The organism is Algoriella sp. (genome assembly GCF_036647415.1).
In the GTDB taxonomy this organism is placed as follows: domain Bacteria; phylum Bacteroidota; class Bacteroidia; order Flavobacteriales; family Weeksellaceae; genus Empedobacter.
Genome location: NZ_JAVXKG010000007.1, coordinates 57,467 through 110,474, shown reverse-complemented (window position 1 = coordinate 110,474; position 53,008 = coordinate 57,467). Strand labels below are relative to the sequence as shown.

The following is a 53,008-nucleotide window of genomic DNA, read 5'->3' as shown; positions in this document are numbered from 1 at the left end:
TGAACAAGTGTTTAACGACCATTAAATAGAAGTCTAACAAACTAATTCTTCCTAATAAAAATCTTATCTTCTGAAATTAAACTTAAGTTCGGCTTAAGTTCGGCTTAAGTTTAGCTAAACAAAAATCTTACTTGTTGTTTTTATTATAATTTTCAATTATTGAACGTAAGACATCTGTATTCTTTTTTTCTTTCTTCTTCTCTTCTTCTTTAATAATTACACTATAAAACTTTTCTTGAGAGAGTTGAGTAAAATAATTAATCCTTCTTATCGTTTTAATAGTCAAATTCCCATCTTTATCATAAGCAGGAATTTCTTTTGGAATAAACCAGTACCATCTTTCTGAAAGCTCTTCTTTTATTCTATCCCAATATCTTTTAGTGAAGTACTTTTGTAATTTTGGATGCAGTTGTTCTTTTATTCTCGGATCTGGAAAAATTAATTTTTCATCAACATATTCACGAGCTAAACTTTTAGACAATCCGTTCATTCTAGAATAAATAAAATTCTTATCAACCTTAGAGTAGGATTTTTCTTTATTCGTACTTAGAAGTGCTAAATGAGCCAACAAGACAACTTTCTCAAATTCTGTTTTTGGATTTTTAAAAAAATCAACTAAAACAGCTGTTTTAATTCTTGAATAAGGTTGATTTGATTGTACACTATTAAAAATTTCTTCTCCTTTGTTGTAAGTGGAAATTTTATTCATTGAATTCACTTCAAAAAATGATTCAGCAATCTCAATAGCCTTTTCTTCATCCGCACTATTCACCCATTCAAAACCATCTTTAAAATTATACTCCATAATATGCTTATAAATTGAAAAGCTGTAAATATTATACAGGCAACTATTGGAATCATCTAAAAATCCATCAATTAAATTGATTGGGAAATTAAAAAATTTCTCATTCTTCATTATTTCTTTATTATACCATTTCAAAGATAGCAAATATTAAAATGCTACATTAAAACATGGAATAAAATAAAATAGAAGACATTTACTCCTAATTACAAATCAAATTTAAACTCACTAAAACAAGAGATAAATCTTTTGAAATCAGATTTGAGGAAATAGAAATGTAATAACACACGGATACTTAACGTGTAAAATAATACACAATAGTGTAGTAGTTGTAGAAATAATTTATATCTTTGTTCTATAATAAGAACACTTTAATATAAAGTGTGTCAGCTGATATTATAAAAAAAAACAAATACTGATTTTGGGAAATTTACCAACAAATAACCATAGAGTTACAAGATGTTCGGGAAGCGTTAATCCAGCTCATGCAGCGTGTAAGCCTTCTAAAGGAGAACGTTTAAAGTGGGAGAAGTCAACTTCTTCAAATACTTTATTTGTTATACTTAATGAAGATGGTCGTATGTTGAATAATAACGAATTCCCTCAAAATAATAGAAATCTTTTAGTGCCTTGACATTCGACTACACAGGCTATGAATTAAAACCCCTTCTGGCGAAGCTAAAGCCCTTTTTCCTTGTGTAGCTCGTGTATTATTCTTAACTTTGCTTCTGTAATAAAATTTATCTTTCATTAATAAAGTTGTTTAAATAGCAATCATTCATGTCAAAGAATTAATAATACCGTTGCGCCAACAACGGTTTTATTTTGATAATATATCAATTATATAATTATCAAAAAAAATTGTAATAATTTAAACAATAAATTGTTTTTCATCCAAAAACAGCATCAATAACTTTCAAATGTTCAGCGTCTTGAATTTCGTAAGGAGTTGCACCTTGATAGCCCATTGAAATTGAATTATTAGAATGTCCCATTATTTTCTCCAGCATCATTTGATTAATCATCAAGTTCCCTCCAATAGTTCTAAATGTGTAACGTATATATTTAGTACGAATATCAAAGCTTAAATTGTTTTGTTTTCGAACCGTAATCATTCTTTGATTAATCATTTTGATATAACTGTTATATCCTTTTATATTATCTTCAGGTCCTGGTAAAAATGAAAATACTCGATCACTATCTTTAGTTCCATAGTTATTAATAATTTCCAAAGCAATTGGATGAAGTATATTATCAATCTTTACTCCACCTCCTTTACTTTTGTTTTTGAATCTATAAAACGAAATTCGATTATTGTTTATATCTTTCCATTTAAGATTTGCAACTTCAATAAAGTCATGTCCTCCAATCAAAAACTGAAACTTTATTAATTCTCTAGTCATTACATGAACATACTCTTTATGCTTGTAAGGTCCTAAAATCTCAAGATTAAAATAATGTATTAAATTATCTGCGCCAATATCTCTATTAACCTCCCTTCTTAACTTTAAATTAATAACTATATCCTTAAATGGATTGTCAGTTTTAATATTTAATGATTTTCTTTTTTGAGCCTCATTATAAACTTCTTTTAAACCTTGTAGATAGCTTTTAAACGAAAAATCAGAGACGCCATTATTATAACAATACACTTTATAATTATAAAGTATCTCATAATCTATACTATTGATAAGAAAAGAATCTTTGTCAATGTTCAAATATTCTAAAAACTTATAAAACTTATTAATCCTTACTTTATGTTGAAAAATTGATTTACCTTCTGATTCACGATCTTTTAAAAATTGCAGGAAAAAATCTTTAAACGTACTTTGACTTTGTTGAATCTTTAATCTATTCAACTCCATTTCAAGTAGCATTATTTTACTGTCAATATCGTTTAATTCTGGAATACCATTTTTTATAATTTCAATTGACTGTTCCAAGTTAAGAAAATTCTTATTGCAATATTCAAGTTCCTTTAATAACTCAAATTCTCTTTGTATAACAAAAGAGTTTCGAATAACCGCTTTTGATTTTTCTATTTGATAGATATTTAAAGGTAAGTATCTATGAGAATTGATTTGATCAAAAATTCTAATTTTTAAAGGAAAGCCTTTTTTAGTTTGCCTTCTATTGTCTACAATAATAGATGCGCTTATCATTTTTTAGGGTTTTTAACAAGATATTGCAAATTTATAATAATTTGCAATTTGCAATATATAAAAATCCCATTTTTTACCTCGTTTTACCTTTTGATTAATATATAATCTTTTTATCTAGTAGTGTTCTGTAAAGGCTTTATATGAATTTTAGAGGGATGCAAAAATTAAAGAAGTAATACATGTCAAAAATTACAGTTTTAATCATTTTATTTTATTCAATTAATTACGTTGTGTTTATATAATTTGAAATATTTAATAAACATAAAACGTCCAGATTTTTGATCTGAACGCTGAACAAATATAAGGATATTTCTAAAATTTTTAAAGGTTTTAGATTTTAATTCAGGATTAATATCTTTCAAAATTATTTTGGTTTTAAAACGTGTGTCTGTCATAAACTATCAAAAGATAAATGCATCTTAGAAGTGTTATAAGTAGAAATTATTCGATATAAAAAAACCTCATTTAAGATTATTAAATGAGGTTTTTTATTCATTCTATTTAAAGTAAGTCCTAAATTTTAAAACTATCCAAGTACTTAAAACAAATGGTGCAGTAAGTGCAATTGCTCCAATATCAGAAAAGCCTATAGTTAGAATAACCGATAAAAAAGTTGATATCGAAATCCAAATAAACGATTCACGCTTTTTATCTGCCAAAGCAATAGCACAAAGTATTGCATTATATCCCATAAATCCTGCATTAATAATAGATATTGGCTCCTTAAAAATTAAACCTATTAGAGAACCTAAAATAGCCGCATAAACTCCATAAATAGCAGAAATTCTAGAATTTATTAAAATGCCGAAAAGAAATAAAACACCAGTTATCTTATTTTCTTGAAACATTATTTGACCAAAACTATTTGTTGAAAATGATAATAATTGAAGAGTATTTTCTTTTGGGAATGAAGATGATACAAGTGAAAAATCTAAAACAAATAAAAAGAAAATCATCATCAACCAAGTTATTATAATAAATGGAAAAGTAAACGGAGGAATTATTTTTTTTAAATAATAATTTAAGACTGTTGTTAATGCTGCACTAATAATTAAAGCAACAAAAGTTGGAATTGAAAATCCAAAAAAATACCAGAGTGCTATACCTGTTAATGCTCCATTAAATCCGTAAAGTCCATCTTGAATTTCATCTTTTGAATAATTTAAAATCTGTGCTGTACTTATACTTACTATCGTTCCAAGTAAGGCTGCAAAACCTAAAATTAATGAATTATAAAAAATTCCGATTAAAAATATAAGCCCTGTGTATACATTATTCTGAAACATTACCTGTCCCAAACTTCTTAAAATAGATTGAAAATAGTTCATTTAATTTGATAAATAATTATATTATTAACCTGTTGTGCATTTTGATAATTTTAGCAATTAAACCGTCAATTCGAGTGGAATTCTGTAAGAATTTTGTATCAAGAATAAGGTTTTAGATAATAAAATTCTATTCTTGATACAATTTTTATTTATTATCATTTCTAAAAATCACTCGTACTGACGAATTTTAATTCAAAATATACAACGGGTAATTTGAAATATTAATATACATATTTGAAAAACGAGCAACACTATAATTAATCATAATGTTGCTCGTTTTATTATTTTTTTTATGTTTAAATTATTCGAGAGTTTGTTCTCCACCACCATTCACAAAAATAGTTTGACCACTTACCCATTCGGAAATAGGAGACGCAAAATACAACATTGCGCCAGCGATATCTTCTGCTTTTCCTAAACGTTTGATTGGTGTATGCGCTAACATTACTTTTTCTATTTCGGGTGTCAAAACACTTTCTAAAGCAGCAGTTCTTGTAGCGCCAGGACCAACAGCATTAATTCTAACTTCCGGACCAAAATCGTAGGCTAAGTTAGCAACCATATGATTCACTGCAGCCTTAGATCCTCCATAACCACTCATATTTGGACTTTTATTGATACTCGACATAGATGTTGTAAAAACGATAGAACCATATCCTACTTTTTTCATATATGGAACAACTAATTGGCATAATCTCCAACCGCTAAAAACATTCAATTCAAAATCTCGTTTAATATCATCCACAGATGCTTTGAACGGATTTTCTCGACCTCCACCTCCACCACCAGCGTTATTTATTAGGATATGTATACTTCCAAGCTCTTTTATAGTTGACTCTACCAAATGTACTAAATCTTCATCTTTCAAAACATTACATTCTACCGCAATAGCCTTTACTCCCAATGCTTCAATCTCTTTTGCTGTTTTTTTAGCCTCTTCTAAATTAAAATCACCAATAGAAATATTAGCTCCATGTTCTGCTAATATTACAGCTGTTGCTTTACCAATTCCATTTGCTCCTCCTGTTACAATAGCTGTTTTACCTTTTAAATTAAATAATTCTGAAGTGTTCATATAATTGAATTTAAATTAATTATTTTTTAAAAATAGTTTTACCCTCTTTTATAGTTTCAACTACTTTAATGTCTTTTAATTCAGTTGATTTTATTGTTAATGGGTTTTTATCTAAAATAACAAAATCAGCCATTTTTCCTTTTTTTAATGACCCTTTAAGATTTTCATCGAAATATTCATAGGCTGCATTTATTGTAATCGCTTTTAGCGCTTGATATGGCGTTGCTTTTTCAGCCTCACCAATTACTTGTCCTGTTCTTGATGTACGATTAACCGCTGTCCAAATAGTAAACAAAGGGTCTATTGGTGTTACTGTAGCATCAGAATGATTGGTATATTTCAAACCCATTTTGTCTGCAGTTGCAATCGGACTTAAAAAAAATGCACGTTCTTTTCCTAGATTTTCTACGTGAACATCACCCCAAAAATAAGCGTGATTTGTAAAAAATGAAGGCACAATTTTATATTTTTTATACGTTTCTAACTGATCAGGTCGAACAAATTGAGAATGTATTGCAATTGTTCTTCTGTCTTTATCTAATGGCTGTGAAAGTACTTTACAAGCGTATTCGTGAGCTTTTATAAGCATATCAATCGTTGCATCTCCATTACAATGCACAAAAAGTTGATTATTACTAGCGTAAGCTATTTTGAAGAGATTATTTAATTGTTCTTGCGTTAAACTTGCAAGTCCTCTACAATCGTGCGAACAACTAGGTACAGGTGTTAAAAATGGCTTTGTAAAATAAGCCGTTTTACCTTGAGGTGATCCATCTGCAACAATCTTTGTTCCTTCTACTTTAAATCCATTTCGATACTGTTTGAAATGAATTGTAGAATCTGCTAAATTTTTCTCTAAATCGCTGTAGCCTGCTAATGCAATCAAATCTATTTTTAATTTACCTTCATCCGCTTGTTTCTGGAAAAACTGAATAGCATTTCGATCTGTCATCCCATCTTGTGCGGTTGTAATTCCATTTTCTGCATAATAATTTTGAGTTTTATCAAAAAACTCAACCTGTTTTGTTTGAAGTATCTGAAGCATATTACTTACAAATGCATACATTGCTGTTTCTTGTACCAATCCATTTGGCTCTTTCGTATTTGGATATCTATCTATATTTCCTCCTGGAGGATTTGGACTAGCACTTGTAATATTCATTTTTTTAAGCGCTAAAGAATTTGCCACTCCCATATGCCCACTCGTATGTTGCAAATAAACTGGATTATTAGGTAAAATAGCATCTAATTCTTTATTATTTGGATGTCTTTTTTCTTCTAATTGGCTCTCATCATATCCCCAACCAAAAATCCATTCACCATCTTTAATATTATTTTCTGTTTTATATTTTTTTAAATCTTCTAGGATATTTTTAATACTCGAAACATTACCAACAGGTGGTGGATTCAAATTTATTTGTCCCATCGTATTAGATACCATTCCAAAATGACTGTGTGGATCTATAAAACCTGGCAATAAGGTTTTTCCTTTTAAATCTACTTTCTTATTCTTAGAAAATAATTTCTCCGCTTCTTTAAGATTCCCTACGAATACTATTTTTCCATTTTGTTCTACAACAGCTTCAGCATAATTAATCTCATCTGTTTCCATCGTTATAATGTGTCCATTATAATACAATTGAGCATCAGAATCCTCTTCTGTACCCATTTTCTTATCTGTTTGTCCACAACCAAATAACAATGTTAAGGACAACATAAATAGTGCTGCTTTTTTCATTTATTAATATTTTTGTTTAATATTTAAGGTAATTTTGTTTCATTACTAAAAAAATAATCATAAATAATAGAGCGTTTCTTGATAAATAAAAAGTTCAAATTAGGTGAATTTGATTCTATACTTTTCTTATAAGTAATTTACTGATAATTTGTGAAATAGAAAAATTAGACAAATTATTTTTCTATTATTTAAAATGAAATAAAATTTTAATATTTTATTTAAAAGCAATATTGAGATGATTAATATTAATTCTAAAATAATTCTATATTTAGAAACAAAAAATGATTTCTAGAAAATAAACAAAGGATCAAAATAGTTTCAATATATATACAAATACTACTTTATATCATGATAAAATTTGCATACACAATTCTTTACGTTCAGGATGTCACAAAAACCATTAAATTTTATGAAAATGCATTTGGTTTCTCCAGTAAATTCATGTCACCAGAAAATGATTACGCTGAACTTTTAGTAGGCGAAACAACACTTTCATTTGTATCAATATCATTAGCTGAATCTAATTTAAAAGATGGATTTATAGAAAGTAAATTAATGAATAAACCTTTTGGAATTGAAATTGGTTTTACGACAGATAATGTAGAACAAACAATTGTAACTGCTGTAGACGCTGGTGCTATAGTTGTAGAAAAACCAAAAATAAAACCTTGGGGACAAACAGTAGCTTACATTAGAGATCTTGATGGTTTTCTGATTGAATTATGTACGCCAATGGTGTAAATTAAAACTTTAGAAACATTTTAAATAAAACATTCAAAAACTGATTATTAATCAGTTAATATCATAAAAGTTAGTAAAAATCAAAACATAAGGTTCAAAAAATTAATATTATGATAACATTTGCACACTTTTTGTAAAGTCTAAGGAAGAAAATTATTTACAATGAAAAAAGTATTATTTACAGTTGCGTTAATTTTAGGATTATCTCAAGTTAATGCTCAAAATTACAACAATGCATTGGGTGTTGTTGTAGATTTAGGAGATGGAGCAACATTAGTTGGTCCTCAGTATAAACATTCTTTTGATGGAAAAAATGCTGGTAATTTACAAGTAATGTTTGGTGATAATATTACAGTTTTAGGTGCAGATTATACATATAATCAAGCATTTTCTGGTACAAATGGATTAGGATGGTATGTTGGTGTTGGTCCTCAGTTATCTTTTGTTGATTATGGAAATGATTATCATGGAGATTCTGATAAAACATATTTTGCAATTCGTCCACAAGTTGGTTTAGAATATAAAATTCCTTCGGCTCCATTAGCATTACATTTTGATTGGAAACCTTGGTGGAATTTAACAAACGATTCAAATTTTGAAGCAGGAAGATTCTCTTTAGGATTTAAATATGTTTTCAATTAGTAATTAATTCTAGAACATATAAAACCACTCTATATTGAGTGGTTTTTTCGTTTAATAATAAAATATTATTTTTACAATAAATCTTTAAGTTATATTTTTAAAATAAGACTTAACTTAGTTCCTTTCAAACATAAAAAGATATATCATGAAAGAAATTAAATGTTTATTTCTAATCACAGCATGTTTTACATTATTTAATTGCGTTTCTACACAAAATCAAACTTTAAATGATGGAAGCTCTATGGAAAAAGCAATAAAAGTAGGTAGTGTAGCAGAGGAATATAAAATTGCTCGTAACAAATGTCCTGATTGTCAACTAAAATCCCAAACTTTATCTACGGATGACAAAGGAAAACCATTTGATATATTAACTTATACAAAGCCTAATGGAGAAACAGTTAATTATTACTTTGATATATCTAAATTTTTCGGGAAATTTTAAAATGCCTATTTTTTTATTTTAAAAAACTATTATTTCTCATAATCATAGAAGTAAAACCGTTGTGCATTGTACTAATTCTAGCAATTAAACCGTCAATTCAAATGAAATTCTGTAAGAATTTTGTATCGAGAATAAGGTTTTAGAAAGATAAAATTCTATTCTCGATACAATTTTTATTCATTTCATTTCTAAAGTTCACTCGAACTGACGAATTTTAATTCAAAATGCACAACAGGTTAGAAGTAAGTAAAATCATAAAAACAACCAAGATTTTAGTTTTTAAAACTATCATTTTATGTTTACTTTTGGAAAAGTAATTATTCTTGAACGAATAAATTTTAAGTAATAACAGCTATTTAGCCGATTTATCTCTTTATTTAATTCAAGTCAAATTCTATATAAGCTCAATAATTTGATAATTCGAGTTATAATTACGAAATTTAACGTATTATTTATATTTAATAACATTTTAGAAGATGAAACAATTAGTTGGAACAGGAGTCGCTTTTGTTACACCTTTTCACCAAGATGGGAGTATTGATTTTACTGGTTTAGAAAAATTAGTAGATTATACAATCAATGGAGGTGTTGAATATTTAGTTATTTTAGGAACTACTGCAGAAGCAGCAACACTTACAAAAGATGAAAAGAAGCAAGTAATCGAAACGATAAAAAAAACCAATGCAAACCGTGTTCCAATGGTTTTAGGTATTGGAGGTAACAATACTGCTGAAGTTATTGCAGAATATAAAGAAACAGATTTAAGTGATTATATTGCGATTCTTACAGTTTCACCTTACTATAACAAGCCTACGCAAGAAGGTATTTATCAGCATTACAAAGCAATTGCAGAAAGTACAGATCAAAACATTATTTTATACAATGTACCAGGACGCACAGGCTCTAATATTACACCAGAAACTACAATTCGTTTAGCAAATGAATTTAAAAATGTTGTAGCAATCAAAGAAGCTTCTCCTGACTTTTTACAATCAACAGATATTATTAGATTAAATACTCGCGAAGATTTCCTTATTATATCTGGAGATGATGAATACGCTTTACCAATGACTTTAGCTGGTGGATCGGGTGTGATTTCTGTTATAGGACAAGGAATTCCTGAGATTTTCACAAATATGATTCGTAAAGCATTAAACAAAGATGTTGACGCAGCTTATACATCACATTATAAAACGGTAAAAATTACACGCGCTATTTTCGAAGAAGGAAATCCATGTGGAATAAAAGCAGTTTTAGACAACAAAGGAGTTTGTTCTCCTTATACACGTTTGCCTTTGGTACCAGCTTCAGCGAAATTAACTGAAAAGATTAACCAATTATTAGCAGAAATTTAAACAATAAAACTATGATAAAAGATACTGTATTAGACGCATTAAATAAGCAAATAAAACTAGAAGGAGATTCTTCTCAATTATATTTAGCAATGGCTTCTTGGGCTGAAATAAAGGGATTAGAAGGAACAGCAAACTTTTTGTACGCACACGCAGACGAAGAAAGAATGCATATGTTAAAATTAATCAAGTTTATTAACGAAAGAGGTGGAAAAGCATTTGTTCCACAAATAGAAGAACCAAAACAAGATTTTTCTACTTTGAAAGATGTTTTCAAAGCTATTCTTACTCACGAAATGTTTGTTTCTGAATCAATTAACGAAATTGTAGGTTTAACATTAGAACAAAAAGATTATGCAACACATAATTTCTTACAATGGTATGTTTCTGAACAAATTGAAGAAGAAAAATTAGCTCGTAATGTTTTAGACAAATTAGAAATGATCGGATCTGACAAAGGAGGCTTGTATCTGTTTGATCGTGACATTGTTACAATAAGCGCAGAGTCGTCTCAAGAATAAATAAAAAAAATTGAGTTTTTATTAAGAGGATTAGATAATAATTTTTTATACTTTAGTCCTCAATTTTTATTAAATTTGCAGAATGTTTAAAAAACTAAGTTTAGTAGTTTTAATTGGCGCTTCGGTAATGTCTTGTAATAAGACTTACAATAAAGCGATGAAAAGTACGGATAAAGATGAGATATTTACCCTAGCAACGCAGTTGTACGAAGATGGTAAATATGATTTAGCAAACGAATTGTACGAAAAAATTTCGACATCTTTCGTAGGAACAGAAAAAGCAGCTGATATTGCTTATAATATGGCACAAGCTAATTTTAACGAAAAAAACTTTCGTTTAGCTGGTCATCAATTCAAAAGTTTCGCAGGAGCATATCCAATGGATGCTCGTGCAGAAGAAGCTTTGTTCAAATCAGCGTTTTCTTATTACAAGGATTCACCGAAGTACGATTTGGATCAAACAAGTACATACACAGCAATTAGTGAGTTACAAGGATTTATCAATGCATATCCAGAGTCAACTCAAGTTAGTGAAGCGAATAATTACATTACAGAACTTAGACAGAAGTTAGAATTAAAATCATTCGAAATCTCAAAAGTTTATTACAAAACGATGAAATATAAGGCTGCGGCTGTTTCGTTTGATAATATGATTGACGAATATCCAGATTCTAAATTCCGTGAAGAAGCAATGATGTACTCTTTACGTTCTAAAGCAGAATTAGCTTTAAATTTTAGCCGTTTAGAAAGCAAAGAATTACGTTTACAAGAAGCAAGAACTCAATATCTATTGTTAAAAAGATATTATCCAGAAACTAAATTTAAAAGCGAAGCTGATAAGTTAATGGAAAAGATTGACAAAGATATAATCGATACTAAAAAAGCATTAGCTGATTTAGATGTTGCAAGAAAAGCTGCAGAAGCAAGTCAAGCAGAAGCAATCAAAGAGCAAAATAATAATAAATAATAAAATACTAATTCTTTCATTATGAATTTCAAAGATATCGGTGCAGCACCAACAACACAAACTTACGATCGTAATAAAATTGATGAGAAAACAGGAAACTTGTACGAATCAATTGTAATTATGGGAAAAAGAGCAGAACAAATCAACCAAGAAATGAAAACTGAATTAATTCAGAAATTGGATGAATTTGCTGCACACACTGATTCGTTAGAAGAAGTTTTTGAAAACAGAGAGCAAATCGAAGTTTCTAAATTCTACGAAAGATTACCAAAACCAACTGCTATTGCAGTTAGAGAATGGTTAGATAACGACGTATATTACAGAAATCCAAATGAGGATAAATAATGTCTGTTTTACATAGCAAAAAAATTCTTTTGGCAGTTACTGCCGGAATAGCGGCCTACAAAGCCGCTTTTCTTGTTAGAGGGCTAATCAAAAGAGGTGCAGAAGTTAAAGTTATCATGACTCCAGAGGCTCAAAACTTTGTCACTCCACTTACACTTTCTACACTTTCTAAACATCCAGTTGAATGGGAATTTTTTGGAGATAAAGGTGATTGGAATAATCATGTAGAATATGCACTTTGGGCAGATTATATGATAATTGCACCTTGTACAGCCAACACACTTTCGCACATGGCAGATGGAACTTGTGATAATTTAGTTCTAGCCACCTATCTTTCTGCAAAATGTCCTGTATATTTTGCACCAGCAATGGATTTGGACATGTACAAACATCCAACAACATTAGAAAATATTCAAAAACTAGAATCATTTGGTAATATTTGTATTCCTGCAGAGGCTGGCGAATTAGCAAGTGGATTAATAGGCGAAGGCAGAATGGCTGAACCTGAAAGCATTGTTGCATTTTTAGAACAATCCATTATTGCTACTCTCCCACTTCATGGTAAAAATGTTGTAGTTTCTGCTGGTCCTACATACGAAAACCTAGATCCTGTTCGTTTTATAGGTAATTATTCTTCCGGAAAAATGGGATTCGAAATTGCAAAAGCAGCAGCAAATTTAGGTGCAAATGTTACATTAGTTGCTGGGCCAAGTCACGAGTCTGTTTCTGGTTATCCAATAACACGTATAAATGTCGTTTCGGCAAAGGATATGTACGATGCAATGCATGCTAATTTTGACAAAGCAGATGTTGTTGTAATGTCAGCAGCGGTTGCAGATTATCGTCCTAAAGAAATGGCGAATCAAAAAATTAAGAAAGAAAATGATGATAATTTAGTCATCGAATTGGTAAAAAATCCTGATATTCTAAAATCATTAGGCGAAATCAAAACACATCAATTATTGGTTGGTTTTGCACTAGAAACGAACAATGAAGAAGAATATGCAAAGAAAAAATTAACCAAAAAGAACCTAGATTTTATCGTTCTTAATTCTATGCAAGACAAAGAAGCTGGATTTCAGAAGAATACAAACAAAATTACAATAATTGACAACGATTTATCAATGCAACAATTTGATGCAAAATCAAAAGCTGATGTTGCAAAAGATATTTTAAATGTCATTTTAAATAAATTATAATAATTAATATGAAGAAATTAGCCTCAATTTTCTTTTCGGCATGTTTAGCTGCAACTGCATTTTCACAAAATTTAATTGCAGATGTAAAAGTAGATTATTCCCAAGTACAAAGTTCTAATAATCAAGTGTATCAAACATTACAAAAATCTTTGACTACCTTTATTAATTCAACAAAATGGACAAATGATCGCTTAAAAACCTACGAAAGAATTGAAGCTAGTTTCAACATTAATATTCAGAAAAAAGAAGGAAATCGTTTTACAGGAACTATTTTAGTTCAATCTCGTCGTCCGGTTTTCAATTCTACATATTATACGCCTGTTCTTAATTTGAACGACACAAATTTTAATTTCGAATATCAAGAATATGAAGAATTAGTTTTTAATGATCGTAAATTCAGTAATAAAAACTTAACAGATGTTATTACCTTTTACGTATATTTAGTTTTAGGTTACGATGCAGATACATTTGCAAAAGAAGGTGGAACAGAATATTTCAAAATGGCTAAAAAAATTGCAGACTTTGGTCAAGCAAGTAATAATTTTAGCGGTTGGAGCGAATTAGACGGTTTACAATCTCGTTCATCTTTAATCAATAATGTTTTAAAAACAGATAACTCTTCTTTACGAAATATATCATATCAATACCACAGAAATGGATTGGATATTATGTCAGAAAATGAATTGAGAGGTAAAAATGCAATTGGAAATACACTTTTACAATTAGAGTTTTATCAACGCGGAAGTTACTCTCAATTTTATCCATTAGACATTTTTGTAACTGCCAAAAAAGACGAGATAAAACAAATATTTTCGGGTGGACAAACGTCTACTGTTAATATTGAGAAATTAAAAGAAATTTTAAATTCTATCTCACCAAAAAATAGTACAAATTGGAATTCCTTAAAAAAGTAAAATGTTAAGTACGCTTCGAGTAAATAATTTTGCCATAATTGATGAGTTAGAAATAGATTTTAAATCTGGTATGACGACACTTACGGGTGAAACTGGAGCTGGAAAATCTATCATTTTAGGTGCTTTAAAATTAGTTTTAGGCGAACGCGCTGATTTAAAAACACTCAAAAATGAGAAAGAAAAATGCATCATCGAAGCTATTTTTAACATCAAAGAATTAGAATTACAAGCTTTTTTCGAAGAACATGATTTGGATTATGAAGACGAATCTATTCTGAGAAGAGAATTATTACCTTCTGGGAAATCGCGTGCATTTATAAATGATACACCTGTAAAAGTTTCTATTTTACATGAATTATCAGAATTATTGATTGATATTCATTCTCAATTTAATACACCAAAAATTTTTGAAGCTGATTTTCAGTTATCAATGTTAGATATTTATGGAGATAATAAAGAATTATTAAAAGAGTATAAAGCTGTTTTTCTAAACTATATTGCCATAAAAAAGAAAATAAAAGAGGCACAAAATTCGTTAGAAAATCAATCGCAAGATTTAGAATATAAACTTCATTTGTGGGAGGAATTAAATAATGCTTCACTACGAATTGGAGAATTAGAAACTTTAGAGAGTGAAATAAAATCACTTTCTAATGTAGAAGAAATCATTTCAACTTTAAATGAAACTTATCAATTTTTGGAACATCCAGAAGTTGGAATTGTTTCGCAATTGAATGAAGCGAGCAATAAATTAAATCGAATTACAGATTTTTCGAATGAATACAAATCTATTTATGATCGTTTAAATTCATCAAAAATAGAGCTTCAAGACATTTCTGGAGAGATGAGTCATCTGATAGAATCAACAGAAATGAATCCTGAACGTTTGCTTGAATTGACAGAACGTTTTGATTTGATTCATAAACTATTACGAAAACATGATGTCTTAACAATAGAAGATTTAATTGAAAAAAGAGAACAACTAGAAACACAAACTTCTGGTTTTGATAATCTTAGCGATTTAATAATTCATTTGAATAAAGAATTAAATTTGATAAGTGATAAACTTGAAAAACTATCACTTAAGATTCGTAAAAACCGCTTTGCTTCTATTGATACGATTAGAGAAAATATTTTGTCAACTTTGTCTCAATTGGGAATGGAAAATTCTCAACTAATGATTCAGTTAAACGAAACTTCTGATTTTACACTGACAGGTAAAGACGAAGTTCTTTTCTTATTTAGCGCTAATAAAGGAATGGAACCACGTGTTTTTGAAAAATCTGTTTCGGGTGGAGAGCGTTCACGATTGATGTTGGCTATCAAAAAATTATTGGCTACACACCAACATTTACCAACTTTGATTTTAGATGAAATTGATACAGGTATTTCGGGAAAAGTAGCAAATGAAACGGGAAAAGTAATGCAAGAAATGTCGCAAAATATGCAACTTTTAGTCATTACGCATTTACCACAAGTTGCTTCGAAAGGTAATCATCAACTAAAAGTTTACAAAGAAGTTGTAGATGAAACGACAAAAACAAATGTAAAAGAATTGTCGCAAACAGAACGTTTATCAGAAATTGCACAAATGATTTCAGGCTCAGAATTGACTGATGCTGCACTTAATCAAGCAAAGGAATTAATGAATTTGAATTAAAATTCTAAACATATAGAACCAAAAAAGCTCGAGAATTTTCTCGAGCTTTTATTTTGTATAAATCTAAAATTATTTTGTTAATTTCTCTAAAGAATATTCAATCATCGCATCAACGGTTTTGTAAGAATCTGTACTAAATTCTCCCAAAATACGGTTGGCAACAATTGCGTTAACAGATAATGCATCGTGTCCCATCATCGCTGCTAATCCATAAATAGCCGAAGTTTCCATCTCGAAGTTAGAAATTCTTAAACCATTATGATTAAATGATGTTAAACGTTCATTAATATCTGCAGGATTTGGTTGTAATCTCAAATAACGACCTTGCGGTCCATAAAAACCACATGCCGTAGCTGTAATTCCTTGAATTGTATTTTCCGAAGCTAATTTATTTAACAAACTTGTAGAAGCTTCTACTAAATATGGACGAGATTTATTTGGAGACCAATCTACATATTTGATAAAAGCGTCTTCTAACTCTTTGTTCATAACCGCTTCACTTCCTACATAATAATGCAACAAACCGTCTAAACCTAAACCATGCGAACTCAAAACAACACTATCTACTGGTATATCAGCTTGTAAAGCGCCTGAAGTTCCTAAACGTATAAAAGACAGTTTTCTGAAATCTTCTTTAATCTGTCCTGTTTCTAAATTTATATTTGCTAAAGCATCTAATTCCGAAAAAACAATATCAATATTGTCTGTTCCCATACCTGTAGAAATAACCGTTAAACGCTGTCCGTTCAAAGTTCCTGTATGTGTAACAATTTCTCTTTTAGAAGCCTTATGCTCGATTGAATCAAAATGTCTTGAAACTTTTTCTACACGATTTGGATCTCCAACCGTGATAATTGTATCAGCTAAATGTTCTGGTCTTATATTACAATGGTAAACACTTCCGTCTGCATTTAAAACTAATTCTGATGCTGCTTTACTCATAGTTTTCTAATTAAAAATAAACACACAAGATACAATCTTTATTGCAAATTTGTGTTATTTTTTTATTAACCACCTACTCTTTTCACTTTAAATCCTTTATCTTTTAAGTAAGTCATTATTTTATCTCGGTAATCTCCTTGTATAATAATTGATTCATCTTTAAAACTTCCTCCAACACCTAAAAATACTTTAATTTCTTTGGCTAATTGCTTAAAATCTTCGTCAGCTCCCGTATAACCTTCAATAACAGTTGTTGGTTTGCCTTTTCGCTTTTCGAATTTACAAATTAATGGATCCGCTTGCATCCATAACTCATTTTCAACTTCTTCTATTTCTTCAGGTTCTGAAACATGATCAGGAAATAAATTTTTTAATTGATCTGATAAATCCATAAAATTATATTTTTATAATACCTCTTTCAAGCATTTCATTCATTTCAATCGAAATATGTTTAAATGTAGGTAATTGTTCTATAAGGCTTCCTGCATTTTTTTTATTCACTTTAAAAGTCAAATCCCTTTCTGTTGTAAATAATAAAGCAGATGTGAAAGGATTTTTAATATAAGAGCTTAAAATCATAAAAGCCTCGTCAATAGTATGAAAACTCTCTACTTCTTCTGATTTATATCGTGTATTGAAAGCAAAGTTATATCCTCCAGTTTCTAAAATATGAAGTCTTACATAAATATTTTTAAGCTCCGTATCGCCCATCGTTTTGGCAAAAGTAAGTTTGGCAAAAGTTCCTTGATTGATACTTGATTTTACTTGTTCATAAAATTCTACAAAAACAGTCTGATATGGCATCTTAATATATGTTTAATCTGCAAAATTAAACTAAGTAGACCAATTATAGGTTCTTTTTCATTATTTTTTGTCAGATTAATATCAAAATTATAAGTCTATGAGATTAAAAAGCAAATAACATCTTTTGTACATTTTAATGCATTTAGTTTGTATTTTTGCAAGATCAATCTTCAATAAGTCGTATTAAAATCTTATTCAAGATTACAGTTTATCAATTATAAAGATTCAATAAAAAAATAGCCATGAGCGAACACCAGTTAACAAAGGAAGTAACGTACAAAGGAAATACAAAAACTTTTACTGTCGAAATTGAGCAATTGCCTCCATTTAATCCAGAAACTATGGATAAAGAAAAGTACGATGAAACACAAGTTGTACTTGCTGCTTTGGCTAGAAAAAAGCTTGAAAATCAAAAAATGGAATGGGTTTTTAATATCGAAAAAACAATACAAGAACAGCAGTGATAATAAATTGCTAGAAAGGAAAAGATGCCTAAATAAAACTTTAACTATTTTATTGAAGATGAGAACAAAATTATGGCATGTACTTTGTAATACATAATACGTTAAAATAACATAATTAGTAAAATGAAAAAATCAAAGTTTTTTAAAGTCGCAGGTGCAGCAGCAATGGAAGCACAAAAAGACAAATCTTTTTTGGATAAAGTAAAAGCATTTTTCAGAATGTTGGCTGATTATAAAAAAGGAAATTATAAACCCGAAACGACTAATCTAGTCATAGGTTTTCTAGCTACTTTGTATATAATATCGCCAATTGATATTATTCCAGAAGCCTTATTTGGTCCTTTTGGTTTGGTAGATGATTTTGGAATATTGTTATTTGGAATGAAATATTTTAATAAAGAAATTGCAAAATACCTTACTTGGGAAGCTAACCAAAAAGCGTATGACAATATTGAAGATGCAAAAATTATAGATTAAAAATAACCATATATTTTAAAAAATCAGTCCGATTTCGAGTAGAATTCGGACTATTTTGTATTTAATCAATAAATCTTGTAGAAAAATAACAATAAACCCTGCATATATCCAAAGATTTTATTAGTTTTAGAAATTAATAACTATACTAAAAATAAAACAACCAGAAAATGGTAATTATTAACAACTTTGAAGAATACAAAGCATTTGAAGGAAAAGAAATTGGTGTTTCGGATTGGCATACAATTACGCAAGAACAAATCAATCGTTTTGCAGATGCAACAATAGATCATCAATGGATACATACAGATCCAGAAAAAGCAAAAAAAGAGGGTCCATTTAAGAATACAATTGCGCATGGATATTTAACACTTTCTATGATTCCTCATTTATGGGATCAAATTGCAGAGGTTAGAAATATCAAAATGTTAATCAATTACGGAATAGAAAATTTAAGATTTGGACAACCTGTTTTGGTTGATAGTGATGTTAGATTAAAAGCAAAGTTAAAATCTATTACAAATCTTAGAGGAATAGCAAAGGTAATCATCGAAGCAACTTTTGAGATTAAAGACAATCCAAAACCTGCTTATACTGCAGATGTTGTTTTCTTATACCATTTTAATGATTAAAATAAATTAACTAAATATTTTTCAGCTTCTATTCTTTTGGAATAGAAGCTTTTTAATTCTCCTTCATTTTTCAAATTTTTTGTTCCTAAAATATAGAAGTATCTTGCACGCAAATCAAACTATTGCCCGAACAACGATACTAAAATGCAACATTTTTCAAACAATAAAACCTTAATTAGCATAGTTGGTCCAACGGCTATTGGTAAAACTGGACTTGCAATAAAATTGGCACAACACTATTCTACAGACATTATGTCTTGTGATAGTCGACAGTTTTACAAAGAAATGACAATTGGTACTGCAGTTCCTTCTACTTCAGAATTAGCAGAAGCGAAACATCATTTTATACAAAATATTTCGATTCATGAAAAATATTCCGTTGGAGATTTTGAACGTGATGGTTTAGCATTTTTAGATGAATATTTTCAGAATAATAATCTTTGTATAATGGTTGGTGGTTCTGGTTTGTACGAAAAAGCAATTACAACTGGTTTTGATATTTTCCCAGAAATTGATCCTATTTTTAGAGAACAACTTAATCAGGAATTAGAAACTGATGGAATTGAAAAATTACAACTCGAATTAAAACAAGTTGATCCTATTTATTACGAAGAAGTTGATATTTACAATAAACAACGTGTAATTAGAGCCTTAGAAATTTACCGCGGATCTGGACAACCTTTCTCTAAATTCAGAAATCAAGATCTAAATAAGCGTCCATTTAACATAATTAAGATTGGACTAGAACTTCCTCGACAAGAAATGTATGACCGAATTAATCAACGTGTTGATATCATGATGAATGAAGGTTTACTTGACGAAGCAAAATCATTGTTTACATTAAAAGAATTAAATGCTCTACAAACTGTTGGTTACAGAGAATTATTTGATTTTTTTGAAGACAAAATTGATTTAAACTTTGCAACTGAGGAAATTAAGAAAAACACCAGAAGATTTGCCAAACGACAAATGACTTGGTTCAAAAAAGACCAAGATGTTAATTGGTTTTCTCCTTTAGAAAAAGATCAAATAATTAATTTTATTAATTCTAAAATAACTTGTGATGAATAACTTTGTAGCCATCGATTTTGAAACTGCAAATAATTATCGGAATTCTGCATGTGCAGTCGGAATTGTAACTGTTACAGATAACATAATTACAGATGAATTTTACACATTAATTCAGCCTCCACTCAATCAATATAATTATCATAATATTCAAGTTCATGGTATTCGTCCAGAAGATACACTTTCTTCTCCTACATTTGAAGATGTTTATTTTGAGATAAAGCAACGTTTGCAAAATCAACTAATTGTTGCTCATAATGAATCTTTTGATCGTTCTGTTCTAAAGAAAACAATGGAGTTTTATGGTTTAAATTATAACCAATTAAATATTTCCGAGAAGTGGGAATGTACTTATAAAATTTTTAAAACAAAAGGAATTGTTCCAACAAAACTTTCTGATTGTGCACGTAAATTTAACTTACAACTTAACCACCACGAAGCATTATCCGATGCAAGAGTTTGTGCACAATTATACTTACTAAAATAAATTATATCATAATAAATTCTATAATAAAGGGAGCAGTATTGCTCCTTTTTTATGAACTGTTTGTATTGGTAAAGTCTATATTTTCTATTTAAAGTATTGATTTAAATAGAAAATAATTTTAGATTAAAACTTATACAATATCAAAATTATTTATATAGCTCATTCTTATTTATTGTAATGTCATTCCATATTTAAACGTTTTAAAATGATTTCATACAAACATAAATAACTGTATTAAAATACAATAAACGACAACAAGTATTTACAAACACTTACAAACGTTTAAAATCAACTATAATTACGTTATTTAAGAAATAATCAAGACAAAGAAATTATAACGTATTCTCAGAGGAAAAAGAATGATTATTGCTTTACATTATTAACACAAAAAAATAAATTATGTCTGTACAAAAATTTAGAGAATTACACTACACTAACAAACCATTAATTATTGTAAATGTGTGGGATGTGATAAGTAGTAAAGCTGCGGAAGATTCAGAATTTTTAGCTGTCGGAACTTCAAGTCATGCAATTGCAAATATGTTGGGTTATGAAGATGGTCAAAATATATCGTTTGACGAAATGCTTTTTGTCATCGATAGAATTTCAAAATCTATTAACATACACGTTTCTGCCGATATAGAAAATGGATTTACAGAAGATTTGAATATCTTGAATACTTATATAGAAAAATTAGTTGACATTGGTGTTGTCGGAATTAATTTAGAAGATGGAGATGTCAGTGGTGAAAAAAGGAAATTAGCTGATGAAAATATTTTAGCAAATAAAATTAAATCGATCAAAAATTATTTAAACAATAAAGGAAAAGATATTTTTATAAATGCACGAATTGACACTTATACAACTAAAATTGAAAATGAGTTAGAAGAAACAATAAAAAGAGGAAAAATATATAAAGAAGCTGGAGCTGATGGAATTTTTGTTCCGTTGATTGAAGAAAAATCCGATATTGAAAATGTAATAAATGAAATTGGTTTACCGCTAAATATTTTTATTACACCAAAATTAAACTCTTATGAAACGATAAATCAATTAGGAGTTCATCGTGTTTCTAGTGGAAATAAAGTTCATCATAAAGTAGCAGAATTCACAAATAAGTTTTTTAAAGATTTAGTAGAAACAAAAGATTTTTCGAAATTACTGTAATCCCCTACTCTACATAAAAAAAGGTTGCAATTGCAACCTTTTTTTATAACATAATTACACCTTCTATTTTTGCTACATCTTTGTAATAATTAATTACAACATCTGCTTCATCAATAAATATTTTTGCAGAAATTGATGTATACTTTCTATTAGCAGAAGCTTTATACGAATAATCTACAGTTTGATCTAAAAAAACATCTTTTATTTTATTCATTGTTTCCTCACTTGAAGGATAAATAAATTTAAAAACATATTCAGCTGGAAATTTCTGTACATCCTTTAATCTTTCTTTAAATTTTGCATAAAAATCTTCCTCATTGTGAGAACTATCGTGTATATCTTCAAAAGTGTAATCTCTATTATCGCTCATAATTATAATTTTAGATGTTAAAGCAAAAATGGTACCATTTCAACTAATTTAATCTTCAAAAAGACATCTTGTCATACATCTCAAATAATTAGAATATAACAACTTTTAACTAAAAATTGAGTGATTAATTTGACACGAATTTTAATCCTACAATTGAACTAATTAAAGTAAAAATGAAGAAAATTCTCCAAAAATTTGCAGGCTCTTTAAAGACAAAAATTCCGATTAAAACTGTACCAACCGCTCCAATTCCCGTCCAAACTGCATAAGCTGTTCCTAATGGTAAAGTTTGTGTTGCTTTTATCAATAATCCCATACTAGCAAATAAACAAAGAACAAATCCACCGTACCATAAATACATTTCTGTACCTGTCGTTTCTTTTGCTTTTCCTAAAGATGATGTAAATCCAATTTCGAACAATCCACCTAATATTAATAAAATCCAATTCATTTTGTATAATTTTATGCAAATATTAGATTGAAAAACGATTTATTTTTTAACATTTGTTAAAAAATAAACCAATTAAATTTCTGCTCTAATTCTACTTAATGTTACTTGACTAATTCCTAAATATGATGCAATATAACCTAATTGAACACGATTAATCAAACTTGGATTTTCAACCAAAAGTTTCTTATAGCGTTGAATTGCGGTTCCTAATTGACTCGAAATAAATCGTTCTTCTGTTTCTATTAATTCGTTTTCTGCTAATTTTCTTCCCCAATTTGCCAATTCAAGATTAGTCTCATATAAACCAATCAAGTCATTCATTTTTATTTCATAAAGAACGCAGTCTTCTAACAATTCTATTGTTTCATAACTTGCTTTTTTTTCGATATAACTTCGCATCGAAAGAATAGAATTACCTTCTTGACCAAACCAAAATGTAACCTCATCACCATCAAAAATTGTATAGGCACGTACAATTCCTTTTTTAATAAAATATACTTTTCGTTCTATTTTATCTGAGTTTAAGATATTTAAACCTTTAGGTAAAGAAACTTCTTTTATATTACTCATTAATAATTGTTTAGAATTATCAGAAATAACATAAACCTCATCAATGATTTGTTCAATTTTCATATTGTAAAGAACGGAAATGTTTTGGAAATAAAAAACTCAACTTGATGAAGTTGAGTTTTTATTGAGTATATATTATGTGAATTTTAAATCATTTTTATAATAATTCTTATACTTGAAATGATAACCAATAAGGCTACCAAAATATAAGCGAGTTTTTGAGGTAATTTACCTGCCAATTTCGCAGCAAACGGAGCGGCAATCATTCCTCCTACTATTAATCCCAAAACAATATACCAATATTGCACGCCCATACTTGTAAAAAAAGTCATTGTGGCAGCAAAAGTGACAAAAAATTCTGCAAGAGAAACTGTACCGATAACATATTTAGAATGACGTCCCTTTGTTAATAAAGTTGATGTAACAATTGGTCCCCAACCTCCTCCTCCAAAGGCGTCTAAAAATCCACCCGAAAATCCAAGTAAACTAATTCGTTTTATTTTTTTGCGAATAACTTTATTTTTGAATGCCAAAGAAATTAATCTGAATGCAATAATCATTAAATATAACGCAACAAATGGATAAGCATATTGCTCATATTCTTCGCCAATATAAATCACAAATAAAGAGCCTAAAACAGCACCTACAACACCTGGAACAGCAAGCCAAATAAGCATTTTTTTGTTTACATTTCCGAATTTGTAATGAGAATAGCCGCTTATTGCGCTAGAAAACATTTCTGCTGTGTGTATACTACCAGAAATTGCAGGCAGTTTAATTCCCATAGACATCATAGCTGCAGCAGAAGTCATTCCATAACCTAATCCTAATGCTCCATCTACCATTTGCGCAAAAAAACCAACAGCCAACATAATGTAAAACTCATTTGGAATATGAGCAACAAATGTGCTTAGTTCGTTATACGAATAAAATGAAGCCAACGTATAACCAAAAAATACAGATAAAAAAATTGTACTAATCCAAGTTGCTAGCCTTTTGTATTTATTTACTGGTTTTTTCTCTTTATTTGTTTGCGATGTTGTACTTTTATCAGATTCTTTTTTTTCGGATATAGAATCAAATTCAGGGCTATTCATAGAATTTATTTTTGATTATAAAATCATTAAAGCACCAACCGTATTATGCGTTGTTTCGTCAACCAAAATTGCATTTCCTGTTTTATTGTTTTCTGTAAAAACATCATAAATTAATGGTTGATTTGATTGAATTTCTATTTGTGCAATATCGTTTAAGCCAATTTGATCCGTTGTTATAAATTCCCAATTATTAACATCCCAACGCTGATTAATTGCTTTAATTTTAACACGAACAGATTTGAAACGATGTTGCAAAATATATGGTTTTCCTAATTGAAGATTTTGAGAATCTAACCAACAAACCCAAGAAGTTATTTTATTGTTTTGTTTCACCTCATCATTTGCAAGAATAAAACTATCTCCACGAGAAATATCAACATCATTTTCTAAATGAATTACAACATTATCTCCCGCAATAACTTCTTCTACATCAGTCAAATTTCGTTCTAAACGTAAAATTTTTGTTGTAATATTAGCTGGTAAAACAGTTATTTCATCTCCAACTTTATATTTTCCACTTAGCACCAAACCTGCATATCCACGATAATCATGTAAAGATTCTTCTTGCGGACGAATTACATATTGAACTTGAAAACGAGCTGGTAAATTTTCTTGTGTTTCAATTTCAATTGTTTCTAATAATTCTAAAATATTTTGACCTTTATACCAAGATGTATTTTCAGATTTCGATACAATATTATCTCCAGCTAAAGCCGAAATTGGTACAAAATGAACTTCATTGTAATTTAATTCTGGTAACAAAGCTTCAAAATCATTTTTTATTTGATTAAAAACTTCTTCCGAATAATCAATAATATCCATTTTATTAATTGCAACAATCGCTTTTTTCAAGCACATTAAAGAACCAATGCTTGCGTGACGTTTTGTTTGTGTTGTAACACCATTTCTGGCATCAATCAGAATAATAATCAAATCAGAATTAGAAACTCCAGTTACCATATTTCGCGTATATTGCTCATGTCCTGGCGCATCTGCAATGATAAATTTTCGTTTTTCTGTAGCAAAATATTTATAGGCAACATCTATTGTAATTCCTTGCTCACGTTCGGCACGAAGTCCGTCTGTTACAAGTGCTAAATCAATATTACTATTTTTTGAAATATTTTTAGACTGTTTTTCTAAAACACCTAATTGATCTGTATGTATAGAATTAGAATCATAAAGCAAACGCCCTATTAAGGTACTTTTACCATCATCTACATTTCCTGCTGTTATAAATTTTAATGTATCCATTTTTTTAAGTTATAAGTTATAAGTCTTAAGATAAATTTTTATGATAGATATAGTTTTTTAAAATTCTTCGACAAACTCAGAATGACATTATACTTTTTAAAATTACTACTATCTATTTTATACATTTTCTATTAACTTACTTGATGAATATCTTATTTGTTTTAAATGTTTATAGTCTTAAATGATTCTGAATTTATTTTATTTAAAAATTCTTCGACAACTCAGAATGACAATACTTAAGACTTAAAACTCAATTAAAAATATCCTTGTTTTTTACGGTCTTCCATTGCAGCTTCCGAAACCTGATCGTCTAAACGAGTTTGTCCACGTTCTGAAACACGCGTTGCAATAATTTCTTCGATAATATCATCAATTGTAGAAGCCGTAGACGCTACAGCCGCAGTACAGGTCATATCACCTACTGTACGATAACGCACCGTTTCTGTTCCAAAATTTTCACCATCTTGTGGTTGAATAAATTGTGATGTTGCAACTAATCTATCATTATACTGAATACATTCTCGATTATGAGAAAAATACAAAGAAGGAAGTTCTATATTTTCTTGTTTAATATAATTCCAAACATCAAGTTCTGTCCAATTACTCAAAGGAAAAACGCGAACATTATGACCTTTATCGATACGTCCATTCAAGATATTCCATAATTCTGGACGTTGTAATTTTGGATCCCATTGACCAAAATCATCTCGAACCGAAAAAATACGTTCTTTTGCACGTGCTTTTTCCTCATCGCGACGCGCTCCACCAATACATGCATCAAATTGATGTTCTTCTATAACATCTAACAAAGCATACGTTTGCAAAGCATTTCTCGAAGGAAATCGTCCGCCAGTTTCTTTTAAATTATATTTTGTAATTGCTTTTTCTACCGATGCAACAATTAATTTTTCGTCAATTTTATTTACAAAATAATCTCTGAATTTTATTGCTTCAGGAAAATTATGTCCGGTATCAATATGTACCAAAGGAAAAGGAAGTTTTCCTGGACGAAATGCTTTTAATGCTAAATGTGCTAAAACAATAGAATCTTTACCGCCAGAAAACAATAATGCTGGACGCTCAAATTGTGCAGCTGTTTCCCTTAAAATATAAATTGCTTCGTTTTCTAATTGTTTTAAATAATTATTTTGAGTTGACATAAATTCTGTTCTTATTTTACGTGTAAACCACATTCTTTATTTCCATTTTCCCACCACCAACGTCCGGCACGAAAATCTTCGCCTTCTTTTATCGCACGTGTACACGGTGCACAACCAATACTTATAAAACCTTGGTCATGCAAAGGATTATAAGGTACACGATTTTCTTTCAGATAATGAAAACAATCTTCTGTTGTAAAATCGATCAAAGGATTAAACTTGTACAATTGTTTATCCTCATCAAATTCAATTCCTTGCATATCATGACGATTGTTAGATTGTTCCGCTCGCAAACCTGTAATCCAAACAGAAGTCCCATCTAAAGCACGATTCAATGGAATTACTTTTCTGATAGAACAACATTGTTTACGTAATTCTACAGAATCATAAAACGGGTTAATTCCATTTTCTTCTATAAAACTTTCTAATTCTGTTGTCGGAGGATAAAATGGTTTTATTTTGGTTTGATATTTTAATTCTGTCTTGTACCAAGTTGTATATGTTTCATTAAAAACACGACCAGTATCAAGGGTAAAAACTTCAATATTTTTTAATTTTTGACTTAAAATTGCATGAGAAATTACTTGATCTTCAAATCCAAAACTTGTCGAAAAAACAATTTTTTCATCTATTTCATCATTCAGAAATTTGAGTTTTTCTTCTAACCTTTCAAATTCAATAACTTGATTTAATTTTTGTTTGAGTTGATTCATTTTAAATACAAATAGCTTCTCTACTGTTTTTATAGAGTTTATTTTTTTGACAAATCTATAAATTCAACATTTAATGACAAAATAATTCTCTACTTATTTAATAGAGATTAATATTATTAAGAAATACACTTAATTTTACATAATAAAAATGATAATTATTCATGTAAAATATTATGATTTATCTAATAACATTCGAGTAGATAATATGATATTCGTAAAAGTAAAGAAAAAACAGATAATTTTTACTGTTTTAAAAGATTTCAGAAGTCGAAATAACGAGAAAAGTAATAGATTTAAATATAATTTTAATTATTTATTAAATAATTAGCAAATAATTAATAATCATCTAAAACTAATCGAGAGTAAATTATCATATTCATAAAAACCAAAAAGTCTAACTTATAGGTTAGACTTTTTGGTTTTATAATTAATAATAGTTGATATAATTAATAAAATGGACGATAACAGCCAAAACCAATAACCAAATAAAGGATAGTAATATTGTTGAGCATCTAAAATATCTAATTCAAATAAAAAATTAATTGCATAAATAATCATTAAAATTGGTGTGATAAAACTTAGAATTATTCCTATTTTAAATTTATAAAAAACCCAACTAAATATTAAAGTAAAATTCCCTAACCAACAAAAAAAGTCAAGATGTGGAAATGTAACCCATCCTAAGCTAAGATAAACAAGTCCTATTACAGAAATATATTTATCAAACTCAAAATGCACAGGTATACCTAAACTAATTAAATATGATATAATACTTGCTGTTAAAAGATAATTATTTTTCAATTTTAGATTCTATTTTTTGAATTTGTTTCTCCAATTTTTGGTTTTCTTTCTTTAGTTTAGATTGTGGACTAAACATTGCATAAACAATTAAGCCTACTCCAACTCCTACAATTGCACCAATTTTTTGATTTTTATCAATTGCTTTAGAAATAGCTATTCCTGCTGCTGCTCCAGTAGTTACGATAGAAACTGTGTTTTCAAATCCTTTTGATTTTGTGTCGAGTACTTCTAATAAATTATTCATGGTTAAGTATTTTTTAAATTAATTTCTACAATAAATATTCCTAAATATAAATCAATTCAAATTATTTTAAAAATTGCTCCATTTGATACAAGTTTTTATCTTTGTTCGGTAACATTTTACAAATGGAAATTCAAGATAAAATTTTGGCTCTTCGCGAAGAGCTTACTCAACATAATTACAATTATTACGTTTTAGATAATCCGACGATTTCTGATTTCGAATTTGATTTGAAATTGAAAGAATTGAAACGATTAGAAGATGAAAATCCTATTTTTTTCGATGTCAACTCTCCTACTCAGCGTGTTGGAGGAATGGTTACAAAAAATTTCCCGACAATTGCGCACGAATTCAGAATGTATTCTTTGGACAATTCATATTCGGTAGAAGATTTGCAAGATTGGGAAAAACGTATTGAAAAAGCTTTAGGTGAAAATGTAGAATTTGTTTGCGAATTGAAATATGACGGCGCTTCAATTTCTATTTTGTACGAAAATGGTGAATTAACGCAGGCTGTAACGCGTGGAGACGGAACGCAGGGCGATGAAATTACCAATAATATCAGAACAATACAATCAGTTCCATTAAAATTGAAAGGCAATTATCCCGAACGATTTTATATGCGCGGCGAAATCACAATTCCATTAGATAAATTTGCTTCTATTAACGAAGAACGTGCAAATAACGGTTTAGAATTGTATGCAAATCCAAGAAATACAGCTTCAGGCTCATTGAAATTACAAGATAATTCTGAAGTTGCAAAACGTGGTTTACAATGTTTTCCGTATTATTTTATCGGAAACAATTTACCTTATACAACGCAATGGGAAATGCTACAAGCTGCTGACGAATTAGGTTTTAAGATTCCGAATACATCAAAATTGTGTACCTCTTTAGACGAAGTTTTAACTTTTGTAAATCATTGGGATATCGAGCGCAAAAACTTACCTTACGAAACAGATGGAATTGTAATTAAAGTAAATTCTTTTTCGCAACAAGATGAATTAGGATATACGGCAAAATCGCCTCGTTGGGCAATGGCATATAAATTTAAAGCCGAAGCTGCCGAAACCGAATTATTGAGTATTGATTATCAAGTTGGACGCACTGGAGCAATTACGCCTGTTGCAAATCTTGCGCCTGTTTCATTGGCTGGTACGGTTGTAAAACGTGCTTCTGTACACAATGAAGATATTATCAAAAAATTGGATATTCGAATTGGAGACATGGTTTATGTGGAAAAAGGAGGCGAAATTATTCCGAAAATTGTCGGTGTTAATACAGATGTTCGTCAACCCGAAACCAAAGAAATTGAGTTTATAAAAAACTGTCCGTCTTGTGGTACAGAATTGATACGTAAAGAAGGTGAAGCACATCATTATTGTCCAAATGAAAATGGTTGCGAACCGCAAATCATTGGGAAATTAGAGCATTTTGTTTCGCGAAAAGCAATGGATATTGACAGTATTGGCGGCGAAACTGCTGTTCTTCTACATAAAGCTGGATTATTGAACAATATTGCAGATTTTTATACGCTACAAAAAGAGGATATTTTACCGTTGGATAGAATGGCAGAAAAATCAGCTCAAAATATTATTAATTCTGTCGAGAAATCAAAGGAACAACCTTTCGAAAAAGTATTGTATGCAATTGGAATTCGTCACGTTGGCGAAACGGTTGCGAAGAAATTAGTCAAACATTTTCAAACTATTGACCGATTGATAAATGCAACGATGGAAGAATTGGTTTCTGTGACTGATGTTGGAGAAAAAATTGCGATTTCTATCAAAGAATATTTCAAAGAAGAACAACATCAAATTTTGATTAACCGTTTGCGCGATTATGGTCTTAATTTTGAAATTGGCGAAGAGGCAAAACCTTTGTCAGATTCATTAGAAGGTAAAACTTTTTTGTTTACAGGAACTTTGACAAAATTTAATCGTACTGATGCACAAAAAATGGTTGAAGACCACGGCGGGAAAAATATTTCGGCAGTTTCTAAAAATCTTAATTATTTGATTGCTGGAGATAAAGCCGGTAGCAAACTAAAAAAAGCAGAAGAAATAGGAACTGTAATTGTACTCACAGAAGATGAATTTTTAACAATGATAAATAACTAATGGAATCAGGTTTAATAGCTGTTGTAATTTTCGGAATTGTATTATTAATCTTAATTCCATTTATTTATTATGGACTGAAAATGGCTGGTTACAACAAAGCTGCAATGATTATTAGCTTGATTATGTTTTTAATTATTGTAGTTCCAATGGTAAAATATGGATACAGAAGCCAAATGTATTCTAACGATAATTTAAAAAATGACTTACATCAAGCAGGAATTGGATTCAAAAATCCAATAAGAATTGTTTCAAATGATATTTCTGGAATAAAAAATATGAAGCAAAAAACAGTTTTGATAATGGATACTTTTGATGTCAATACAATTATAAAACGTATCGAGTCTGATTCTCGGTTTACTGTTTCTCCAAAGTCATTAAATCTAAAAGAAGAATTAGGCTCTAATGCCAAAAATAAAACCAATCGGAATTATCGCTTTAAGGATAATTTTATTCTCGAAACTTACGGAAAGTCCGACGAATATACAATTTGTTATTACGAATTAAAGTTTAAAAAAGATAATGATACCGTCTTTTTCACAAAAGAAGAAGTGTATTAAAAATTAAAATAGGTTCTCTCAAATTATCTTTTCGTTTTTGTTATGTTTAAACAAATCCTTCGACAAGCTCAGGATGACAGTTTTCTATTTTTGAGACAGCCTATTTTATATTATAGTTAGAATTACAAATAAACCTATTTTGCCAATTTACTATTTTTCAATAAATCATTAAAATCTTTCATCACACGTTTTTGTTCTTCTTCCAAATAATAATTTGCAAAAGGAGCGCCACAATCTAAATTACTTTTCAAATTAACCAACTCATTCTTTACAAAATAATAACGATTCTCCTCTATTTCAGACTTATCATAGTCAAATTCTTTCCTATAAAACGGAACATTGTACGTCATATCTTTCTCAAATAAGAACGAAATTTTATTATTTTGCAGATAATATTCAGCCAAATATTGTCCAGATTCTCCAAACTTTCGAACCACAATTTTTTCTAATTTATCGTTCAAAAAATAATAATTTATAAAACCACCTTCGGTTGAATCATCAGTTTCAACTTCTTTTATTTTTGTCCAATTTTTAATTGAATTAATTCGACTAAAATTTGTTTTGATTGTTTTGATTTCTTCACTTTTAACTTTATCATTTTTCTGAGCAAAAGAAGTCATCACAGAAAATGTTACGAGTACGAAAAAGAATACTATTTTTTTCATCTAAATCAATTTTTATATAAACTATATGAGTAAAATTAAAGTATTTATTTTCGATATATTTTTACAAATCCTTTTATTAAACTAAATACACCGACTATAAATCCTATGATGATGAAAAGAAATCCTACAAGTAAAAAATATATACCATAATCGTTTTTGTTATAATCTAAATTATAGCCATATCCGGTCGAGAATATCCCTATAATAAAAACACAGAGCGAACAGATAAAAAGTTTTGTATATCGATTTTGTTTGAACATGATTAAATATTTCTATAAAATTCAATAAAATATACTAATTTTCAATCAATAATAATAGTGAATTTTATGCAATTTAGGGTAGCGCGACATACAAATAAAATAGAAGAAATTTCTGAGTTTTACACTAAAATAATTGGTTTAGAAATTCTTGGAGATTTCAAAAATCATTCTAATTACGATGGAATTTTTATCGGAAAACCGTATAAAGATTGGCATTTAGAATTTACAACAACACATGAAGAAGTAAATCATCAATTTGATGAAGACGATTGTTTGGTTTTTTATCCAGAATCACAATATGAGTATGATGCAATTATTGAGCGTTTGGAAATTAACCAAATAGAAATCATTATTTCTAAAAATCCGTATTGGAATACGAATGGAATTTCCATAAAAGATCCTGATGGTTTTGTTGTGATTATTTCATCTTTAAAAATTAAATAACTTGAAAAAATACATCTACTTCATAATACCATTTTTCATCTTTAGTTGTAAAGATGGAAAATCAACTCGTTTAGAAAATAATCAAAATTCTATTCCAAAAATTGTTGAAAAAGAAAGTTTTATCAACGAAAAAGAAAATATTATTATAGATAGATTCTCCGTTCCAAAAGGTTTTAAAAGAGAAAATTATAATCAAAAAGAATTTGGATATTTTCTACAAAATCTCCAATTGAAAGAATTCGGAACACTTGTGCAATATTATAATAGAAAAGAAAAACCAATAAATAATGTATATAACGCGGTAATTGATTTGCCAATTGGGAACAAAGATTTACACCAATGTGCAGATGCTACAATGCGTTTGAGAGCTGATTATCTCTACCAACAAAAACGTTATGATGAAATCTCTTTTAACTTTCTATCCGATGGAAAACCTCGTTATTTTTTAGATTTTGCTAAAAATGATTTTTCAAAAGAAAATTATTGGAAATATTTAGAATATGTCTTTAGTTATGCAAATACAGCTTCGCTAAAAGAGCAATTAAATTCAGTTAATTACAAAAATATTACAATTGGTGATATTCTAATTCAAAAAGGAAATCCTTTTGGACATGCTGTAATTGTGGTCGATTTGGCTAAAAATAAAAATGGAGATAAAATTGTTTTGCTTGCGCAAAGCTATATGCCAGCACAAGAACTACAAATTCTTAATAATCCATTGACTGATAAAAATAATCCTTGGTATAAAGTTCAAGAAGGAAAAATTAATACGCCAGAATGGTCGTTTACAAGTGAAGATTGGAAAACGTGGGATTAAAACATAAATTGATTAATTTTGCACAAATTTAATCGCCGTGAAATCTGAAGAATTAGGAAATAATTACCTTAATGAAGCATTACAAATACAACTTTCTAATAAACCAATAACGTCAAAATATCTTGATTTAAAGCGTCTGGTAGAAACGATTGCATTTGAAATTACGAAAAATGAAGCATTACAATTTTCTAACTTTTTCTCGAAGTTGTCTTTCATTGCTAATCAATACAAAGTTTCGACAAAAATTCATTCTTTTCGTAAAACTGCTCAACGAATTTTGAGCGAAAAATACGAACCGACAGAACACGAATATTATACACATTATAAATATGTTATCGAATTTATTTCGTCAATTTATGATGTTTTAATTCCAGCAGAAATCATTTATTATTTTCCTGAAAAAGAATTTTATACCAATAAAATAATTTCTCGAAATCGAATTAAAAAATTGCGCGTTCAGATTATTGAAATTAAACGAGATTGTCTGATTTGCGATCACGAAGACAACGAAACTGACGAATATATTACAGTACAAATTGATGAAGATGGTGTGAACGAGAATTTCAAATCTACTCAGGATTTTTGGATTGGCGCGCAACTTAATTTGGTCAATTCTACCATTGATGATGAGGGAATTTATCATCCACGATTTATCATTTTAGAACCTGATTATTTGGTTGATATTTCGGCAATTGCCGAATGTTTTCAGGATTATGGAACGACAGAATTACATTATATTCAGAAAAAATTTGAAGAAGCACCAAATTCCAAACACATACGTTTAGGAAATTTTGCTAATTCGGTTGTCGATCATTTTTCTACAGAAAATATAGAAAAAACTAATTTTGATGATATTTTCAAAAAAGATTTCAAAAATTATCCGTTAGAATATACAGCTTGTCGAGATTTGGCGAATCCACAGGATTTGAAAGATTATTATGCGGAAGCAAAAGGTCATTTTGACCGTATACAAAAAGTTATTGTTGAGGATTTTAAGAAATATGATATTTCGTTAGATCGTGCATTAATAGAACCTTCATTTTTATGTGAACAATACGGAATTCAGGGACGTTTAGATTTTTTAGACTTAAATTCTGACGGAAAAAATAAAATTATTGAGTTAAAATCTGGTGGTGCACCATTTCCAGATGATGGTAAAAGTGTGAAACCAAATCATGCAACGCAGTTATTTTTGTATTACCAAATTATTGGCGTTTTGTATGATTTAGAATTTAAAGATGTTACCAAAAATACCGAAGGTTTTATTTTTTATTCAAAAGTTTATCAAGGAAATTTACGTTTTGACGTTCCTACTTTGAATCGTGTTCAACGCATTTTAGATTTACGAAATAGAATTATTATTAATGAAAATCGTTTAGCAAATCATTCATTAACAGATATTGAATCAACAATTTATTCAATTAAACCAGCTAATTTTATTCAGAAAAAAATCAATCCAAGATTCAAAGAATTATTAGAAGAGCAATTAGATAAATTTATTTATCCAATAAAAAATAGTTCGCCGTTAGAGAAGGCTTACTTCCACTCTTTTACCAATTTTATAGCGAAAGAGCAATATATGGCGAAACTTGGTTTGGGACAATCTACAAACAATAATGGTTTAGCAAGTTTGTGGTTAAATTCTTTTGAAGAAAAAAACACCAATTTCGAGATTATTTATGATTTAGAAATCGTAGAAAATTATATTTCTGATCCAAAACGTGAAATAAAATTAAAAAGAACCAATTCTGCAAATGATTTTATATCAATTCGCGAAGGAGATATTTGTCTTTTATATCCAAGAAATAATTTTACCGATTCGGTGCTAACCAATCAGGTTTTTAAATGCACAATAAAGAGTATTTCTCGCGAATATATTGTATTGAGATTTCGTTATCAGCAACCAAATACTCACTTTTTCGAATCGTTTGACAATTCAGGAAAATGGGCGTTAGAGCGTGATTTTATGGATTCTTCTTTTATTTCGATGTACAGAAATTTGTATGGATTAATACATTCTTCTAAGGCGAAAAAAGATTTGATTTTGACGCAACGTAATCCAGAAAATGAGTTGGATTATACTTATTTTAATGAAAATTTATCTGATGAACAAAATCGAATTCTGAAAAAAGCACTTTCAGCAAAAGATTATTTTTTGTTAAATGGACCTCCAGGAACGGGAAAAACGTCAATTATTATCAAAGAATTAGTCAAAGAAATTTATGAAAAACAGGATTGTAATATTCTACTTTTAGCGTATACAAATCGTGCTGTTGATGAATTGTGTGAAGCTGTAAACTCTGCAATTTCTGACCAAATTGAGCAAAAATTCATCAGAATTGGGAACGAATTGTCAACTTCTAATGAATTTCATCAAAATTTACTAAATAAAATTATTGAACAAAAAGATATAGAATTAAGCGAAAAAGGAGAACGATTTTCACGAAAAACGATTCAAGATATTATAAAAAATCAACGCATTTTTGTTTCGACAGTTGCATCAATTTCCAGTAAAAATGATATTCTAAAATTAAAGAAATTTGATACGATTATTATTGATGAAGCATCTCAGATTTTAGAACCACAAATTGTTGGAATTTTGCCTAAAGCAGAGCGTTTCATTATGATTGGCGACCACAAACAATTGCCAGCAATTGTTCTTCAAAATCCGGAATTAGCAAAGACAAACAATGAATTGTTAGAAAATATTGGTTTATTAAACCGTAAAAATTCAATTTTTGAACGATTGTACGAATTTTGTGACCGAAATAAACTCGAAAATGCTTTCGATCAATTAACCTATCAAGGTCGTATGCATGCTGAAATTGCAGATTTTCCGAATCAACATTTTTATGATGGAAAATTAAATGTGGCGTACGATATTCCGAATTTGAATGATGAAATAAAGCAAGAATTAAATCGTCAACGTGCGGATTTATATTTTGAAAACAGTGATGAAAATAATCAAATTCAGCATTATATTTCTACACATCGTTTTGGTTTTGTTAATGTAGAAGAAAATCCTTATTTGCCTCAAACTAATGTTCAAGAAGCAGATTTGATTGTAAATTTTGTAAAAGAAATTATGTCACTTTATCAATTAAACAACAAGCCTTTTGATTCTAAAAAAACAATCGGAATTATTGCGCCTTTTCGTAATCAAATTGCATTGATAAAGCAAAAATTAGAATTAGCAAATGTTCCAAATTTTGAGCAAATTACGGTTGATACAGTTGAGCGTTATCAAGGAAGTCAACGCGATATAATTTTGTATAGTTTTGCGGTGACATATCATTCTCAACTCAACGCTTTGGTAAATATGAACGATCAAGGAAATGTAGATAGAAAGCTGAATGTAGCTTTGACTCGTGCAAAAGAACAGTTATTTTTGATCGGAAATCAAGCCATCTTAAAAGAAAATAAAATCATTAAAACTTTAATTGAATATTTAGAAAATAAATCTTCTCAAAAAATAACAATCTAACCAAAATCAGTTCTTAGTTTGTTGAAGATTCAGTAAATTTGTATAACTATTTGTAAAAAAATTATGTTGTATCAAAGAAGTAGCGCACTATTCAAAGACGCGCAAGACTATATTCCTGGAGGTGTAAATTCTCCTGTTCGTGCATTCAAATCTGTTGGTGGAACACCAATTTTTATCAAAAAAGCCGAAGGTGCTTATATTTATGATGAAGATGGACGTGCTTATGTAGATTACATTAATTCTTGGGGACCAATGATTATTGGGCACACAGATTCACGTGTTTTGGAAGCGACAGTTGAGCAAATGAAAAATGGTTTTTCTTTTGGTACACCAACCGAATTGGAAACGGAAATTGCAAAATTAATTATTTCTGTTGTTCCAAATATCGATATGGTTCGTATGGTAAATTCTGGTACAGAAGCCTGTATGTCTGCAATTCGTTTGGCAAGAGGTTATACAAATCGTGATAAAATTGTAAAATTTGAAGGTTGTTATCATGGTCATTCAGATTCATTTTTGATTAAAGCTGGTTCTGGTGCTGCAACTTTTGGTAATCCTAATTCTCCTGGAGTTACGCAAGGAACTGCGAAAGACACATTACTTGCTGAATATAATAATTTGGATGAAGTGAAAACTTTATTCGAACAAAATAAAAACGAAATCGCTGCTATTATTGTTGAGCCAATCGCTGGAAACATGGGATGTATTGTTCCTGAAAAAGGTTTCTTAGAAGGATTAAGACAAATTTGTGATGAAAACGGTGCTTTATTAATTTTTGATGAAGTTATGACAGGTTTCCGTCAAGCGATGGGAGGTTCGCAAGAACGTTTAAACATCAATGCTGATATTGTGACTTTTGGTAAAGTAATTGGTGGTGGTTTTCCTGTTGGAGCTTTTGCTGCTCGCAGAGAAATTATGAATCACCTTGCTCCTCTTGGTCCTGTTTATCAAGCAGGAACTTTATCAGGAAATCCAATTGCGATGCGTGCTGGTATCACAACTTTGAATATTATTAATAATGATAGAGAATTATTCAATCGTATTGATAAAGCAACTGAAACTTTAGATATAGAAATTTCTAAAATATTTGCTGAAAAAGGAATTCCAAATCATATCAACCGTTTAGGATCTATGATGTCGGTATTTTTTACAGAACAAACATCAATCAATAATTTTTCTGATGCAACAAAATGTAATCACGAAAGATTCAATAAGTTCTTTCATCATTTATTAACAAACGAAGTTTACATTGCGCCTTCTGGCTATGAAACGTGGTTTATTTCTGATGCTATAAAAGATGCCGAAATCAATAAAACATTAGATGCAGTTCGTTCATTCGAAATCTAATATTTCAAAAATAAAATCATAAAAAATGCAGTAGATTTCTACTGCATTTTTTATTTAATTATAATCGCTAATATGCTCCATTTCACTCATAAAAGTCAATACTTTTGTTGCATATTTTTGAAGTGATTTTTGCTGAATTTCTGTCAAAAAATTATTTTTAAATTGATCTAACGTTAATTCGTCATTACAAAATAATTGTAGCGAGTACGAGATAAATCCAGGTTCTGAATGTGACGTTATTTTTCCTAATCGCGCACCTAAAAAACAACTCGATTTTAAATAATCATTTATATGTTCTTCTTTTAACCACAAAAACCAGTCATCATGTACAGCTTCTTCCACAATAAAAGTGGTATTGAATAAAATCATTCTTTTAAATTTTGTGCAAAGATACAAAGGTTTTGCAATTATATTTTTCTTAAAAAGATTTAGTCAACTAAAGATTTATGCGTAAATTTACCTATTAGTCATAACAAACAAAGATGAACAATACTCAAAAATTTATACAAGAAAATAAACAACGTTTTCTTGATGAATTAATCGAATTATTAAAAATTCCATCAATTAGTGCTGATCCAGCCTACACTCAAGATGTAAATGATGCTGCCGAAATGGTTGCTAAATACTTAAAAGAAGCTGGGGCTGACAATGTAGAAGTATGTGAAACTGAAGGTTTTCCTGTTATCTACGGAGAAAAAATCATCGATCCATCAAAACCAACAGTTTTAGTTTACGGACATTATGATGTACAGCCTGCTGATCCATTAGAATTATGGGAGTCTGGACCATTTGAACCAGTTATCAAGAAAACAGAAATTCACCCAGAAGGAGCAATTTTTGCACGTGGATCTGCTGATGATAAAGGTCAAATGTATATGCATGTAAAAGCATTTGAGGCTTTAAACAAAACAAATGAATTGCCTTGTAACGTAAAATTTATGATAGAAGGTGAAGAAGAAATTGGTTCTCCATCTTTAGTAAATTTTGTAAAAGATAATAAAGAGAAATTAAAAAATGATGTCATTTTAATTTCAGATACTTCAATGGTTTCTAACGAGCAACCTTCTATTTCTGTAGGTTTACGTGGATTATCTTATGTTGAAGTTGAAGTAAAAGGCGCAAATCGCGATATGCACTCTGGTGTTTATGGTGGTGCTGTTCCAAATCCTATCAATGTTTTAGCAACTATGATTGGTAAATTAATCAACGAAAAAGGACATATCACAATTCCTGGTTTTTATGAGCCAATTCTTCCTTTAACAGAAGATGAAAGAGCTGATTTAGCTAAAATTCCTTTTGATGTAGAAGCTTACAAAAAATCTATCGGTATTGCTGATATTCAAGGAGAAGAAGGATTTTCTACAATAGAAAGAGCATCTATTCGTCCTACTTTAGATGTAAACGGAATTTGGGGTGGATATTTAGGTGAAGGTGCAAAAACTGTAATTCCTTCTCATGCGTATGCAAAAATCTCGATGCGTTTGGTTCCTGGACAAGATCCTGATGTTGTTACAAAACAATTTGAAGATTATTTCCCAACTTTAGCGCCATCATCTGTAGAAGTTAAAGTAAAACCTCATCACGGTGGAAAACCTTATATTTTACCTACAAATCATCCAGGATTTATTGCGGCTAAAAAAGCTTTAGCAGAAACTTTTGAGAAAGAAGCTTTAGCAGAAAGAGCTGGAGGATCTATTCCGATTGTAGCATTATTCGAGGAAGAATTAGGAACAAAATCTGTGTTAATGGGATTCGGATTAAATTCTGATGTTATCCACTCACCTAACGAACATTTTGGATTATTCAATTTCTATAAAGGAATCGAAACTATTCCATATTTCTTCAAATATTTTAACGAGCAATAATTTTCGACAAAATATATTCTGAAAAGCGAATCAATTTGATTCGCTTTTCTTTTTGTATTAGGTCAGAATGATTAATTTTGAACTTTATTTTTATCAATGACTAAGAAATTCTTAATTGCAGGCGCAGGAATAGCAGGTTTAACTTTAGCCAAAGTTCTACAAGATTTAAACTATGATTACGAAATCTATGAAGCATCGGAAGAAGTTCGTGGAATTGGTGCTGGTTTTGGATTAGCTTCTAATGCAATGAAAGCCTTTGAAATTCTTGGTTTAGCAGAAGAAGTTGCACCTTTGGGACACATGCTTGAAGATTTTGAAATACAAGATTGGCAAGGAAAAACAATTTTGAAAGCTGATACAGAGCGATTAAAACAAAATTATAACAATGAAAATTTCGCCATTCATCGTGCAGATTTACATCATTATTTAGTTTCGAAAATTGATTCATCTAAAATAAAAACATCCAAAAAAGTTCGCTTATTTGAGCAAAGTTTTGAAAAGGTTATTCTTCATTTTGAAGATGGTACATCTACAGAAGGTGATTATTTGATTGCTGCTGACGGAATAAATTCTATCATTCGTCAACAATTACTTAAACATTCTACGCCTCGTTATGCAGGTTATGTGTGTTGGCGCGCAATTGTGGAAGATAAATTGTACAATTCTAAAAAAAGTGTAGAAACTTGGGGAGCAAATGGACGTTTTGGATTAACACCTTTGATAAATAACCAAATTTATTGGTACGCTTGTGTCAATACACCACTCAATTCTGATGTTTATAATTACAATTTAAATGATATAAAAAATCAATTTAAAGATTATTCTGGTCAAATTAGAAATACATTACAAAAAACCAATCCAGAAGCTGTGATTACAACACCGATTATGGATATAAAACCAATTAATAATTATGCCTTCAATCGCGTATTGCTTATAGGTGATGCAGCGCACGCAACAACTCCAAATATGGGACAAGGCGCGTGTATGGCTGTGGAAGATGTTTGTGTTTTGTATGACGAATTAATCAAAAAAGACACTGATATTTTGTTGGCTTTTGAGCATTATAATTTACGTCGACTAAAGCGTACACATTATATTATTGATACATCGAGAATGGCAGGAAGAATAGCACAAATTGAAAACAAATTTTTAATCAATCTGCGTAATTTTGCTTTCCGTAATTTACCACAATCACTGATGCAAAGTCCTTTAGAGGATTTATTGGAAGAAGATTTTATGAAGGTTTAGATTAATTTTAAAACAAATTTTGTAGAATTTCTTAACCTATATTTTTTATTAATATGAGAAGCTAATAAATCTCCAAAACTCATATCAAGAGTCTTTCTTTGATTAATGGAAAATAATTTCACAATTTTAATCAAATATTTATTTAAATTAATCAAATCAAAAGTAAATTCTTTTATTAACCAAAACAGAAAAAACAGTGGAAGAAAAAACATATTTAATAAAACTTGAGTTCCTTTCATTAATTCACCTTCTGATAAAAAATGTTCTAAAAAATCAAACTCAGAAAAGTTTAAATTATATTTTTCTACAAATTCTGCTATTAAAATAAAAGCATCATCTCCACAAAATCCCAAATCTAATTCTATCAGAATATCAGATATTATCAACCTTTTCAAGAGATTTTTTTTTCAAGAAAATTTTTGACTTCTATATAAGATTTTCTTAATGTTGAAAAATCTACATACAAAATCTGTTTTTCTTCCATAAAATATTACCTCAAAATCACACTATCCTCTAGTTCTTTTTTTGAAACTTGGAAATGATTTTCAAATTCATTTTCAAAAGATTCTAAATCTAATGTAATTTCCCAATCTCCAAATTCATTTTGAAAAAGTGTATTTAAATGTTCTTTTAATTCATTTAATTTTTGCTTTATCAATTCATTATTTTCAATATCAATTGATTTTTGATCCTCTAATTGTACCGTTTGATTAATTTTTTTAAGAATTAATGCATTCACAAAATCTTCATGCACATTCATAAAATTCTCTATTGTACCAGTATACTGCGTCATTTACTAAATTTTTATTCTTTAATCGGAAATAAATATAAAGCAAATTTTATAACTACAAAACATTTTTAGGAATCTAACATTTACTTTTAACAGAAGATTTAACGAATCCTTAGTACTAAATTTTTTAGATAAAGGCCTAAATTTGAAAGGAGCTTACATTTTAGAGTAAGAAAATAGAATCAATTAATATTGAATAAGATGAAAAATTTCACACTATCAAATCAAGTAGAAATTCCAGAAATTGGTTTTGGAACTTGGTTATTAGAAGGAGATAAAGTTAGAGAACCTCTTAAAATAGCTTTAGAAAAAGGATATACACATATTGATACAGCTGCAATTTATAACAATGAAAAAGAAATTGGTCATGTTTTAAAAACAGCTAATATTGATCGTGAAAAATTATTTATTACGTCAAAATGTTGGAATTGTGAACGCGGATACGAAAAAGCTTTAGCTGCTTTTGACCAAACTTTAGCAGATTTACAATTAGATTACATTGATTTATATTTAATCCATTGGCCAGCAAATGAAACTCAATTTCCTGAAAATTGGGAAGAATTAAATGCTGAAACTTGGCGTGCATTCGAGGAAATCTACAAGTCAGGAAGAGCAAAATCTATTGGAGTTAGTAACTTCAATATAAGCCATTTAGAATCTTTATTTAAAAGCGTTACTATAAGTCCTATGGTTAATCAAATTGAATTTCATCCAGGACATTCTCAACCAGAATTAGTTACTTATTGTAAACAAAATAATTTACTTATTGAAGCATGGAGTCCACTTGGTTCGGGACGAATTTTAGAAAATGAATTAATTATTTCTTTAGCAAGAAAATACAATGTATCTGTTGGACAAATTTGCATTAATTATTGTTTAGCAAAAGAAATTTTACCATTGCCTCGCTCCTCTTCAGAAAAAAATATCGAAGCTAATTTACAGTCAACTGATTTCGAATTGAGTAAAGAAGATATCAAAGCAATTGACGAAATGCCTGCTGATGGTTTTTCTGGATTAAATCCTTCAACAGTTGAATTTTAAACAGTTACTCTATTTAGTTTAACATAAATAATTAAAACCTCTGTAAAACAGAGGTTTTTTCATTTTAATTATTCAAAAAATCTATACTTTTACTTTTTTAAAAAATCGAACAAAAAAATAAACAATATGAGCCATTCAACTGAAAATCCATTCAAAACCTATTTTGATCAAACATTAGAAAGATGTGGTTTTTATGAAGATTTAAAAGCTGGAATTCTATTTTTTTTAGGAGAAAGTTGTATTAGCGCGAATACCAATCAATTGATGAATATGTTTAGTGAGGAACAAAAAATTCAACAAGAATTTCATCGACTAATTACGCTGTATGCCTTTTCTACAAACGATTACAATCCATACGAAGAATTAGATACAACGCCAATCAAACAATTAATTTATACATATAATGAGATTTATGTAAACGAAATTCGTCAAAAAAGTTTCAATTTTGATCAAGTGATTAAAGATGATTTAAAAACTGATTTGATCGAAGATTTTGTACAAGAATTTAAAGAAAAAGAATACAAATTAATTACAAATCATAATCTAAATACTTCCTTTTTTAGACGAATTGGTACGTATTTAAACCAATTTGAATTAAGTTATCAAGATATTTATTTGGCTGGAGTTAATTATTATCAAAAGAATCAAAAAGTTGATTTTGAAGGTACAAATCTATTAAACTTAAATATTATTGATAGTTTTTCTCCTTTGTATACAACGTTGTTTCATTTCCCATTGTTGTTTACATATTATCCAAGTAATCTGAATGCGAACCATTTGTTTAGTTCTATTTTACAATTTCTTTATTTACATACAAACACTGATATTGCGAAGCATATACACGCTTTTCACAATCATGTTTTTTATGAAAATAATCCACGTAGAGTCCGCAATGGCTGGGAATTTGAAGAATTAGAACGTGGTGTTTTGATTTCGCAAACATTTCATAATGCATTAAATATTCGTAAATCGCCAATATTTACAACGCAACCAGATTTTTTAGCTTCGGATAATTATTTGCTAAAAGAATTGAAAAATCAGAATATTCCGTTAGATAATTATAAAGCGTTAATTACAAAAACAATCGAAGAATATTATGAAACAAATATTGACGAAGTAGTAAATGGAAAATTAAATCATGCAGAGTTTTTACAACTTTTAGCAATTATTTTCTACGAAACTTCTGCAAATGCAATGATAATAAAAGCATGGAAAAATTAACTATTAATCAAGAAAACAAACTCAAATTAGAAGAATATTTTGGCGAAGAGGTTTTGAAAAGACTTCCGTTCCAAAATGTTTCTTTTTACGAATCGAGTAATTCTTGGGAAGGACAAGTTGAATTTAATTTGAATTTAAAATCAGGTGAATTAACTTATAATACCGTAGAAAATATAAAACATTCTATTGAAATTTCTGATGAAATGATGCAACGTATCGAAAGTGAAATTCTAATGATGTTAGAAAATTTATAAAATAAAGAAATCTCCCTATTTTGGGAGATTTTTAGTTTAATTATATCTCTAAAACATTGGATGTTTATTTGCAGATTCTTTTGGCACATCTTGGTGTACATCCCAATGTTCTACAATTTTTCCGTCTTTTAATCTAAAAATATCAATTGTAGATACTAAAGAACCATCTGGATTAGTATTTTTTATGTGTAGAAAAACTAAATCATTTTCTGCAGCAATATGCTGAACATCAATCTTAGTTTTTGGAGCGCCTTTAAACCAACCTTCCGCTGCTTTTTTGAATGCTGCAGAACCATCAGCCACAGTAGGATTGTGTTGAATATATTCTGGCGCAATATATTTGTCTACAGCTGTCAAATCTTTATCGCCAAACATTTGTTGATAAAAATCTAACACGATTTTTTTATTAGATTCTATTTCTGAATTGGAATTAACTTCTTGAGTTGCTGATTTATTTTCTGATTTATTTGTACAACTCATTAGTTGACTTGAAATAATTACAACTGAAAATAGAAGAAGTGAAGTGATATTTTTTTTCATATTAAATAGATTTTAAACTTTAGAAATCAAAAATCTATCCGAATCATCATTATTTCGATTTTTCTTTTGCAGTAAACAAATGCGAAATCACTTCTAAACGATCTTTATCAAAAAGGGATAAATCGTTGATATAAAAAGGCGTAAAATGAAAAGAAACCATATCTATAATTCCAAATTCTTTTGTATTAGGCTCAAAAACAACAAAACCTTTGCGCGTGTATGGTTTAGTTAAAACTTTATATAAAACAATATCATTTGTATACAGACGGCGATTGCGTTTGTCTAAAACTTCTACACCAACATCTATCGTATCAAACTGTAAAGGATTTTTATGCCATGTAAATTCATTATAACCTTTGAAATAGGTTATACCACTCACCTCTTTTGCATATCCTTCCACTTTTTTCCCGTTTCTTAAACGATAATGTTTCACCAAATTCATTTGACAAATTTGCAATAAAAAAATTTAAAATAGAAATCCTTGATATTAAAATATGATGATTAAATTTACCATTCGAAAAAGAGTATAAAAATGTACAAAGTATATCCACAGAAAAGATACAATGAGACTTTAGCACTACTAAATAAATTTGCAAAGCCTACAGATAAAATTTTGGATTTAGGTGTAAAAAATCCTTTTACTGATGTTATGTTAGAAAATGGTTTTGATGTAAAAAATACCAATGGCGACGATTTAGATTATCATTATAACGATTTACAAAATTATGATGCTAACTTTGTAACAGCTTTAGAAATATTAGAACATTTAGTGAATCCGATGGAAGTTTTAAGAAATTTACCTGGAGATAAATTATTAGCATCAATACCAATGCGTTTGTGGTTTTCATCTGCTTACAGAAATCAAAATGATCCACGCGATGTGCATTATCACGAATTTGAAGATTGGCAATTTGATATGTTAATGGAAAAAGCTGGTTGGGAAGTTATTCATCGTCACAAATGGACGCATCCATCAAATAAATTAGGAATTAGACCTTTATTAAGAAGTATTACACCAAGATATTATGCTGTCTACGCAGAACGAAAAAAAGACTTTGCTTACTAAATATACCATTGTTATACCCGCGCATAACGAAGAAGATTTTATTGCCGTTACTCTAAATGCAATTGTAAACCAAACTGTTTTACCGTATGAAGTAATCGTTGTTAATGACCATTCTACGGATAAAACACAACAAATTGTTAAAGAATTTTCAGCGAAATATTCGTTCATAAAACTTCGAAATATATTATCGAAAAGCGAACATCAACCCGGAAGTAAAGTTGTACAAGCTTTCTTGAAAGGATACGAAATTATTGATCCTAATTATGATATTATCGTAAAATTGGATGCTGATTTGGATATTCCATCTAATTATTTCGAAACTATTTTACATCATTTCAATCAAAATGAAAACATTGCAATGGTCGGAGGTTTTGCGTATATTGAAAAAAATGGAAATTGGATTATAGAAAGTTTAACCGATAAAGATCACATTCGTGGCGCTTTTAAAGCTTACAGAAAACTTTGTTACGACAAAATTGGAGGTTTGCGTCCACACATGGGTTGGGATACGGTTGACGAATTATTGTGCAAATATTATGGTTGGAAAGTTGTAACGGACGAATCATTGCATATAAAACATCTAAAACCGACTGGCGCAAGCTATAACAAATCTGCTTTGTACAAACAAGGTTCTGCTTATTATGCACTTGGTTATGGTTTTTGGATTACTGTAATTGCTGGCACAAAATTAGCTTTACGAAAAAAGAAACCATCTTATGTTTTTTATTATTTGAAAGGTTTTTTTGAAGCTTCATCTAACAATACGCCAAAAATGGTAAACAAAGACCAAGAAAAATTTATCAGAAATTATCGTTGGTCGAAAATAAAACAAAAACTTAAAGGTTAATTTATGCGCAATTGGTTAACGTACATATTTCTACTATCTACCCTTATTAGTTTTGGTCAAAATAAACTGATTACTGGTTCCGTTTTAATTGACGAAGGAAACGAATATGTTTCTACAACAGCTGGTATTCGTGTAGAAAATTTACGTTCAGAAGCGCGTACATTCACTACTCCATCTGGTTATTACTCTATTCAGGTGAATATTGGAGATACAATTTTATTTGAAGCTGATTTTCTAATTCCAAGAAAAATTGTGATTAATCAAAATATTTACACCAAAGGATATTTACAAGCACATCTAAATATTGAGACAATAGAACTTGGAACGGCTGTTATCGGAAATAATAAATTTGGAAAAAATTTTGGTTACGATTCTAAAACAGAATTGTATGATAAAATGGGATTAGATCAGCGTTTACGAGATTTAGAACCTAAACGAGATTTGGCAAAGTTTAAACCAATGGATGTTTTGAATCCTGTGAGATTAATTGGACACATGAACGGTTTTTATCGTGATCAACGTAAAATAAGAAACTACGAAACCAAAGCATCTTTAATAAAAGAGTTGAAACATTATTATCCGCTTGATTATTTTACAGACGATTTACATTTACCTGAATATAAAATTGAAGAGTTTCTGTATTATGTAAGTGATCGTTATCCATTAAAAGAAAAAGTTATTAATCGCCAATTTGAGCTTATTCAAATTGAATTAGAAGCGTTTGCTAAACAATATTTAAAAGAATTAAGTCAAGCTGGAACACAATAAATCTTAACAGAATTCTAAATCTTAGCCAATAAACGTTAAGATATTCATCGATATTTTTTTAAGACTTATATTCGTAGAAGAAATTAATACATCGCACAATTGAAACCATTTTTTACATTCACTATTTTACTATTCGCTCAATTCATTTTTGCTCAGGAAAAATGGGTTCAAGGAAATATCATTATTGATGATTCTGAAGAAAATGCCGAAGGAGTTTATGTGACAAATACGCGCACAAATCACACGACGATTACTAATTTTGCCGGAATATTTTTTATTCAAGCACAAGAAAATGATACGCTAAAAATACAATCAGATTGGTACGAAAATAGATCTATTATCTTGAAATCTAATTTATATAAAAAACCCGTAATTGTGGTACATTTAGCTCTTCAAACCATTCAATTAAAAACAGCTTTTATTGGTCCAAAATTGACTGGAATTTTAGAAAAAGATGTTAAAAATGGACGTAAAGCAGACGTTATCACAAAACTTTATAAAGATTTAGGTGTTAATCCTGATTTGAAACCAATAAAAGATACTTCCGCACTGAGAGCAGGTTTTTTAAGTGGAGATATTACATTGACACGTTTGGATGTTGGGCGAATTTTCGACGTGATTTCTGGAAAGGCAAAGCAACGAAAAGCGCTTATAGATTACGAAACGAAATATGATAAAATAACAAAAATTAAAAATTATTTTGGTGAAAGTTATTTTACAAATGATTTGAAAATACCTTCGTTTAAAATTCGAGATTTTATTGACAATGCCTTAACAAATACAGGAAATAATATTCAACTGAATGATGTAAATTATTTTAAACTATTACAAATTTTCAGTTCTTACAGTAAAATTTATTTAGAGTTTTTGTACGGCGAAAAACCAAATACAACCAAAGTTCAAATTAAAGACACAATAGAAGATTAAATCTATATTTATAAATATACCCATTGTGTATTTTGAATATAAAATTATCAAAATGCACAACAAGTTTATAAACTACCAAAAGCTACTCAAACGAGTAGCTTTTGATAGTTTAACGAGGTAATCAGTCTAAATTTTATCTTAACAGCAAGATTTTAAATTATTTTTGTAGAATGGAAACAACAGATCTAAAAGATTTTTTTATAAAAATTATAAATCAATATTCAGACAATGAAACGCTAAATGACATGTATTGGCGCGAGATTAATTGGTTCTATAATCACAAAAATTTACATTATCATACCTTGCAACATCTTCGTGATATGTTGATTGAATTGTTAAACGTAAAGGTTTTTATAAAAGATTGGAATGCTGTTGTATTAGCACTTTTTTACCACGATTGCATTTACAATACAACGAATTTGGATAATGAAGAAGAAAGTGCTAAAATTGCATTTCAACGATTATCGGAGATTAATGTTCCGCAAGAAATACTTTCTAAAGTCAACGAATTAATATTGGCAACAAAATATCATCGTAAAAATCAAGATCAAGATATTAATTATTTTATAGATGCTGATCTCTCTATTTTAGGTCAATCTACAGTTAAATATTTTATTTATTCTGAAAATATAAGAAAAGAATATCAGCAGTTTCCTAAAGAAATCTATAATCTAGGACGAAAAAATGTACTTGAAAAATTTGTTGCTCAGGATCAAATTTATAAAACTGATCATTTTAACTATTTATACGAACAACAAGCCAGAGAAAATTTAGATTTCGAAATTAATCAGTTATAATGTAACTTTGCAGCGAATTTATATTTTACAATGTCCTATTATTTTCAGTATTTCAAACAATCTATTTCAGCTTTAGAAATTCCATCAAAATTTGATTATCCTTTTTATTATCAACCACACGCAATAGCAAAATTAGCATGCAAAGAAGTGCAAGATTATTTGACGAATCAGACCGATTTTATTCATAATTTTGGATTAGATAAAAATGATTTATCACTTACTATTGGTAAAATGTTTGGTGTTTTGGTTGTTAGAAATCAAGCGAATGAAATTGGATATTTAGCTGCTGTTTCGGGTAAATTAGCCAATACAAATCAGCATAAGATATTTGTTCCTCCTGTTTTTGATATGCTAAATAAAAATGGTTTTTTCTTAGAACAAGAAGAACGTTTGAACGAAATAAATCAACTTCTGGAACAACTAGAAAACAACCATAAATTACATGAATTACGTGAAAATTTTAGGTTATTTGAGTTGGAAGAAAAATCGAAAATTGAAGCTGGAAAACAACTTTTGAAAATCAATAAAAAAGAACGTAAAACCCAACGCGATACAATTATTCCAACTTTAAACGAGCAAGAATTTATCATTTTTGAAGAAGATTTAATCAAACAAAGTTTACGAGACAAACACGAGTTTAGACAATTAAATAAAGAATTAGAAATTGTTAAAAATAAACTTCAACAAGAAATTTTTATCTTTGACGAAGAAAGAAATCAATTAAAAGAAGAAAGAAAATTAAAATCTAATTCACTTCAAAATCAATTATTTGACCAATATCAGTTCTTGAATAAGTTTAAGCAAGAAAAAGGATTGAGAGAAATTTTTGAACAAACTTCTTTTCAACAACCTCCTGCTGCCGCTGGTGAATGTGCTGCGCCAAAATTACTACAATATGCTTTTCAAGAAAATTTAGAACCAATTTGTATGGCCGAATTTTGGTGGGGAGATTCGCCAAAATCTGAAGTCAGAAAACATCAACATTTTTATCCGGCGTGTACGGGAAAATGCGAACCAATTTTGGGGCATATGTTACAAGGAATTGAGCTTGATGATAATCTTTTACTTCAACAAAATTCTACTGTTGAACAACTCGAAATTATCTATCAAGATGATGATATTTTGGTTGTAAATAAACCCGAAGAATTTCTTTCTGTTCCAGGAATAGAGATTACAGATTCGGTTTATATTCGCATCAGAAAACAGTTTCCGAATGCAACTGGTCCGTTAATTGTTCATCGTTTGGATATGTCAACTTCTGGAATTTTAGTTTTAGCTTTAAACAAAGAAAGTCATAAAGCTGTGCAACAACAATTCATAAAACGTAAAGTAAAAAAGCGTTACATCGCACTATTAAACGGTAATGTAGAGAATGATAATGGTACAATTGAATTGCCTTTACGTGTAGATTTGGACGATCGCCCGCGACAAATGGTTTGTTATGAATATGGTAAGAATGCAAAAACAGATTATCAAGTTATAAAGCGAAAAGATGGTAAAACGTTGATTCATTTTTACCCAATAACTGGTCGTACACATCAATTGAGAATGCATGCTTCTCATCATTTAGGTTTGAATATTGCCATTATAGGAGATGATTTATATGGTACAAAAGCCAATCGTTTGCATTTGCATGCCGAATATTTAGAATTTACGCATCCTACGACAAAAGAATTGATGAAGTTTCAGGTAGATGCAAATTTTAATTTATAATTTTACCACAGAATTTATACAATGGAAGAAAAAGAATTAACGATAAGAGATATTATTTACCGCGATATGGATACGCTGATTTCAGCAAAATTGCAAAATAATGGTAATATTTCGATGGATGATTTAATTGACATTTCATCTTATTTGGCTGCAAGTTTATTTAGAACACGTTGGCAACAAAAAGGAGAATTGAGCCAAGAAGAAGTAAATGTTGTTTTAGGAAATATTGGTGATTTTTGCCATGAACATTTTGGTGAATATTTTTCTCAAAATGATTTTGATAAGATTGTAAAAATCTCTCAATTATTACTTCAAAAACCTACATTTGATGACGAATCTAAAGAATATTTCGAGAATATCTTAAAATCTTAATAATCTAAAACATAAAAAAAGCTTCAGATAAATCTGAAGCTTTAATTCAATTAGATAAATAAGATTATTGCCATCCTCCTCCAACAGCACGATATAATTCGACCATAGAAGTTAATGACTTTAATTTTGAATCAACTACATTCAATTCAGCATTCAAACCGTTATCTCTAGCTGTAATTACTTCTAAATAATTAGCCATACCATAGTTTAACAATTCTTCAGAATTTGTAATTGCTTGATTGTATAATTGATATTCTTTTTGTTTGTATTCTGCTTTCTTTACAGACGCATCGTAGCTATATAATGCATCAGAAACTTCTTTACTTGCATTCAAGATTTTACTTTTATAATTAATTAAAGCATTTTCTTGATTTGCTAAAGCAACCTCCTTTTGCGTACGAATTTTACGTTGTTGTAAAATTGGTTGGGTTAAACCACCAATTACAGTTGCAAATAAAGATTGAGCACTAAATAATTTATCTATATCAATTCCCTGAACACCTCCTGTTGCAGAAATTGTTAAAGATGGATAAAAACTAGCATTTGCAATATTTACATTCTCAAAAGCATTGATTAATCCAAATTCAGCTGCTTTTATATCTGGACGATTTTCTAACAACTGAGTTGGTACACCAACTGATAATTTATTATTTATTGCTTGAGAAGCTAATGTAGAACGACTAATTGATTGAGGATTTGAGCCTAATAATATGCTTAAAACATTCTCATTCAATTTAATTCCGTTTTCTACATCAACTAATAATGATTTTACATTATATAATTGTGCTTCTGTTTGATTTACTGCTACTTCTGTTACACTTCCAGCTTCTTTCAAGGCTTTCGTTGTTTCTAAACTTTGTTCACGGTTAATCAATGTTTTGTCTAAAATCTTCTTTTGTTCATCTAAACCTAACAAATTGTAATATGCATTTGCAATAGACGCTACAATTTGTGTTTTTACAGCTTTATGCGCTTCTACAGTTTGCAAATATGTAGCTGATGAAGCTCTTTGGTTACTTCTAATTTTTCCCCAAATATCAGCCTCCCAACTTAAGTTTCCTGAAAGTTCATATTGACTTAATGATTGTTTTCCCATTAATGCTCCGAACTGTGTATTTGCAGAAGTTTCTGTAAACGTATATTTTGGTCCTACAGATAAAGTTGGTAAATAACCCGATTTACCTTGTTTGGCATACGCCTCGGCAACTGCAATATTTTGCAGTGCCGAACGTATGTCTAAATTATTTTGTAAACCTTGATTAATCAATGCTTGTAATTGACT

The 53,008-nt window shown here is 29.3% G+C and carries 59 protein-coding genes; 35 read left to right on the top strand and 24 right to left on the bottom strand.

Annotation, left to right across the window (positions count from 1 at the left end; all coding sequences use genetic code 11):
* Nucleotides 1-127 precede the first annotated feature (127 nt).
* Nucleotides 128-916, bottom strand: a complete 789-nt coding sequence (locus RSC72_RS04925; RefSeq protein ID WP_332578435.1) for a hypothetical protein — start codon at nt 914-916, stop codon at nt 128-130.
* A gap of 307 nt (nt 917-1,223) precedes the next feature.
* Between RSC72_RS04925 and RSC72_RS04920 the strand changes: the two genes are divergently transcribed.
* Entirely contained in the window at nt 1,224-1,436 is a 213-nt protein-coding gene (locus RSC72_RS04920; RefSeq protein WP_332578434.1) for a hypothetical protein, read from the top strand.
* A gap of 256 nt (nt 1,437-1,692) precedes the next feature.
* On the opposite strand, the gene RSC72_RS04915 is transcribed toward RSC72_RS04920, so the two are convergent.
* The 4 genes from RSC72_RS04915 to RSC72_RS04900 form a co-directional block, all read right to left on the bottom strand.
* Nucleotides 1,693-2,964, bottom strand: a complete 1,272-nt coding sequence (locus tag RSC72_RS04915; protein ID WP_332578433.1) for a phage integrase SAM-like domain-containing protein — start codon at nt 2,962-2,964, stop codon at nt 1,693-1,695.
* 497 nt (nt 2,965-3,461) lie between these two features.
* On the bottom strand, nt 3,462-4,292 hold the full coding sequence (locus tag RSC72_RS04910) for an urea transporter (RefSeq protein ID WP_332578432.1): 831 nt from the start codon (nt 4,290-4,292) through the stop codon (nt 3,462-3,464).
* A 301-nt stretch (nt 4,293-4,593) separates the two neighbouring features.
* Nucleotides 4,594-5,367 (bottom strand): glucose 1-dehydrogenase, encoded by a 774-nt coding sequence (locus RSC72_RS04905; RefSeq protein ID WP_332578431.1) that lies wholly within the window; start codon nt 5,365-5,367, stop codon nt 4,594-4,596.
* A 19-nt stretch (nt 5,368-5,386) separates the two neighbouring features.
* Nucleotides 5,387-7,105, bottom strand: a complete 1,719-nt coding sequence (locus tag RSC72_RS04900) for an amidohydrolase (protein ID WP_332578430.1) — start codon at nt 7,103-7,105, stop codon at nt 5,387-5,389.
* Between the two features lie 348 nt (nt 7,106-7,453).
* Here RSC72_RS04900 and RSC72_RS04895 point away from each other — a divergent pair, with 348 nt between their 5' ends.
* From RSC72_RS04895 to recN, 10 genes are all read left to right on the top strand, one after another.
* On the top strand, nt 7,454-7,846 hold the full coding sequence (locus RSC72_RS04895) for a VOC family protein (RefSeq protein ID WP_332578429.1): 393 nt from the start codon (nt 7,454-7,456) through the stop codon (nt 7,844-7,846).
* A 162-nt stretch (nt 7,847-8,008) separates the two neighbouring features.
* Nucleotides 8,009-8,488, top strand: a complete 480-nt coding sequence (locus RSC72_RS04890; RefSeq protein ID WP_332547012.1) for a hypothetical protein — start codon at nt 8,009-8,011, stop codon at nt 8,486-8,488.
* A 145-nt stretch (nt 8,489-8,633) separates the two neighbouring features.
* The gene (locus RSC72_RS04885) at nt 8,634-8,930 is read left to right on the top strand and encodes a hypothetical protein (RefSeq protein ID WP_332547011.1); all 297 of its coding nucleotides are present in this window, start codon (nt 8,634-8,636) and stop codon (nt 8,928-8,930) included.
* A 476-nt stretch (nt 8,931-9,406) separates the two neighbouring features.
* Nucleotides 9,407-10,285, top strand: coding sequence for a 4-hydroxy-tetrahydrodipicolinate synthase (gene dapA / locus RSC72_RS04880; protein WP_332578428.1), 879 nt, complete (start codon nt 9,407-9,409; stop codon nt 10,283-10,285).
* A gap of 11 nt (nt 10,286-10,296) precedes the next feature.
* Entirely contained in the window at nt 10,297-10,803 is a 507-nt protein-coding gene (locus RSC72_RS04875) for a ferritin (RefSeq protein ID WP_332566450.1), read from the top strand.
* 82 nt (nt 10,804-10,885) lie between these two features.
* Nucleotides 10,886-11,770, top strand: coding sequence for an outer membrane protein assembly factor BamD (locus RSC72_RS04870; RefSeq protein WP_332546420.1), 885 nt, complete (start codon nt 10,886-10,888; stop codon nt 11,768-11,770).
* A 21-nt stretch (nt 11,771-11,791) separates the two neighbouring features.
* On the top strand, nt 11,792-12,115 hold the full coding sequence (locus tag RSC72_RS04865) for a DNA-directed RNA polymerase subunit omega (protein ID WP_332546419.1): 324 nt from the start codon (nt 11,792-11,794) through the stop codon (nt 12,113-12,115).
* Complete coding sequence (gene coaBC / locus RSC72_RS04860) at nt 12,115-13,314, top strand: bifunctional phosphopantothenoylcysteine decarboxylase/phosphopantothenate--cysteine ligase CoaBC (RefSeq protein ID WP_332546417.1); 1,200 nt, start codon at nt 12,115-12,117, stop codon at nt 13,312-13,314. Before RSC72_RS04865 ends, coaBC begins: the two co-directional genes overlap by 1 nt.
* A gap of 8 nt (nt 13,315-13,322) precedes the next feature.
* On the top strand, nt 13,323-14,228 hold the full coding sequence (gene porD, locus RSC72_RS04855; RefSeq protein WP_332546416.1) for a type IX secretion system protein PorD: 906 nt from the start codon (nt 13,323-13,325) through the stop codon (nt 14,226-14,228).
* Between the two features lies 1 nt (nt 14,229).
* Nucleotides 14,230-15,888: a DNA repair protein RecN gene (gene recN / locus RSC72_RS04850; RefSeq protein WP_332578427.1), complete on the top strand. Its 1,659-nt coding sequence runs from the start codon at nt 14,230-14,232 to the stop codon at nt 15,886-15,888.
* 69 nt (nt 15,889-15,957) lie between these two features.
* Here recN and RSC72_RS04845 read toward each other — a convergent pair whose 3' ends face one another.
* The 3 genes from RSC72_RS04845 to RSC72_RS04835 form a co-directional block, all read right to left on the bottom strand.
* Nucleotides 15,958-16,830: a nucleoside phosphorylase gene (locus RSC72_RS04845; RefSeq protein WP_332546413.1), complete on the bottom strand. Its 873-nt coding sequence runs from the start codon at nt 16,828-16,830 to the stop codon at nt 15,958-15,960.
* Nucleotides 16,831-16,895: 65 nt separating this feature from the next.
* Entirely contained in the window at nt 16,896-17,222 is a 327-nt protein-coding gene (locus RSC72_RS04840; protein ID WP_332546412.1) for a translation initiation factor, read from the bottom strand.
* Nucleotides 17,223-17,226: 4 nt separating this feature from the next.
* Nucleotides 17,227-17,634, bottom strand: a complete 408-nt coding sequence (locus tag RSC72_RS04835; protein ID WP_332546411.1) for a hypothetical protein — start codon at nt 17,632-17,634, stop codon at nt 17,227-17,229.
* 242 nt (nt 17,635-17,876) lie between these two features.
* Between RSC72_RS04835 and RSC72_RS04830 the strand changes: the two genes are divergently transcribed.
* The 6 genes from RSC72_RS04830 to RSC72_RS04805 all read left to right on the top strand — a co-directional run bounded on the left by RSC72_RS04830 (nt 17,877) and on the right by RSC72_RS04805 (nt 21,926).
* Nucleotides 17,877-18,098 carry a hypothetical protein gene (locus tag RSC72_RS04830; RefSeq protein WP_332546410.1) on the top strand — a complete coding sequence of 74 codons (222 nt, stop codon included), beginning with the start codon at nt 17,877-17,879 and terminating at the stop codon, nt 18,096-18,098.
* 123 nt (nt 18,099-18,221) lie between these two features.
* Nucleotides 18,222-18,575: a YkvA family protein gene (locus RSC72_RS04825; protein ID WP_332546409.1), complete on the top strand. Its 354-nt coding sequence runs from the start codon at nt 18,222-18,224 to the stop codon at nt 18,573-18,575.
* Between the two features lie 167 nt (nt 18,576-18,742).
* A complete protein-coding gene (locus RSC72_RS04820) occupies nt 18,743-19,204 on the top strand; it encodes a MaoC family dehydratase (protein WP_332546407.1) in 462 nt (153 codons plus the stop codon).
* 144 nt (nt 19,205-19,348) lie between these two features.
* Nucleotides 19,349-20,275 (top strand): tRNA (adenosine(37)-N6)-dimethylallyltransferase MiaA, encoded by a 927-nt coding sequence (gene miaA / locus RSC72_RS04815; protein ID WP_332546406.1) that lies wholly within the window; start codon nt 19,349-19,351, stop codon nt 20,273-20,275.
* Complete coding sequence (locus tag RSC72_RS04810; protein ID WP_332566368.1) at nt 20,268-20,759, top strand: 3'-5' exonuclease; 492 nt, start codon at nt 20,268-20,270, stop codon at nt 20,757-20,759. Before miaA ends, RSC72_RS04810 begins: the two co-directional genes overlap by 8 nt.
* Before the next feature lie 399 nt (nt 20,760-21,158).
* Nucleotides 21,159-21,926 (top strand): isocitrate lyase/PEP mutase family protein, encoded by a 768-nt coding sequence (locus RSC72_RS04805; protein WP_332566072.1) that lies wholly within the window; start codon nt 21,159-21,161, stop codon nt 21,924-21,926.
* Nucleotides 21,927-21,969: 43 nt separating this feature from the next.
* Here RSC72_RS04805 and RSC72_RS04800 read toward each other — a convergent pair whose 3' ends face one another.
* The 9 genes from RSC72_RS04800 to RSC72_RS04760 form a co-directional block, all read right to left on the bottom strand.
* Complete coding sequence (locus RSC72_RS04800; RefSeq protein ID WP_332566073.1) at nt 21,970-22,296, bottom strand: DUF493 family protein; 327 nt, start codon at nt 22,294-22,296, stop codon at nt 21,970-21,972.
* A 124-nt stretch (nt 22,297-22,420) separates the two neighbouring features.
* Complete coding sequence (locus RSC72_RS04795; RefSeq protein ID WP_332566074.1) at nt 22,421-22,747, bottom strand: DMT family transporter; 327 nt, start codon at nt 22,745-22,747, stop codon at nt 22,421-22,423.
* Between the two features lie 72 nt (nt 22,748-22,819).
* The gene (locus tag RSC72_RS04790) at nt 22,820-23,380 is read right to left on the bottom strand and encodes a Crp/Fnr family transcriptional regulator (protein WP_332546925.1); all 561 of its coding nucleotides are present in this window, start codon (nt 23,378-23,380) and stop codon (nt 22,820-22,822) included.
* 83 nt (nt 23,381-23,463) lie between these two features.
* Complete coding sequence (locus RSC72_RS04785; protein WP_332546927.1) at nt 23,464-24,414, bottom strand: sulfite exporter TauE/SafE family protein; 951 nt, start codon at nt 24,412-24,414, stop codon at nt 23,464-23,466.
* 15 nt (nt 24,415-24,429) lie between these two features.
* Nucleotides 24,430-25,668: a sulfate adenylyltransferase subunit 1 gene (locus RSC72_RS04780; RefSeq protein ID WP_332578426.1), complete on the bottom strand. Its 1,239-nt coding sequence runs from the start codon at nt 25,666-25,668 to the stop codon at nt 24,430-24,432.
* Between the two features lie 254 nt (nt 25,669-25,922).
* Complete coding sequence (gene cysD, locus RSC72_RS04775) at nt 25,923-26,828, bottom strand: sulfate adenylyltransferase subunit CysD (protein ID WP_332546931.1); 906 nt, start codon at nt 26,826-26,828, stop codon at nt 25,923-25,925.
* Between the two features lie 11 nt (nt 26,829-26,839).
* Nucleotides 26,840-27,541 (bottom strand): phosphoadenylyl-sulfate reductase, encoded by a 702-nt coding sequence (locus RSC72_RS04770; RefSeq protein ID WP_332546932.1) that lies wholly within the window; start codon nt 27,539-27,541, stop codon nt 26,840-26,842.
* 399 nt (nt 27,542-27,940) lie between these two features.
* A complete protein-coding gene (locus tag RSC72_RS04765; RefSeq protein WP_332546488.1) occupies nt 27,941-28,342 on the bottom strand; it encodes a hypothetical protein in 402 nt (133 codons plus the stop codon).
* Nucleotides 28,332-28,586, bottom strand: a complete 255-nt coding sequence (locus RSC72_RS04760; protein ID WP_332546487.1) for a hypothetical protein — start codon at nt 28,584-28,586, stop codon at nt 28,332-28,334. The genes RSC72_RS04765 and RSC72_RS04760 overlap by 11 nt, the downstream gene beginning before the upstream one ends.
* A 122-nt stretch (nt 28,587-28,708) precedes the next feature.
* On the opposite strand from RSC72_RS04760, the gene ligA reads away from it, so the two are divergent.
* Together ligA and RSC72_RS04750 are read left to right on the top strand one after the other, a co-directional pair.
* Nucleotides 28,709-30,703 (top strand): NAD-dependent DNA ligase LigA, encoded by a 1,995-nt coding sequence (ligA, locus tag RSC72_RS04755; protein WP_332546486.1) that lies wholly within the window; start codon nt 28,709-28,711, stop codon nt 30,701-30,703.
* On the top strand, nt 30,703-31,260 hold the full coding sequence (locus tag RSC72_RS04750; RefSeq protein WP_332546485.1) for a hypothetical protein: 558 nt from the start codon (nt 30,703-30,705) through the stop codon (nt 31,258-31,260). The genes ligA and RSC72_RS04750 overlap by 1 nt, the downstream gene beginning before the upstream one ends.
* Nucleotides 31,261-31,394: 134 nt before the next feature.
* Here RSC72_RS04750 and RSC72_RS04745 read toward each other — a convergent pair whose 3' ends face one another.
* The gene (locus tag RSC72_RS04745) at nt 31,395-31,925 is read right to left on the bottom strand and encodes a hypothetical protein (protein WP_332546484.1); all 531 of its coding nucleotides are present in this window, start codon (nt 31,923-31,925) and stop codon (nt 31,395-31,397) included.
* A gap of 326 nt (nt 31,926-32,251) precedes the next feature.
* Here RSC72_RS04745 and RSC72_RS04740 point away from each other — a divergent pair, with 326 nt between their 5' ends.
* The 4 genes from RSC72_RS04740 to hemL all read left to right on the top strand — a co-directional run bounded on the left by RSC72_RS04740 (nt 32,252) and on the right by hemL (nt 38,277).
* A complete protein-coding gene (locus RSC72_RS04740; RefSeq protein WP_332546483.1) occupies nt 32,252-32,629 on the top strand; it encodes a VOC family protein in 378 nt (125 codons plus the stop codon).
* A gap of 1 nt (nt 32,630) precedes the next feature.
* A complete protein-coding gene (locus RSC72_RS04735; protein ID WP_332546482.1) occupies nt 32,631-33,446 on the top strand; it encodes a DUF4846 domain-containing protein in 816 nt (271 codons plus the stop codon).
* Between the two features lie 37 nt (nt 33,447-33,483).
* Nucleotides 33,484-36,930 carry an ATP-dependent helicase gene (locus tag RSC72_RS04730; RefSeq protein ID WP_332566075.1) on the top strand — a complete coding sequence of 1,149 codons (3,447 nt, stop codon included), beginning with the start codon at nt 33,484-33,486 and terminating at the stop codon, nt 36,928-36,930.
* 63 nt (nt 36,931-36,993) lie between these two features.
* Nucleotides 36,994-38,277, top strand: a complete 1,284-nt coding sequence (gene hemL, locus RSC72_RS04725) for a glutamate-1-semialdehyde 2,1-aminomutase (protein ID WP_332544953.1) — start codon at nt 36,994-36,996, stop codon at nt 38,275-38,277.
* Nucleotides 38,278-38,331: 54 nt separating this feature from the next.
* On the opposite strand, the gene RSC72_RS04720 is transcribed toward hemL, so the two are convergent.
* Nucleotides 38,332-38,646 (bottom strand): DUF4286 family protein, encoded by a 315-nt coding sequence (locus RSC72_RS04720; RefSeq protein ID WP_332566076.1) that lies wholly within the window; start codon nt 38,644-38,646, stop codon nt 38,332-38,334.
* A 113-nt stretch (nt 38,647-38,759) separates the two neighbouring features.
* Between RSC72_RS04720 and RSC72_RS04715 the strand changes: the two genes are divergently transcribed.
* Nucleotides 38,760-40,142 carry a dipeptidase gene (locus tag RSC72_RS04715; protein WP_332566077.1) on the top strand — a complete coding sequence of 461 codons (1,383 nt, stop codon included), beginning with the start codon at nt 38,760-38,762 and terminating at the stop codon, nt 40,140-40,142.
* Between the two features lie 96 nt (nt 40,143-40,238).
* A complete protein-coding gene (locus RSC72_RS04710; protein WP_332566078.1) occupies nt 40,239-41,390 on the top strand; it encodes an FAD-dependent monooxygenase in 1,152 nt (383 codons plus the stop codon).
* Here RSC72_RS04710 and RSC72_RS04705 read toward each other — a convergent pair.
* Entirely contained in the window at nt 41,387-41,785 is a 399-nt protein-coding gene (locus RSC72_RS04705; RefSeq protein WP_332544948.1) for a hypothetical protein, read from the bottom strand. The two genes, RSC72_RS04710 and RSC72_RS04705, sit on opposite strands and share 4 nt — an antisense overlap.
* 95 nt (nt 41,786-41,880) lie before the next feature.
* A complete protein-coding gene (locus RSC72_RS04700) occupies nt 41,881-42,183 on the bottom strand; it encodes a hypothetical protein (protein WP_332544947.1) in 303 nt (100 codons plus the stop codon).
* Between the two features lie 198 nt (nt 42,184-42,381).
* Between RSC72_RS04700 and RSC72_RS04695 the strand changes: the two genes are divergently transcribed.
* From RSC72_RS04695 to RSC72_RS04685, 3 genes are all read left to right on the top strand, one after another.
* Nucleotides 42,382-43,221: an aldo/keto reductase gene (locus tag RSC72_RS04695; protein ID WP_332544945.1), complete on the top strand. Its 840-nt coding sequence runs from the start codon at nt 42,382-42,384 to the stop codon at nt 43,219-43,221.
* Between the two features lie 126 nt (nt 43,222-43,347).
* Nucleotides 43,348-44,442, top strand: coding sequence for a hypothetical protein (locus RSC72_RS04690; RefSeq protein WP_332566079.1), 1,095 nt, complete (start codon nt 43,348-43,350; stop codon nt 44,440-44,442).
* Entirely contained in the window at nt 44,430-44,696 is a 267-nt protein-coding gene (locus RSC72_RS04685; RefSeq protein ID WP_332544941.1) for a hypothetical protein, read from the top strand. Before RSC72_RS04690 ends, RSC72_RS04685 begins: the two co-directional genes overlap by 13 nt.
* 48 nt (nt 44,697-44,744) lie before the next feature.
* On the opposite strand, the gene RSC72_RS04680 is transcribed toward RSC72_RS04685, so the two are convergent.
* Together RSC72_RS04680 and RSC72_RS04675 are read right to left on the bottom strand one after the other, a co-directional pair.
* Nucleotides 44,745-45,236 (bottom strand): nuclear transport factor 2 family protein, encoded by a 492-nt coding sequence (locus tag RSC72_RS04680; protein ID WP_332544939.1) that lies wholly within the window; start codon nt 45,234-45,236, stop codon nt 44,745-44,747.
* 49 nt (nt 45,237-45,285) lie between these two features.
* Nucleotides 45,286-45,678: a hypothetical protein gene (locus RSC72_RS04675; RefSeq protein ID WP_332544937.1), complete on the bottom strand. Its 393-nt coding sequence runs from the start codon at nt 45,676-45,678 to the stop codon at nt 45,286-45,288.
* A gap of 90 nt (nt 45,679-45,768) precedes the next feature.
* Here RSC72_RS04675 and RSC72_RS04670 point away from each other — a divergent pair, with 90 nt between their 5' ends.
* From RSC72_RS04670 to RSC72_RS04640, 7 genes are all read left to right on the top strand, one after another.
* The gene (locus tag RSC72_RS04670) at nt 45,769-46,302 is read left to right on the top strand and encodes a methyltransferase (protein ID WP_332544935.1); all 534 of its coding nucleotides are present in this window, start codon (nt 45,769-45,771) and stop codon (nt 46,300-46,302) included.
* A complete protein-coding gene (locus tag RSC72_RS04665; RefSeq protein WP_332544934.1) occupies nt 46,262-47,149 on the top strand; it encodes a glycosyltransferase in 888 nt (295 codons plus the stop codon). Before RSC72_RS04670 ends, RSC72_RS04665 begins: the two co-directional genes overlap by 41 nt.
* Before the next feature lie 3 nt (nt 47,150-47,152).
* Nucleotides 47,153-47,917, top strand: a complete 765-nt coding sequence (locus tag RSC72_RS04660) for a hypothetical protein (protein WP_332544933.1) — start codon at nt 47,153-47,155, stop codon at nt 47,915-47,917.
* A gap of 99 nt (nt 47,918-48,016) precedes the next feature.
* Nucleotides 48,017-48,844: a hypothetical protein gene (locus RSC72_RS04655; protein ID WP_332544931.1), complete on the top strand. Its 828-nt coding sequence runs from the start codon at nt 48,017-48,019 to the stop codon at nt 48,842-48,844.
* 170 nt (nt 48,845-49,014) lie between these two features.
* Entirely contained in the window at nt 49,015-49,641 is a 627-nt protein-coding gene (locus RSC72_RS04650) for an HD domain-containing protein (protein WP_332566226.1), read from the top strand.
* 30 nt (nt 49,642-49,671) lie between these two features.
* Entirely contained in the window at nt 49,672-51,354 is a 1,683-nt protein-coding gene (locus RSC72_RS04645) for an RluA family pseudouridine synthase (protein WP_332544929.1), read from the top strand.
* A 21-nt stretch (nt 51,355-51,375) separates the two neighbouring features.
* On the top strand, nt 51,376-51,726 hold the full coding sequence (locus tag RSC72_RS04640; RefSeq protein ID WP_332544927.1) for a hypothetical protein: 351 nt from the start codon (nt 51,376-51,378) through the stop codon (nt 51,724-51,726).
* Nucleotides 51,727-51,790: 64 nt separating this feature from the next.
* Here the strand turns inward: RSC72_RS04640 and RSC72_RS04635 are convergent.
* The coding region (locus RSC72_RS04635; RefSeq protein WP_332578425.1) for a TolC family protein at nt 51,791-53,008 on the bottom strand (1,218 nt) is incomplete at its 5' end.

Bases quoted from the DNA above. Each gene is read 5' to 3' on its own strand.
- RSC72_RS04925 (WP_332578435.1), bottom strand. From the start codon at position 916: ATGAAGAATGAGAAATTTTTTAATTTCCCAATCAATTTAATTGATGGA.
- RSC72_RS04915 (WP_332578433.1), bottom strand. From the start codon at position 2,964: ATGATAAGCGCATCTATTATTGTAGACAATAGAAGGCAAACTAAAAAA.
- RSC72_RS04910 (WP_332578432.1), bottom strand. From the start codon at position 4,292: ATGAACTATTTTCAATCTATTTTAAGAAGTTTGGGACAGGTAATGTTT.
- RSC72_RS04905 (WP_332578431.1), bottom strand. From the start codon at position 5,367: ATGAACACTTCAGAATTATTTAATTTAAAAGGTAAAACAGCTATTGTA.
- RSC72_RS04900 (WP_332578430.1), bottom strand. From the start codon at position 7,105: ATGAAAAAAGCAGCACTATTTATGTTGTCCTTAACATTGTTATTTGGT.
- RSC72_RS04895 (WP_332578429.1), top strand. From the start codon at position 7,454: ATGATAAAATTTGCATACACAATTCTTTACGTTCAGGATGTCACAAAA.
- RSC72_RS04890 (WP_332547012.1), top strand. From the start codon at position 8,009: ATGAAAAAAGTATTATTTACAGTTGCGTTAATTTTAGGATTATCTCAA.
- RSC72_RS04885 (WP_332547011.1), top strand. From the start codon at position 8,634: ATGAAAGAAATTAAATGTTTATTTCTAATCACAGCATGTTTTACATTA.
- dapA (WP_332578428.1), top strand. From the start codon at position 9,407: ATGAAACAATTAGTTGGAACAGGAGTCGCTTTTGTTACACCTTTTCAC.
- RSC72_RS04875 (WP_332566450.1), top strand. From the start codon at position 10,297: ATGATAAAAGATACTGTATTAGACGCATTAAATAAGCAAATAAAACTA.
- RSC72_RS04870 (WP_332546420.1), top strand. From the start codon at position 10,886: ATGTTTAAAAAACTAAGTTTAGTAGTTTTAATTGGCGCTTCGGTAATG.
- RSC72_RS04865 (WP_332546419.1), top strand. From the start codon at position 11,792: ATGAATTTCAAAGATATCGGTGCAGCACCAACAACACAAACTTACGAT.
- coaBC (WP_332546417.1), top strand. From the start codon at position 12,115: ATGTCTGTTTTACATAGCAAAAAAATTCTTTTGGCAGTTACTGCCGGA.
- porD (WP_332546416.1), top strand. From the start codon at position 13,323: ATGAAGAAATTAGCCTCAATTTTCTTTTCGGCATGTTTAGCTGCAACT.
- recN (WP_332578427.1), top strand. From the start codon at position 14,230: ATGTTAAGTACGCTTCGAGTAAATAATTTTGCCATAATTGATGAGTTA.
- RSC72_RS04845 (WP_332546413.1), bottom strand. From the start codon at position 16,830: ATGAGTAAAGCAGCATCAGAATTAGTTTTAAATGCAGACGGAAGTGTT.
- RSC72_RS04840 (WP_332546412.1), bottom strand. From the start codon at position 17,222: ATGGATTTATCAGATCAATTAAAAAATTTATTTCCTGATCATGTTTCA.
- RSC72_RS04835 (WP_332546411.1), bottom strand. From the start codon at position 17,634: ATGCCATATCAGACTGTTTTTGTAGAATTTTATGAACAAGTAAAATCA.
- RSC72_RS04830 (WP_332546410.1), top strand. From the start codon at position 17,877: ATGAGCGAACACCAGTTAACAAAGGAAGTAACGTACAAAGGAAATACA.
- RSC72_RS04825 (WP_332546409.1), top strand. From the start codon at position 18,222: ATGAAAAAATCAAAGTTTTTTAAAGTCGCAGGTGCAGCAGCAATGGAA.
- RSC72_RS04820 (WP_332546407.1), top strand. From the start codon at position 18,743: ATGGTAATTATTAACAACTTTGAAGAATACAAAGCATTTGAAGGAAAA.
- miaA (WP_332546406.1), top strand. From the start codon at position 19,349: ATGCAACATTTTTCAAACAATAAAACCTTAATTAGCATAGTTGGTCCA.
- RSC72_RS04810 (WP_332566368.1), top strand. From the start codon at position 20,268: ATGAATAACTTTGTAGCCATCGATTTTGAAACTGCAAATAATTATCGG.
- RSC72_RS04805 (WP_332566072.1), top strand. From the start codon at position 21,159: ATGTCTGTACAAAAATTTAGAGAATTACACTACACTAACAAACCATTA.
- RSC72_RS04800 (WP_332566073.1), bottom strand. From the start codon at position 22,296: ATGAGCGATAATAGAGATTACACTTTTGAAGATATACACGATAGTTCT.
- RSC72_RS04795 (WP_332566074.1), bottom strand. From the start codon at position 22,747: ATGAATTGGATTTTATTAATATTAGGTGGATTGTTCGAAATTGGATTT.
- RSC72_RS04790 (WP_332546925.1), bottom strand. From the start codon at position 23,380: ATGAAAATTGAACAAATCATTGATGAGGTTTATGTTATTTCTGATAAT.
- RSC72_RS04785 (WP_332546927.1), bottom strand. From the start codon at position 24,414: ATGAATAGCCCTGAATTTGATTCTATATCCGAAAAAAAAGAATCTGAT.
- RSC72_RS04780 (WP_332578426.1), bottom strand. From the start codon at position 25,668: ATGGATACATTAAAATTTATAACAGCAGGAAATGTAGATGATGGTAAA.
- cysD (WP_332546931.1), bottom strand. From the start codon at position 26,828: ATGTCAACTCAAAATAATTATTTAAAACAATTAGAAAACGAAGCAATT.
- RSC72_RS04770 (WP_332546932.1), bottom strand. From the start codon at position 27,541: ATGAATCAACTCAAACAAAAATTAAATCAAGTTATTGAATTTGAAAGG.
- RSC72_RS04760 (WP_332546487.1), bottom strand. From the start codon at position 28,586: ATGAATAATTTATTAGAAGTACTCGACACAAAATCAAAAGGATTTGAA.
- ligA (WP_332546486.1), top strand. From the start codon at position 28,709: ATGGAAATTCAAGATAAAATTTTGGCTCTTCGCGAAGAGCTTACTCAA.
- RSC72_RS04750 (WP_332546485.1), top strand. From the start codon at position 30,703: ATGGAATCAGGTTTAATAGCTGTTGTAATTTTCGGAATTGTATTATTA.
- RSC72_RS04745 (WP_332546484.1), bottom strand. From the start codon at position 31,925: ATGAAAAAAATAGTATTCTTTTTCGTACTCGTAACATTTTCTGTGATG.
- RSC72_RS04740 (WP_332546483.1), top strand. From the start codon at position 32,252: ATGCAATTTAGGGTAGCGCGACATACAAATAAAATAGAAGAAATTTCT.
- hemL (WP_332544953.1), top strand. From the start codon at position 36,994: ATGTTGTATCAAAGAAGTAGCGCACTATTCAAAGACGCGCAAGACTAT.
- RSC72_RS04720 (WP_332566076.1), bottom strand. From the start codon at position 38,646: ATGATTTTATTCAATACCACTTTTATTGTGGAAGAAGCTGTACATGAT.
- RSC72_RS04715 (WP_332566077.1), top strand. From the start codon at position 38,760: ATGAACAATACTCAAAAATTTATACAAGAAAATAAACAACGTTTTCTT.
- RSC72_RS04710 (WP_332566078.1), top strand. From the start codon at position 40,239: ATGACTAAGAAATTCTTAATTGCAGGCGCAGGAATAGCAGGTTTAACT.
- RSC72_RS04700 (WP_332544947.1), bottom strand. From the start codon at position 42,183: ATGACGCAGTATACTGGTACAATAGAGAATTTTATGAATGTGCATGAA.
- RSC72_RS04695 (WP_332544945.1), top strand. From the start codon at position 42,382: ATGAAAAATTTCACACTATCAAATCAAGTAGAAATTCCAGAAATTGGT.
- RSC72_RS04690 (WP_332566079.1), top strand. From the start codon at position 43,348: ATGAGCCATTCAACTGAAAATCCATTCAAAACCTATTTTGATCAAACA.
- RSC72_RS04685 (WP_332544941.1), top strand. From the start codon at position 44,430: ATGGAAAAATTAACTATTAATCAAGAAAACAAACTCAAATTAGAAGAA.
- RSC72_RS04680 (WP_332544939.1), bottom strand. From the start codon at position 45,236: ATGAAAAAAAATATCACTTCACTTCTTCTATTTTCAGTTGTAATTATT.
- RSC72_RS04675 (WP_332544937.1), bottom strand. From the start codon at position 45,678: ATGAATTTGGTGAAACATTATCGTTTAAGAAACGGGAAAAAAGTGGAA.
- RSC72_RS04670 (WP_332544935.1), top strand. From the start codon at position 45,769: ATGTACAAAGTATATCCACAGAAAAGATACAATGAGACTTTAGCACTA.
- RSC72_RS04665 (WP_332544934.1), top strand. From the start codon at position 46,262: ATGCTGTCTACGCAGAACGAAAAAAAGACTTTGCTTACTAAATATACC.
- RSC72_RS04660 (WP_332544933.1), top strand. From the start codon at position 47,153: ATGCGCAATTGGTTAACGTACATATTTCTACTATCTACCCTTATTAGT.
- RSC72_RS04650 (WP_332566226.1), top strand. From the start codon at position 49,015: ATGGAAACAACAGATCTAAAAGATTTTTTTATAAAAATTATAAATCAA.
- RSC72_RS04645 (WP_332544929.1), top strand. From the start codon at position 49,672: ATGTCCTATTATTTTCAGTATTTCAAACAATCTATTTCAGCTTTAGAA.
- RSC72_RS04640 (WP_332544927.1), top strand. From the start codon at position 51,376: ATGGAAGAAAAAGAATTAACGATAAGAGATATTATTTACCGCGATATG.